Source organism: Amycolatopsis orientalis, assembly GCF_000943515.2.
In the GTDB taxonomy this organism is placed as follows: Bacteria; Actinomycetota; Actinomycetes; order Mycobacteriales; family Pseudonocardiaceae; genus Amycolatopsis; species Amycolatopsis orientalis.
Genome location: NZ_CP016174.1, coordinates 3877617 through 3935287, shown reverse-complemented (window position 1 = coordinate 3935287; position 57671 = coordinate 3877617). Strand labels below are relative to the sequence as shown.

Sequence of the window (57671 nt, the reverse complement as noted above, 5' to 3'; positions counted from 1 at the left end):
GCCCGGGCCAGTTGTGGATGGGGAGTCCTTCGACCGGGTGACCGCTCACCCGCGAGTTCACCGAAACACTCGCTCGGTGGTGTGTACACCCCGGACGCCGGTTACGTCTCAGATCCGGGCCTCGCCGCCGTGAACCTCGCCTCCGCGGCCTCGGCGGGTGGGGCGGAGTTCCGCTTCCGAAGCGCGGTGACAGGAGTGGAGAAGGCAGGCGGGCGTGTGACGTCGGTGCGGCTGTCGGACGGCACCCGGATTCCCTGTGCCGTCGTGGTCAACGCGGCCGGTCCGTGGTCGGGCGCGGTGAACCGGCTGGCCGGCGTGGGTTCCGATTTCACGGTCGGGGTGCGGCCGATGAGGCAGGAAGTAGCGCACGTGCCGGTCCCGGAGGGCTACGGAGGGCCCGTGGTGGCGGACATGGATCTGGGCACCTATTTCCGCGGTGAAGCGGGAGGGGGCCTGCTCGTCGGCGGAACGGAACCGGAGTGTGATCCGCTGCAGTGGACCGACGACCCGGACGCCGTCGACATCCACCCGACGGCCGCGGTCTTCGAGGCTCAGGTGACGCGGGCCGCGCGGCGACTGCCCGATCTGGCGGTGCCCAACCGGGCGCGCGGCGTGGTGGGCGTCTACGACGTCGCCGACGATTGGACTCCGATCTACGACCGCACCGATCTCCAGGGCTTCTACCTCGCGATCGGAACGAGCGGCAACCAGTTCAAGAACGCGCCGGTCGTGGGGCAGCTGATGACGGAACTGATCGACCAGGTGGAGAACGGAGCCGACCACGACGCGACCCCCGTCCGGTTCCGTGCCCCGCGCACCGGCCTGGAAATCGACCTGGGTGCGTTCTCCCGTAAGCGCGACCGGAACACCGCGAACTCGGGCACGGTGCTCGGCTGAGCCGGAACTCGGACGAGGCATTGCATCCGGGCGACCTTGATGCCCAGATGCAATGCCAGCCGGCGTTCTCCGCGCTGTAGAACCGGTCGGGCGAAAGGGCCGGCCAATGCTTGCCCTGCATCAGCACCCGGCCGCTCCCCTTTTCGCGGAACACCTGCCCGACGGCTTCGACGACCTCTGCCATCGGCAGATCGACGGACCCCAGGTCGGCCCGCGACAGGTAGCGGACGGTCATCGCAGCAGTGCGGCGGTCACGGCGTCGTACGCCTGGGCAGCCGCCTGCACGGCCCGCTCCGAGTCCACGCCGTGCACCAGCACGTAGCCGAGCCGCCCCTTGGACGAGAGCACGGGCCGCACCCGCGCGCCACCGGCCACCGAGAACTCGACGCGGACCAGCCCCGGCACCCCGGCGGCGGCGTTGTGCGGCAACGTGGTGACGCTCCGCGCGTCGACCGTCGAATACAGGTAGCGGATCACCGCCGCGTTCGGCGGCACCTTCGCCGGTTCGAAGGCGACGCCGGCGGCGTGCAGCAGTGCCTCGCGTGCCATGTCGCGGCCGGTGGCCAGCTGGACGAGCTCCCAGATCCGGTCGCCGCCGAGGCGCCGGTTGATCTCGATCACCGCGGGGCCGTCCTCGGTGCGGATGACCTCGACGTGTGACGGCCCCAGCCGGTGCCCGATCGCGGTCAGCGCGCGCAGCGCCTCCTGCCCCACCGCGGTGAGCGCGGGCGTGTCGAGCCTGGCGGGCACGATATGCCCGGTCTCGACGAAGTACGGCGCGCCCGTGGTGAGCTTCTCGGTCACCGCGACCACCTCGTGCCTGCCGTCCACGGACAGCGTCTCGACGCTGTACTCCTGGCCGGTCAGCAGCTTCTCGGCCAGCACCGCGCCGAAACCGACGTCGCCGGCATGCGCCCACGCAGGATCGACGTCGTCGGGGCCGGTGACGGTGTGCACGCCGAAACTGGCGAAACCGTTGGCGGGCTTGACGATCGCGGGAAACCCGTGCTCGCTCACGAAAGCTGTGAGATCGTCCGGCCGCAAGCACACCCGGTACGGGACCTGGTGGCAGCCGCCCCCGTTGAGCAGCCGCCGGACCTCGGCCTTGTCCGCGCCGAGCGACTCGACCGGGCCGGGCATGGAGGGCACGCCGAGTTTGCGCGCGATCTCGCCGACCACAGCGAGCGAGGCCTCACGCGGGCCGATGACAAGATCCACCGGGTCCTCGGCGTGGATCTCCGCCGCCGCCCGCATGCCCTGGTCCAAGCCGGTGTAGTCGACTTCGACGTAGTGGTGCGCCCAGGCGGCCTCACGCGCGTTGGCCGCTCCCGGCGCTTGCAGCAGGGAAACCCTGGCAGGCAGTCCGACCAGCTGGTTGGCAAGCTCCGGCCACGCACCGAGTACGAGCAGGTGCATCTTCCACCGTTCCTAGTGTGCAACAACTGTTGTAGGACAAGCTCTTTCGCGCGCTTCGCCGGTCTCCGAGACCGTCATCACGTAGCCCAGCCTGCTGTGCGAGGCGTCGGGCGTGCGCGCGATCGACGACGGCTGCGCCGTGACCTTGACCCGGATGAGCCTGTCGACCGAGTTCGCGGCGTCGACCGGCAGCTCGTTGGGCGACCCGCGGCTCGGAGTCGGCGACGAGGTACGCGATCGCCGTGCTTTCACCGTGTGCGAACCGCACGATGCGCATGCGGGTCTCCCTCCACTCGTCAGTCGGCCACGGGGACCGGTTGGTTCACCGGCACCCTGCTGAACAGCGCCAGCGCGACCGCGCCGACGACCAGCAGCCCGGCGCTGAACACCCAGAACAAGGTCCGGGAGGCGGGTTCACCGCCCAGCAGTGCGCCGGCGAGCAGGCTCACCGCGACACCGGCGACCGACCACGCGGTGGTGATGAAGCCGAGGTAGACCCCGGTGGCACCCTTCGGCGCGAACCGCACGGCCACCGCCTCCGACGCGCAGATGTTGATCAGCTCGCCGACGGTGATCACCAGGATGCCCGCGTACAGCGACCAGCGGCCAGGCGCGAGGCAGACCAGGCAGCCCGCGGCCATGATCGCCGATCCCGCGCCCAGCAGCCGAAGCCGCTGCTTGTGGTCGAGCTTGTCCACCCACCGGCCGCCCATGGTGCCGAACGCGACCACCATCGCCGCGTTGAGCGAGTTGATCAGGCCGACGCCGAAGTAGCCGAGGTGCTTGGCGTTGGCTTCCAGCGGCAGCGCCGAAACGAGCAGCGAAATCCCGTACCACAGCGGAATCGTCAGGCCGCAGTACACGAGGAACTTCGGATCCCTGATCGCCTGGCGCGTGCTGTGCCAGATGGACTTCCCGGTCGCGGCCCTGGTTTCGGCGTGCCTGCCGAAGCGCCGGTACGCGCCGATCGCGCTGACGACGTAGGCGAGCGCCGACATCGCCAGCACGATCCGCGCCGAGTGGTCGGCCACCAGCGCCGCGATCAGCGGGCCGAGCAGCGCGCCCACGTTGGTCGCGACGTAGAACCCCGCGAGTGAGGACGCGGCCGCGTCGTCCGAGGCCTCGGCGAGCACGACCCGGCTCGCCGTGTTGTAGACCGCGCCGCCGACCCCGTCCACCACGACCGCGATCAGCCAGATCGAGAACGTGATGGACGAGCTCAGCAGCACATAACCCACCGCCTCCGCTGCCAGCCCTGCCACCAGCAGCTTCGCGCCGCCGTAGCGGTCGCACAGGATGCCGCTGGGTATCGCCATGCCGCGCCGGAACAGGGCTTGCGCGGCGAGCAGGATCCCGACTTCGGCCACCGTCATCGAACCCGCGCGCAACGCGACCACGGCGAGCAGCGGGATGGTGAGGTAGAAACCGAAACTGGTGATCACCCGGGTGGTGGCGATGAACCGTTTCGCGGAGAGTTCGGCCACTGGGTCTCCTTCGGAGGTGGAAAGCGAGACGAGCCGTCGAGCGGATTTACTCGACCAGGAAACGGATCGACCGCAGCAGGCCGTCGAACCGCTTGTCCGGTACCGCCTCGGAGTCCGCGGTGAACATGACGTGGCCGTGGCCTGGAAGGTGTGCGGCGGAGCGCAGTTCGTCGCCGACGGCGTGCGGAGCATGAATTCGTGGACCTCGCTTGCCCGCGGGCAGCGGGTCCTCCACGCGCTCGACGCCATGCGCCTGTCATTTCGGCGATGCCGCATGACCGCCGACCAGCGCGCGGATATCACACACCGGCTCCCGAACATGCCCGCCGTCCGATTCGGCGACTCCTGGGCAATTTCGCCCACAGTAGGTCCTCTCGCGATAAATCAATTCCGCCTGGCGCTCACCTACATTTCACTTCGCTGAAATGCATCTTGCGTAAATCGGACAATCGGGCCGGTTTCAGTGATCTGTCAGCGGCCTGACAGCGATACGACAGCCCAATTCCAGCAAACCCGGTCGCAGGCATGCCGAATACCGGTGATGCGACCCGCGCGCGCGTCGCACTGCCCCCGTTTTCGCCTCTCCCCCTCGTCAGCGCCACCTTCCGGTCGCGCACCCCTGGCTGAAATTCAACTTACCCGGCCGACTCGACCGGTCAAGAAGGACGCGTCGATTCACTCGATCTGCCTAATCTCCAAGGTGTATCAACCCTCGATTCGCCACCATATACATCCATGGATTCAGCAGCGCTGAACAGTTCTGTAAAGGCGCGCTAAATGGTGCGGCACGCTCCGCGACACGGGTCGCCTTGGACGCTCGCCGAGATCGGCCACAACCACGAGGGTGACCTCGGCAAGGCCATCGAGCCGGTGCGCCAGGCGGCCACCGCCGGCGCGAACGCGGCCAAGCTGCAGAAGCGGGACAACCGCTCCCTCTGCACCCGTGAATGTTCCTCCGCACCGCGTGGGAGGTACTGCCGATCACGACGATCGACGGGCTGCGGGTCGGTGACAGGAAGACGGGGCCGGTCGCCGGGCTGCTGGAACAGCGGTACTCGGCCATCGTGCGCGGCACCCAGGGGCACGACGAGTGGCTGATCGAAGTCCGGTTCGACAGTTAAGCCGCGCTGAAGGGTTCGCCGCGGAACGTTTCACACATCGCGGCGCCGCCGCGCGGCAGACTGGAGGGGTACGGGAAGCGGCCGGTTCAGGGGGAAAGTCATCGCCACCACCAAACGCGGCAGTCTGCTGCGGCTCGCTGCCGTCGCACTGCTTTGGGGCTCCAGCTTCCTGTGGATCAAGCTCGCCTTGGGTGGCTTCTCACCGGGGCAGATCGTGCTGGTCAGGCTCGCGCTGGGCGGGCTGTGCCTGCTCGTGCTGTGCGCCGCGCGCGGGCTCGCCCTGCCCAGGTCCCCACGGCTGCTGGCGAAGATCGCGGTCGCCGCGGTCTTCGCCAACTTCGCCCCCTATCTGCTTTACGGCATCGCCGAGCAGCAGGTGGATTCGAGCCTGGCGGGCGTGCTCAACGCCAGCACTCCCTTGTGGACGATGGCGATCGCGCTCTGCGTCAGGCAGGAGAAGTCGGTCGGCGCCTGGCGCGGCGCCGGACTGGTGCTCGGCTTCGCGGGCACCCTGCTCTGCCTCTCGCCATGGGAGGCAGGCGGCGCGCTCGGCGGCGCGCTGCTGTGTCTCGCGGCCGCCGCCTGCTACGGGATCGGTTACGTCTACACCAAGCGGTTCTTGACCGGCTCCGGTCTCGACCCGGTCGCGATGGTGGCCGCGCAGCTGCTGGTGGCGACCGGGTTGTCCGCGCTGACGATCCCGGTCACGGGCATGCCGCCGGTGACCGTGCGCGCCGACGCGATCATCGCGCTGGTCATCCTCGGCGTGCTCTGCACCGGGGTGGCGTACCTGTTCAACTTCAGGCTGACCGTCGAGGACGGCTCGACCGTGGCGTCGACCGTCACCTACCTGCTGCCGATCGTCTCGGTGCTGCTCGGCATGGCGCTGCTCGCCGAACCGTTCCGCTGGAACGCCATCGCGGGCATGGCCGTCGCGCTGGCCGGTGTCGCGTTCGTGCGGCGCACCAGCGCTGCGGCACCACCACTTCAGCCGCCACCGGAACCGGTTTCGGCGTGGCCTGGATCAGGAAGAGAGGAAGACACACATGGATGACACCTTCGCCATCGGCGGTGACCTCGTGGTGCACCGGAGCGGTTTCGGCGCCATGCGGCTGACCGGCCCGAACGTCTGGGGCGACCCGGCGGACCGCGACGGTGCGATCGAGGTGGCGCACCGCGCCGTCGAGCTGGGCATCACCTTCATCGACACCGCCGACGCCTACGGCCCCGGCAGCAACGAGGAACTGCTCGCCGACGCGCTGCACCCGTACGCCGACGGCGTCGTCATCGCGACGAAGGCAGGCCAGAGCCGTCCGGGCCCCGGCAAGTGGAAACCGCTGGGCCGCCCCGAATACCTGCGCCAGCAGGCGGAATTGAGCCTGCGCAGGCTCAAGCTGGAGCGGATCGAGCTGTACCAGCTGCACCGGATCGACCCTCAGGTGCCGGCGGCCGAGCAGTTCGGTGCGCTCAAGGAACTGCAGGACGAAGGTAAGGTCGGTCACCTCGGCCTGTCCGAGGTGACGGTCGAGCAGATCGAACAGGCGCGAGAGCTGATCCAGGTCGCCAGCGTGCAGAACCTCTACAACGTGACCGAGCGCCAGCATGAGGCCGTGCTCGACTACTGCGAGCGCGAGAACATCGCGTTCATCCCGTGGCGCCCGATCTCCAAGGGCGCGCTCGCCACGGCGGACGGCCCGCTCGACCAGGTGGCGAAGGAACTCGAGGCCACGCCGTCGCAGGTGGCGCTCGCCTGGCTGTACCGGCGCTCCCCCGCCATCATCCCGATTCCGGGCACCTCGACGATCAAGCACCTCGAGGAGAACCACGCCGCCCTCGACCTGAAGCTCACCGACGAGCAGTTCGGCAGGCTGTCGGAGATCGCCCCCGCCTAGCTCACGACCGCGCGGCCGTCACCAGCGCCTCGACGGCCGCGCGGATCGCGGGCCTGCGGACGGCCTCGTTGCGCCACAAGGCGAAAACCTGACGGCTCAGCACCGGTTCGACGCCGACGATCCGCACCCCCGGCGGGATGGCGTCCCGGCCCAGGCGGGGAATCATCGCGACCCCGTTGCCGCCTGCCACCAGCGCCAGCTGCGTCGCGTACTCGGCGGCGGTGTGCGCGATGCGCGGCTGGACGCCGTGCTCGCGGATCGTGTCGAGCAACCAGTTGTGGCACATCTGCCCGATCGACCAGGTCACCCACGGATCGTTGGCCAGCTCACCGAGTTCGACCGTCTCGCGCGTGGCCAGCGGATGCCCGTCGGGCAGCGCCACATCGGTGATGTCGTCGAGCAGGTGTTCCTTCATCAGCACATCGGGAATCTGCAGCGGCAACGTGAACCAGTCCTGCACCACCGCGATGTCCACGTCGCCGCGGACCACCCTCGGCAACGACTCTTCCGGCTCCAGTTCGGTGAACTCGACGCGCAAGTGCGGGTAACTCTCCCGCAGGCTGCGCAAAGTGCCCGACACCAGTCCTCGCGCGGCCGTCGGGAACGCGGCGATGGTCAGCGAGCCCGTCACGGCGCCCTTCTGCCCCTCCAGCGACGCCTCGGCCTCTCCCATCAGCAGCAGGATCCGGTCGATGTAGCCGACGAGCAGGTGCGCCGAGTCCGTCAGGCGCACGCTCCGCCCGTGCCGTTCGAGCAGCTGCTGCCCGACATCGCGTTCGAGTTTGGCCAGCCGTTGCGAGATCGCCGAGGTGGTGACGTGCAAAGCGTCCGCCGCCCCGCTGATGGAACCGTTACGGGCGACCGCGTGCAGTGCGCGCAGTTGCGCCAGATCGTGCATGCGCTCCAGTATATGGAAATCGACGCGGCCACACGTGTAGTGCAATTACTGTCAGATGGCCGAAATTCGGCGTCGTGAGTGGACTCGATACACAGTCTACAAAGGACTCAACTGGCCATCGATCATCCCAATAGTCCCTTTTACCCGCCCTCCGGCGGAGCCGACATCGCTCTGCTGCGGCTCGACCGCTCCGTCAGCACGACCTACGCCTCGCTCGGCACCTCCGTCACCACCGATGACACCGAGTACGTCTACGGCTGGGATTACAACAATAGCGGCGTTCTGGAGCGCTACCTGAAGGTCGCCGTGCACATCGCCGGGGACGTGGTGGCCAATTCCACGCACACCAGCATCTCCGCACACCGCAACTGGATTCGCAACATCTCGGGCGTCTAGGCCGAACCGGTCCGGGAGCGGAGACGCCAACCACTCCCGGACCAACGAAAGGCTGATAAGAAGTGGTGTCGGCGAGTCGCCTGAAATCACCAGTGGCAAGGCGACGCGAAGACCACGTGGCTCGCGCTGTTCAGTCAGTTGGACCGGATCCGGGACACTCGGGCACCGGCGGGATGGCTGATCACCACCGCCCGCCGGAACGCGAGCTGGATCGCCCGTGGTGAAGCGCGTGTGGTGCCGTTGACGGACGCGCTGGCCGAGATCATGCGAAAGCATTCAGCCCACGCCGGAAGAAGAACTGAACAAGCTGCGGGAACTGGTCAAGGAGGAGGTCGTGTACCCGGTCGACGCCGCGTTGGTGGACCGGGTACACGCGCGGCCGGCCTCACGACGGTGTGAGTGCGGCGCGAACATCCTTACGGTCGTAGCTCGCGGGCGTGGGCGAGGGCCCAGTCGGCCAATGCCGAGACCGGTGCCAGCAGCGACCGTCCCAGGGGCGTGAGGTCGTACTCGACGCTCGGCGGGACGGTTGGGTGCACAGTGCGTGACACGAGGTTGTCGTTCTCCAGCGTGCGCAGGGTTCTGGTGAGCATGCGTTGGCTGATGCCCTCGATCGCGCGGTGCAGTTCGTTGTAGCGGTGCGCCCGGCCGCCGAGCAGGACGATCACCAGCATGCTCCAGCGGTCACCGAGTCGGTCGAAGATGGTGCCGACCGGGCATGCGTCCTGTTCGGCGACCGGCACCGGGCGCGGCAGGTCGTGCGCGAGCACCGTGGGCACATCCGTGTGCGTACCGGACATCGAACTGCCTTCTTTCGTCGTCATGACTGGCCCTCCACGATGGTGCCATGACAACGAAGATCGTGATCGTCGCCGGCGGAACCACCGGCATGGGCCGTGCCACCGCGCTCGCCCGCGCGGCCCGGGGTGATCAGGTGACCGTGATCGGCCGGGCGCGCCGGGGTCTACCGGACTCGGTGACGTTCCTGTCCGCGGATCTCTCGTCGGTCGCCGAGGTCGATCGGGTCGCCGCCGAGATCGCGAACCGGCACGTTCGGGTGGACGCCCTGACCCTGTTCGCGAACCGTCCGATGCCGCAGCGCACGGAGACCGCCGACGGCTTCGAGTACACGTTCGCGCTGTACTACCTGAGCCGTTACCTGCTCGGCACACGCCTCGCCCCGCTCATGGACACGACCTCGGTGATCGTCAACGTCGCCGGTGTCGGGACCACGGCGGGTGAGATCCACTGGCCGGACCCGCAGCTGCGTGACCGCTACAGCATGGTCCGCGCACAGCTGCAGGCCGGCCGCGCCAACGACCTCCTCGGCGTCTCCCACAACGGCAAGGCGAGATATGTGCTGTACCACCCGGGATTCACCCGCAGCGGCCTCGACCTGTACCCGAACCCGGTCATCCGCGGCATGGTGAAGACCCTCGGTCGCCTGTTCGCCCGTCCGGTCGAGAAGTCGGTCGCCCCGATCCTGGGCTGGATCGACCACCCGCCCTCCGAGGCGCTGACCGCGGTCGACCGGGGCAAGCCGGTCAAGCAGTCACTGAAGACGCTCGACCCCGGTGCCGCCAGCCGCCTCGCGACCTACACCGAAAGGCTGCTCACTGGTTGTTGACGTCACCCGTGTTCCGCACTACGTCAGTGTCATCGGCCTGCTCGCCGGCCTCGCCGTGCCGTCGAGCAGAGCTGCGTGGCTGTGGCCACCCGCCTCAGGTGACGCCGGGGCCTGCCGGTCGTTGTGCCGGTGCATCATCCTCCGCAGGTCTTTCCGGTGGCGCCGGTGCCGCGCTGTACCGCGCCGGCACTGCCGATCCCTTCCTCGCGATGACCGCCTACCCGCCAGGCGTGGCTGGGCGCGATCGCACCCGGTTCGACCACATCCTCCTCGTCATCCATGACCAGCCCGGCCCGCCGACCGCCTGACCCGTCCACGGACCCGCGTGGTCACGGGCGGCCAGGGGCTCGGCTCCGTTCCTGTGACCTGTACGACGAGACCTGCGTCATGTCCGATTCGCCGGTTCTCGAGCGGTTATTCTCTGTCCCATGATCGACGCGCAACTGACCCCCTCCGAGGCTTTCGACCTGTTGCTCGCCGGAAACCGGCGGTTCGTCGCCGGAACCCCCGAGCACCCGAACCAGGACGCCGCCCGCCGCGCCGAAACCGCACCAGGACAACGCCCCTTCGCCGCCCTCTTCGGCTGCTCGGACTCACGACTGGCCGCCGAGATCATCTTCGACCGCGGCCTGGGAGACCTCTTCGTCATCCGCACCGCCGGCCACGTCGCCGGTGCGGAAGTGCTGGGCAGCATCGAGTACGCCGTCAGCGTGCTGGACTGCCCGCTGGTCGTGGTCCTCGGCCACGACTCCTGCGGCGCGGTCGCCGCCACCCGCGCCGCCCTCACCGACGGTCTCGGCACCAACGGCTTCGTCCGCGACGTCATCGAACGCGTCACGCCCAGCGTGCTCGCCGCCCGCGCCGCCGGCCTCAGCGAAGACGACGACATCATCGCCGAACACATCCGCCAGACCGTCGACCTCCTCACCGACCGCTCCCGGCTCCTCGCCGACAAGATCGCGTCCGGCCAAACCGCCATCGCGGGCCTCTCCTACCGGCTCGCCGACGGCAGCGCCCGCGTGGTCACCACCCGTGGGGTGTCCGCGGAAGTGACCACCGGCTGAGAAAAGGGAACGCTAAAGGGCGCGGGCGCCCGTCTTGGCGGAGAAGCGGAACTCGACGGTCACCGGCAGTGTGTCGAGGTCGAGGGCCTGCCGCAGCCGCGGCAGGCCCTCGGTGTCGATCCGGCGGCGGATTTCGGTGACGTCGCCGTCCTGTTCGGCACTGATCACCAGCGCGACGGCCGGTGTGTGGCGGGTCCCCGCGAGCGTCGCGTGCGCGGCGTGGACGCCGGGATAGTTCGAGACCTCGGTGACGAACGGCTCGATCGCGGCGCCCGCGGCCAGCTCGGTGCGGCCGGTGGCGGGGTCGGTCTCGAAGTGCCAGGTGTGGGTCTTGGGCTTCCGGGTCAGCTGCGCGACGAGCCACCGCAGCACGAACAGGCCCAGCACGACCGCGACCGCGGCGGCGACGTAGAGCGCCCAGGTCGGTGGCTGTCCCGTACCCGCCACCACCGCGGATTCCGGGCGCAGAACGGTGAGCCTGCCGAAATGGGTCAGCAGCGTGAAGGCACCGGCCGCGATCAGGACGAGACCGAACACGGCGAGCAAGGTGCGATTGAGCCGGGCGGGCCGGTTGAGGCTGGTCATGACGTGCTCCTGGCGCTGCGGACCTTGACCTTGACGGCCGGGCGTAGCGCGGGGTCGATCTGGTCGAGCCGGTGCGTGATCGCGCCGCGAACGGCTTCGGCGAGACCATCGGTGGTCGCCCGCCCGGTAGTCACTTTCGCGGACACCTTGCGGGACTTGAGTTTCACCGTCGCGCTGGACACACCGTCCACTGTGGCGGCCGCGGCGCGAAGAGTGGAGCGGTAGCTTCGACGCGAGGCTCCGGAGTCCAGCTCGCCTTGGAGCGGCAGGACGGTGAGCCTGCCGGGCAGCACCGCCGCCAAGAGCAGGATCAGCCCCAAGAGAACCGCGACGCCGCCGACGACGGCCGTCGCGAGGTCATTCCAGCGCAGCTCGTGCAGGGTGCCGGCGACGCTGTCGTAGCGAATCCAGGGAGGTTCGCCGAGAAGCATCTGGACCGCGACGACCGCCACGAGGACACAAGCGGCGAGCAGGACGAGCGCGGTGAGAGTCGCGGGAATGCTGCGGCGTGGGCGCCGTTTCACTGGACCCTCCTGGTTTCGGCGGTGGCGGTATGCAGCGCGGTGACGGTGATGTCCACTCGCGACACCGTGAGACCGGTGAACTCTTCGACGCGGCGCATCAGATGGCGGCGGGCGTTCTCCGTGGTGCGAGAGACCGACATCGGATAGCTGATGGAGATCCTGACATCGAGGCTCGCGGTACCACCGCTGACTTTCGCGGTGACCTTGGCGCTGTTGTCGATGTCTTCGCCGCCGACAGCGACACCGAGCACGCGGCTCGCGGCACCGCCGACGCCGTCGACCTCGGTCACCGCGTGCGCCGCGATCCGTTGCACCGTGCTGTCGGAAATGGTGAGGATGCCCCGGTCTCCGGCGTCGGCGGGAGCCGTCTCGGGGGTCGCGCTCGACAGGGTGGCGGTCATGGGGTCAGCCCCTGTCGCGGCCGGTGAGTTGCGAAAGGTCGAGCTTGCCGTCGAGGACACGGCCCGCCAGGAGGCCGAGGGCGCCGAGGACCAGGACGATGATGAACGCGCTGAACCCGCCGAAGGCGGCCGCGAGGCCGAGAGCGAGGCCGGTGAGCAGGCCGAGATGCGTGGAATTCATGGTTTCTCCTTGGCTGGTGCGGAGGCGATGTCGCCGATCCGCACGTGGACCGGGAGGCCGATCGGCCCCACCGCCGCGCGGACGTCGTCACTGATCTCGACGGCTGTCGCCGGGTAACGGCCGGTGACACCGATGGTGATCTCGTCGTCGCGGATGCGGATCCCCGCGATCCGGCGCCCGCGCAGGAGGGTGGCGATCTCGCCGAACCGGCCGCTGTGCAGGCCCGCGACATGGGGTTGGGCCTGCACAGCGGCGGCGATGCGGTCGGCGTCGATCTCGACGCCGGGGGTCACTGGACGCGGCCGGTGTCGCTCTTGGCGTCCTCGTCCTCGTCGTCGCCGGGGATGTGCACGTCGGACACGTTGATGTTGACCTCGACGACCTCGAGCCCGGTGATCTGCTCGACCGCGCCGATGACGTTCCGGCGCACCGCGCGGGACAGGTCGGCGATGGACACCCCGTATTCGACGAGGATCTGCAGGTCGACCGCGGCCTGCTTCTCGCCGACCTCGACCGACACACCCTGGCTCGCCGAGGCCGTGGCGCCGGGGATGCGCTCGCGGATCGCGCTGAACGCCCGGGCCGCACCGCCACCCAGGTCGTACACGCCGGAGATCTCCCGAGTGGCCAGTCCGGCGACCTTCGCCACGACGGTGTCGGCGATGGTGGTGGCACCCTTGCTCGACTCCAACGCGCCCGTGCCGGCCTTCTCGACCTGGGACGACTGGCTGGGGGCCTTGGTGGCAGTCGAATTGGTCATGACTTCTCCTCGGGTCGGTTCTTGCGGTCTCGATGGAAGTTCACGCTCGCTCCATCCTTACTTCCACACCACTAGGACCCCGCGCTGAGAAGATCGTCACGACCCCATCGTGTGACACCCGTCGCTCGCGTACCGCCGGCGCTCAGGCACCCGGCGGGTTCCGGCGTGGTTCGGCGGGCGGATACGTGTTCGCCGGCGGCGCCCCCGGATCCGCGGCCGGATATCCCGCCATCGCGCCCGGTTTCGGCCCACGGCGGACCAGCCCGGCGAGGCCCAGGAGGCCGAGCAGACCCAACAGGCCCCATAAACCGTTGTCCCCGTCTGAGTCGTTCCGGTCGTTCGGGTCGTTGTCGGCCTGCTGTCCTGCCTGTGTCGCGACCGCGGGCGCGGATACCGCGTCGGCCGAAACCGTTCCGGTCAAGGCGATGGCTGCCGACGCCGCACATACGGAAATCAATTTCGCTGTTTTGTGGCGCATTCGATGATCCTTCCCTCCGGTGGCCGATGACCGATCGGTCCGTGCGTACCCGCGCGGAACCCGCTCACACCACGGATCACGGATTTGTCACCCACACGGGGCTTTTCGGATTAGACGGCGGCCCACCGGTCATCCGGTTTCCAGCGGCACGAGGAAAGGGAGGAAGGCAATGACGGCGGCATTGTGGGGTCTGCTCGGACTATTCGGCCTTCTGGGCGTCTATGGGCTCGTCCGAGTCCGGCAACGAACGGACAGCCAGGCCCGGCCTCCGGCGGCGGACGTCCTCTCACGGTATCCCGCGGCTCGTGAGCCGGCGGTGCCGAACGCCGATACCGCGCACACGCCGCTCATGATCCCGGCGGTCACCCCGGAGATGATCCTCGGCCCCGGCCGCAGGCGGGTTTCCCGGCCGGGCGGGGTCCACGCTCCCGGCCGGCCTCGCTCGCCGATGCCCCGGCCGAACCTCTCCGGAACGCGGTCCGTCGCCACGCCGGTCTCCGACCCCGGCACTGTTCCGGCCCAGGCGGGTCCGCGGTTCGAATCCGCGGTCCCCGGGCGGCCGGACCCTGAAAGGACCGCCGCGGCGGAGGGTTCCTCGCGGAAACAGCACAGGTTCGGACTGCGCGAACTGCTCGACCCTGTCGTCCGTAAGGCCAAGAAGGTCAAAAAGGTCAAGGAAAATCTCCGCCGGAAACGGCCGAGGCGGTGAGGTCAGACCCGGTCGCGCCCGACGTAGACATTGCGGGCCCGGTAGTACGTGGGCGCCGTCGGGCCCGGCGACCCTGACGAGCCTTCCATCTGCAGGTTGATGATCAACCACATCGGCTTGCCGACGAAGTTCGCGCCGCGGTGCTGGGCGACCCACTTCCCGTCGAGGTAGTAGTGGATGTCCACATCGGTCGCGTTCACCTTGGTGATCCAGGCCCGGTAGCCATGCCATCCGCCGGGGTCACTCACGTTCACCAGGGTGTTGGACCAGGCACCGGAGCCGTTCTTGTAGGTGTTGAACCAGTTCCGGCCGTCCCCTTTGAATTCGAGGATGTCACTCTCCGGCGGCCAGCTCGTGGCACCGGTGAGCCAGAACGCCGGCCAGGTCCCCCGCGCCGACGGGGCCTGGAACTCACCCCTGACCTCCCAGCTCGGGAACTGGTCCGTCACGGTGACCTGCTGCTTCGCGTGGATCGCGCCCGAGTGATAGTGAATCGGCAGATAGGGATCGGCGGAACTGTTTCCTTCGTTCGCCGTGGTACGCGTGGCCTTGAGGACCAGCACTCCCCCGGATTCGAGATAGACCTGACTGTGGTCGGAGGAACTCGCGTACATCCTGGCGGTGCCGTTGTGATCGGAGCCCCAGGGATAACGGTAGTTCCACGCCGCCTGAAGCGTGGAGTAACTGGCGAACGTCCCGTTCAGCACCGTTTCCCAGGTCGCCCCGGCCGGGGGCGGCGCGGCGACGGCCTGCCCGCCCAAGGTGACGCCCGCGAGCCCGGCGGCGCCGGCGGCCAGGAACTTTCTGCGGCTGTGCGGCATTGCTCAACCTCCAGTGGGAATTCACCCGGCCGTTTCCCGGGCACCAGGGACCGCCATTCCGCCTCGAACCGAAACGGAATGTTAGCGTTAACACTATCCGGAGAGGCGTTCGCGCCTCAGGCTGGATGGGAGGACAGGGAAATCGTCGGGGATGCCGGGCCTCAAGTCAAGAGACAGCCCGGAAACCCGGTACGGTGCCACTCATCCGCGAGCCGCGGAATAGCGTTCCTCAACCTACAGGAATTCCTTGGCCCGCGGATCCGAGTGAACAAAATGGGGGGTGTTGTCAACGCGTCGGTCAGTCGTACATCCGGATCGACGACGGCTGGAGGAAGGTGTTCGAGATCTCGAACCTCGCCTTGTTCCCGAAGGTCGGGAGCACCGAGTTCGCGAACTGGGCGACGTCCTGGCGTTCGAACAGCGCCGTCTCCGCGGCCAGCCAGTCCGGGCAGCCCGCGTCCCCGGCCTGGGTGGCCGCCTTGGCGACCAGTGCGTCGTACCGCGGATTGTCGATGTGCGCGAAGTTCGTGCCCTCCGGGGGACGGCTGCCGGATACGAACGGGATCAGCTGGCTCGGCAGATTCAGGCTGACCGGTGCCATCGAGAGGTCCCAGTCGCCGGTGGCGAACATCGTCTGGCTGATCGAAGGGCTGTCCAAGCCCCTGAGCGTGACGTCGACGCCTGCCTCCTTCCAGCCCCGCTGCATCAGCTCGGCGGCCGGTGTCATGGTCGCGCCGATCTGCGTGCCGTAGATGGCGGTCAGCGCGAGACGCTTGCCCTCCCGCACCCGGATGCCGTCCTGGCCCGGTTTCCAGCCTGCCGCGTCGAGCGCGGCCTTGGCCGCGGCGAGATCGAAGCCGGGGATGTGCCCGGTGGCGGAGTCGCCGGTGCACGCCGGGGGTTCCATGGTGATCAGGCTCCGGACCGGGGCGCCGGTGTCCCGGGTCAGCACCTTGGCGACCGGGGCGAGGTCGAGTGCCTGCACCAGTGCGCGGCGCATCGCCTGATCCGCGCCGAACCGGCCGGGCGCCTGGTTGAACCACAATTCGCCGAACGCCACGGTCGTGTCGGCGTGGAACAACCCGCGCGCCCGCAGCCGCTGCTGGTCCGGCCCGATCACCTGGGCGGCGTTGAGTTCGCCGGACAGCAGCAGGTTCGCGACGGTCGTCATGTTCGGGATGACCCGGATGACCACCTTGTCCGGCAAGCCTTTCTGCCGGGAATCGAAGGTACCCGGGCCCCAGTCGTAGTCCTTGCGCCGGGTCAGCGTGTAGTGGTCGTTCGGGACGATCTCGGACACGGTGAACATGCCGGTTCCGTGCTCGCCCTTGGCCAGCGTCTTGCGGTCGGCGAGGCCCTTCGCGCAGACGATCGGGACGTTGCCGACGTTGCGCAGCAGGAACGCGTCCGGTGCCCCGCTGGTGACCCGCACGGTGCCCGCGGAATCGTCGGCGACCGCTTTCGTGCCCACCCGCACCGTGTTGCCCGCGATCGGCGACTTGTTCGCCGGGTCGCCGACGAAGTCGATGTTCGCCGCGACGTCCTTCGCGGTGAGCGGGCTCCCGTCGGGACAGGTGATGCCCTCGCGCAGGGTGAAGGACGCGGTGGTCGTGGTGGCCTCCCAGCGCGCCGCGAGCCCGGCCTCGGGCTGCCCCTTGGCGTCCATGCCGAGCAACCCGTCATAGAGGTAGCGATCGATCTCGCCGGCGACCGAGAGCACGGTGAGCGCCGGGTCGAGCGTTCCCGGATCCGAAGCGACCGAATAGGTGAAGGTCTTGCCGTCGGCCAGTTTCCGGTTCGCGGCCGGATCCGTCCCGGAGGGCGCCGGGGCCGTGCACGCGCTCATGGTCAAAGCCACCACGACTGCCGTCACGGCGGTGTGCCGAGCAGTTTTCATGGGAGTTCTCCTACGGTGTCGCGTTTTCGGCGAGAAGGTGGTCGACGGCCAGCCGGGCGGCGGCGCCGATCGACGCGTCGACCTCGGGAAGGCGGTCGTCGAGGGAATGGGCGCGCGTGAACACCGCGACCGCGAACCGGCGGCCCTCGGGCAAGGTCAGCACTCCCGCTTCGTTGCGGATGCCCGGCAGCGTCCCGGTTTTCGCGGCTATCCGCACCCCGGACGGGAATCCGGAGGACAGCCGGTGCGGCCAGATCTGCTGGGCCATGATCGTCCGGACGCGTTCGCAGGCTTCGGGTTCGCCTGCCCGGTCGGTCCAGATCGCGTCGAGCAGTGCGGTCGTCTCGCGCGGCGTCGACGAGGTTTCCCTTTCCGGGTCGCACATCGACAGGTTCCGCACCTGTTCTTCGGTGGCTTCGGCCAGCAGTGCGTCGATCTCGGCAAGATCCGTCCCGCCGAGTTCGGCGACCCCGATCCGGAACGAGTCCTCGCAGGAGCCGATCAGCCGGGTGCGGGTCAGCCCGAGATCGGCGACCGCCCGGCAGATCGTCTCCTGGCCGAGCCGGTTCCAGATCAGGTCGGTCGCCGCGTTGTCGCTCATCGTGAGCATGAACCAGGCGAGGTCGCGCCAGGTCATCTCGACGTCGTCCGCGCAGCCAGCGGTGCCGATGCCGCCGATCCGGTACCGCGCGGTCACCTTCGTGTATTCGGTCTCGTCGAGTCGTCCCGCCACCACTTCCTTGGCATAGGCGAGCGCGATCGGGATCTTGAACACCGAGGCGAGGACCACCTGATCATCGGCGCCGGCCGACACTTCGGCACCGTCCGGCACGCCGACTTCCCTCGCGTGCAGCGACCCTTCGGCACCCGCCGCGGCGAACACGGCTTCGATCCGTTCGCGGATGTCGTTCATCGCGACACCCGCCGGTCCGCGCGTCCGGTGTGGAGGAACCGGGCCCGGCCGGTGCCGTCGTCGCCGACGAACTGGTGGGCCACGTAGGCGCCGGGGACTTCCGGGATGACGGCGACGAAGGTTTCGCCGTGCCACGGCAGCAGCTCCACCGTGCCCGAGGGCTCGTCGAGTTCGGCGAACTCGCCCTTCGGGGTGCGCCGCAGCCAGAGCCTGCCGCCCTCGGCGGTGACGACGGTGGAGACGACCCGCGACGAGTACTCCCCCACGTACCGGGAAAGATCGGCCGGGGCAGGCGCGGGATCCGGTTCGGGCAGTGGCGGGACCGTGACCCCGGCGAGTTCACTCATCAGCTTGGTGGCGATCTCGTGGTAGACCTTCAGCGTGGCCCCGCCGTTGGTCATCAACGCGAACGCGACGCCGCGCTCCACCGCGATCCGCAGGAAGGCCGACTGGCCGATCGTGCCGCCGTCGTGGCCGATCACGGTGCCGCCCTGCCAGCCGAAGTCCACCCAGCCGAGTCCCCAGTGCGTGCCCATGATGCCGAGATCCGGCACGGCGACCTGCCGCTCGCGCATCGCGCGCACCGACTCCGGCGACAGCACCTGGACGCCGTTGTCGGCCTTGCCCTCGTTCAAGTGCAGGCGGGCGAAGGTCAGCAGATCGCGCGGGCGCATGACCAGCATCGCACCGGCGGGCGCGTTGGAGCGGGCGAGCGACCAGACCTTCGTGGGCACCGGTTCGCCGCCCGATTCCGGGCGGTTGTGGCCGACCGCGGCGCGATGACGGATGGCGTCCTCGGCGCCGCAACCGGCGTGGGTCAGGCCGAGCGGGCCGATCAGCCGCTCGCGTACGCAGTCGTCCCAGCACCGGCCTCGCAGCACCTCGACGATGCGGCCGAGCACGCAGTAGCCGGCGTTGCTGTAGGAGAACCGCTCTCCCGGCGGGAACAGCTGCGGCACGTCCGACAGCAACGGGATGAGCTTCGCCACCGCGTCCTCGCCGGTCCCGGTGTCGGCGAAGACGTCGCCTTCGAACCCGCCGGTGTGACACGCCAGCTGCCGGACGGTGATCGTGGCCGCGGCGCGGGCGTCGGCGACCTGGAACTCGGGCAGGTAGTCGCGCACCGGACGGTCGAGGTCGACCAGGCCCTCGTCGACCAGCTGCATGATCAGCGTGATCGTCCAGATCTTGGAGATCGACCCGATCTGGAACACCGAGTCCGTTGTGGACTCAACCCCGGTGCTCGTGTTCACGACACCCGCCGCGTGCTCGACGATCTCGCCGTCGGCGAACACCGCGATCGCGGCACCGGGAACCTGGTGCCGGTCCAGCAGGGAGGCGAAATTCTCCCGGAGCCAGGTATCGATTTCCGAAATTTTCGACATGCGCACCTCTTGTCCGGTGTGGATGGTCCGGCGTTGCGGGAATGCTAGGTCCCGGCGGGAGGTCCTTTGTTCGTCCGGACCGAGGAGAGCGGAGGGGAAAGTTCATCCGCGCGGACGGGACTCAGGCTTCTCCGGGCCGCATGCCGTGAAGCAGCAAATGCAGCTGCACCATCGCCGCGAACCGGGCCCGGGGGTCGTCGAGGTCGATTCCGCCCACCTCGGCCAGCCGGCGCAACCGGTAGCGGAAGGTGCTCGGATGCACGTATGCCGCCGCCGACGCGGCGTTGGTGTCCCCGAACGAATCGAGCCAGCACCGCAACGTGTGCACGAACTGGGACTGGTGTTCGCGGTCGTAGGCCAGCAGCCTCGCGATCGGCCCGGTCGCGACATCGCCGCGGGCCGCGGAAAGGTCCGCCAGCTCGAGCATCAGCGCGTCGACGTGCGCGTCCTCGGCCGTGAGCACCCGGTTGGAGCCGCCGTCGGCGAGCAGCACCCGCAACGCCCGGTCCGCCCCGCTGCGGGAGTCGTACAGGCCCGCACCCTCGAAGGCCGGCGGTCCGACGCCGATCACCGCGGAGACCCGGTGCCCGATTCGTTCCAGGAACGCGGTCGCGACGCGTACCGAGCGTTCCTGATGATCGCCGTGGTTTCGGGGCACCGGCACGATTCCGTACACGACGTCGCCGATGAGCGCGACCGCCGAGCGCGGCTGGACCGCGCTCAGATGCATGGCGAGCGCGTCGGCGACCCGTTGGCGTTCGGTGGCGAGCCAGGGATCGTCGCCTGCCGGGTCGAGCAAACCCATCGCGAGTACGACGGCGGGTTGCCCCAGCAGGCCCAGGCGTGCGACGGCTTCCGGGGCCTGACGTCCGCCTTCGAGGGCGGTGCTCACCAGATCGGCGCGCAGCCGGCGTTCGACATCGGATCCGGCGCGCAGGCGGAGCAGATGCAACGCCACGATCTTCGAAGCGTCCGTCAGCGCCACCGCGCGTTCCTCGCTCAGCGCGTGATCGACCACGGCCCAGATCGAGCCGAGCACCTCATCGCCCGCCCGGACGGCGACCACCACCCGGGGACGGTTCTCGCCCTCGTCGTCGTCCGGATCGAAATAGACCGGTCCCGTCTCGCTGTAGAGGCGGTCGAAGAAGCCGCTCTTCTCCAGGCCACGGGTGTAGCGCTCCGGCACCTGGCGGCCGAGGATCGTTTCGACCCGCGGCGGATCGGTTTCGTCCTGGCGGCCGGAGAACGCGAGCACCCGCGAGTCACGGTCCTCGATGGTGATCGGCGCGTCGAGCAGCGCGGCGATCGCGTTGGCGAGCGCGAACAGGTCGCCGGCCGGGATTCCGCCGAGTGCCTGCGGGGAGACGTCGCCGACGTCGCCCTCGGCCAGCAACGTGCGGAGCATCGCGGCCAGCTGCGTCCACGACGCCCTGTTCGCCAGCCCGAGCAACGCGACGCCGGAGGACGCCGCCGCCCGCGCCGGTCCGGCCGGAGCGGACACCGGCGAACGCACGACCAGCGCGGACGCGCCGCGTTCGCCGAGTTCGTGCAGCAGCTTGACGATCTCCTCGGGATCGCGCACCCCGACCCCGAGCACCACAGCCCGCTCGGGGAACTCGGCGTCGTCGTACGGGTCGTGGATCACCACGCCGCCGAGGTGGCGACGGGCGGCCCGGCCGACCGCGATCGGCTCGAGGAGCACGTCCCCGAGTGCTTCGATGACGCGGCTCAGACTCGTATGCGGTTTGCTCGGCACCGGTGTCCGCACTCCCGAAGGTCGATCCGGCCTCGCCCGGACCGGCTGGTGAGGACCCTAGGAGGATTCGGGGGCTCCCCGTTCGTCCCGCCGGACGAATCCCGGGGTGAAGTTCCTCCGGGAGAACCAACCGGGAAGAGCTGCCGGGGAACCCGCCGCACGGTCGACGAGCGGAACGGCGTCATTTCTTCCCCTTGACGGTGAGGGGTACCTCCACCCGGACCGCGCCGGTGGTGGCCGTGAGGGTGCCGTCGGCGGCTTTCGGCCCGGCGAGCAGGCGGAAGACGAACGTCACCGAAGTGTCTGGCGGGAGCTGCTGCTTCGCGGTACAGGTCACGGTGCCGCTGCCCGCGGGGCAGCCGATCGATCCGGCCGGAGGGTCGCCCGGTCCGACCACCTTCACGCCGTCCGGCAGGGTCAGGGTCACCGTCATGGGCGCGGCGGGCGCCGAACCGGTGTTGCGGACGGTGATCGGGAAGTCCGAGGGTGGCCCGCCGGTGGACATCGTGAACCCGCTGGGCCCCTCCGCGACCAGCGAGGGCGCGGTGGCCGCCGTGGTGGTCGTGGTGGTCACCGGCGTGGTGGCGCTCGGCCGGCCGGTCGTGGACGGCGTCGTAGCGCCAACGGTCGAAGTCGGCGCGGACGCCCCGCCCGGTGGTGGCGTGGTCGGAGTGCCCGCACTGCTGCTGGACGCGGGTGGTGCGGCGGCGGTCGCGGGGGCTCCCGCCCGGGGCGGCGGGCCGAGCGTCCCGATCCCCACGGCGACGGCGAACACGACAGCCGAGGCCGCCGCGCCGAGCACTGCGGGCGCGGTGACGGCGGACGCACTCGCCTTGGCCGTCGCGGCCAGATAACCGGCGGCGCCCGCGCCGAGCACGATCGGGGCGACGATGCCCCGCAACGCGCCGTTGACGTCGGCCAGTTCGGTGGCGACGGCCTGGCAGGCGGCGCACTCGTCCAAATGGGCGTTGAGCTGGATGGATTCACGCCGGGACAGGCCGCCACGAGTCCACGCGCCCAGTTTGCCGACCGCCGCCTGGCACCGTTCGGCGGGCTCGCCCGTGACATGAGCCTGGAGATACGCCTTCCGCAGGCCCTCGCGGGCCCGGTAAGCAAGCGCGGCGACGCCGTTGGGGGTGAGCCCGAACGTCGACGCGAGTTCGTCCGGCGATCGGTTCTCGATCGCGGTATGCCACAACACGTTCTGCCAGCGCTCGGGAAGGTCGGCGAACGCCCTGGTGATCAGTGCGCGTTCCAGGCCCGCGACCGCCGTGTCGCGGAAGGGCAGGCTGGTGACCCGCTCCGCGCCGGGAACCGCTTCCAGGTCGTCGGCCAGTTCGAGCCGACGCTGCTGCCGGAAACGGTCGTAGGCGGCGTAGCGCACTGTCGTGAGCAGATAGGGGCGGAACGCCGAGCCGGGTCCGCCGCCCGCGCGCAGGGTGATGAGTACCTTCGCGAAGGCGTCCGACACCAGGTCTTCGGCGTCGGCCGACGACTTCGCCAGCTGAAGAGCCAGATTCCGGGCGGCCTGGACGTGGCGGGCATAGAGGCTGCCGTACGCCTGAACGGTCCCGCCGCGCACGGCCTCGATCAGTTCGGCATCGGAGAGCGGGCTCGGCTGCTCTCCGATGCCGAGAGCGTCGTCGAGGTCGGCGCGCATCGCGTTCGCGTCACCGGCACGCCACCGCTCCACGTCGCGTTCGTCGAGGTGCCCGAGCACAGGCGTCGCCACTTTCCGGATGCCAAGGATGATGAGCGTTCCACTCGGCCCTGTCCAGGGCTCCGCTCACCTTGCCACGCCCTTCGCCACCGGTCATCAGGCCGATACCGCACTGGGCGATGTGCAGGCAACCGGTTACGCCGGATGGAGCAGGACGATGTCCGCACTCGCTCAAGGGCCGAAGTGCCGTGTTCGCCAAATGCGTGGCTCCGGTGACCAAGTGCCGGAGCCACGCACCTGCCCATGTCCGTGCGCCGGCGCACGGGGGTCGAGTTCGGCGCGTCTACCGCTTGAGAGGTAAGGCAAACGTGGCGTGATCGGCTCGATGCCGTGAAGGTCCCCTTGCCTACCCTCAAGGTAGGGAAGGAGGCCTTCACTACTTGGCGGCCTACGTGGGACTCCCTCGCGAGACGGGGCCTGTCCGCGAAGGACAGTTTCGGCGACTCGGCGTCCGGTTGATGCCTGAATGCACGTTCCTGAACAGGGTCGTGAGTGGCAAAGAGCGTTCTAACGCTCCTTGCCACTCACGACCACCTCGCGAAACCGCACAAACGACCCAAGCCGGACACTTATCCTCAGAAGAGTGTCGCTCGGAGCCGCGGCCCGGCTTCCGCCAGCCAGTCCGGACGCTCGTCGGGGCACGACATCTTTGTCTTACCCCTCAAGCGAAGCCATCCGTTCGCGGAGGCTGCGGGGGCGCATGTCGGTCCAGACCTCGTCGACGTGGTCCATGCACTCTTGACGGCTGCCCCGGTGGCCGGTGGCGCGCCAGCCCGCCGGGATCTCCTTGTCCGACGGCCAGAGGGAGTACTGCTCTTCGTCGTTGATCAAGACCTGGTAGGTGTTTTCGTCAGCCATTCGACTTTCCTTTCGTGTCCAGCATTTCTGGTTCTTCGGGCAGGTCCGCGGTGGTCTCGTCGACACGACGGGGGAACCGGCGCAGTGTGGGGTTGAAGGTGGCGAGAAGCGTGACCACGGCGATCGCGCCCGCGCAGACGAGCACGGCGGTGCCGCCCGGCACCGCGTCGACCAGCCAGCCGCCGAGCGCCGGACCCGCCGCGGCGGCCAGGCCGCCGGTCACGCCCATCACGCCGCCGAGCCGTCCGCGCATCGCGTCAGGGGTGAGCAGCAACTGGTAGGTGCTGATGGTGGTGTTGGCGGCAGGCGGGAGGAACGCCATCGCCGCGAACAGCAGGCCCATCAGGTATCCATTGTGGACGAACACCGCCAGCGGGGTGAGCACGGTCAAGGCCCAGAAGACGCTGATGATCAGCACGTACGGGCTGAGCTTGCGGTGCAGGTACGGCGCCGCGAGCGCGCCGAGGATGCCGCCGCCGCCGAGCATCGCGGCCATCACGCCGATCTCCCCCGCCGGGACACCGCGCGAGTCCGCCAGCACGATGATCACCAGGTAGTACGCGCTGAAGAACAGGTTCAGGCAGATCGCGCACACCGCGGTGATCCGCACGTGCGGCTGGCGCCACACCCAGCGCAAGCCCGCGACGATCTCCCGGCCCAGATGAGGGGTCGCCGTCCGGTGTTCCACCGGCTTCGGCGGCAGCCGCACGAACAGCAGGGCGGCGAACGCGAGCACATGGGCGATCACGTCGAAGACGAACGGCACCATCCGGCCGAGGGCGAACAGGAATCCCCCGAGCGCCGTGCCCGACAGCTGCCCGGCGCTCGACCGCGCCGCGTTCATCGCCACCGCCGACGGCACCTGGTCCACGGTGACCAGCCGGGGCAGGCTCGCCTCCTCGGCGGGTTCGAACAGCGCGCGGCACAATCCCATCACCGCGGCGACGGCGATCATCATCGCCACGTTCGCCACCCCCCACCACAGCGCCGCGACCAGCGCGGCGGCCGCGAGACCCTGCACGGCCTCGCAGGCGAGCATGATCTTCTTGCGGTTCCAGCGATCCACCAGTGCCCCGGCGGGCAGCCCGGCGGCGAGCTGGGCGATCGCGACCGCGCCGAGCACCAGACCGGATTGCGCCGCCGAGCCGGTCACGGCCAGCACCAGCAGCGGGAAGGCGATCATCGACGTGCTGAAACCGGTCTCGGAGATGACCTGGCCGCCCCACAACAGGCGGTAGTCGCGGTTGCGCGACAGCAGCGTCGTCATGCTCGCCCTCCCCGGCAGTCCTGGGCCATCCGGCGCAGGGCCGTGGCGAAGTCCGCGGCGACCGCCTCCACCGTCGCCCGGTCGTGCCGGTCCGGGCGGTGGAACCAGGAGAATTCGAGCCGTCCGTCCTGGACGCCGCCGACCACCTCCAGCAGATGGCCACCCGGGTCCGCCGGATCCTGCTCGCGGCCGATCGGCGCGTGCGAGGCCCGGTAAAGCCCGGTTCCGGCGGCGGTGTCGTCGCCCTGCCCGAGGTAGTTGAACGAGATCTGCGGGGAACGCCCGCCCAGCTCGGGGAACCGCAGGTAGCGCAGCGCACCGAAACCGAAGCCGTTGCCGGGCACCGCCCGCAGTTGCCTGCGCACGGACTTCACCAGGTCACGCCAGCGCGGCTCGTCCGCGGTGGTGACTTCGAGCGCCAGCGGGAACAGCGTGGTGAACCAGCCGACCGTGCGGGTGAGGTCGACGTCGTCGAAGATCTCCTCCCGGCCGTGGCCCTCCAGATCCACGGCGACCTGCTCCTCACCCGTCCACCGCGCCAGCGCCCAGGCCAGCGCCGCGAGGAGGACGTCGTTGATGCGGGTGCGGTAGGCGCCAGGGGCGAGGTGCAACAGCGCGTCGGTGTCGCCGGCGTCGAGCCGGACGGTCACGGACTCCGCCGGGGTGCCGGGGACCGGCGTCGCCCGGTCGACGGGCAGTTCACCGGCGGGCAGCGCCCGCGACCAGTGGTCACGCTCGTGGTCGAGACCGCCGCCGTCGACGAACTCCCGCAGCCGTCGCGACCAGTCCCGGAACGACGTCGTCTTCGCGCCGAGGTCGACGGGTTCGCCGCCGGCCGTCTGCCGGTAGGCCCGATCGAGATCTTCCAGCAGGATCCGCCAGGACACCGCGTCGATCACCAGGTGGTGCGCGGCCAGGAACAACAGCGGCCCCGGCTCGCGGGTGAACAGCACGGCCTTGAGCAGCGGTGGCGCGGACAGGTCGAACCCGGAGTGCGCCTCGTCGGCGATTTCCTCCATCAGCGCCCGCCGGTCCCGCTCGTCCACTGTGGACATGGTCTCGATCCGCAACGCCGTCGGCGGCCCGACGGGATCGTTGTGCTGCCGCCATTCCCCCTCGACGCGCTCGAACCGCATCCGCAGCGCGTCGTGGTGTGCGACGACGGCGTCGAGTGCCTGCCGCAGCACCGCCGGGTCCACCGCCGGATCCAGTTCCACGAGAACGGACTGGTTGAAATGGTGCGGGCTGGCGGTGTGCACGTCGAAGAACCACCGCTGGATCGGGGTCAGCGGTACTTCCCCGGCGACGGCCTCCCGCTCCTCCGGTTCGGCTTCGACGGGGGTGACGACCTTCGCCAGTTCCGCGACGGTCCGGTGCCGGAACAACGCCTTCGACGTCATCCGCCAGCCCGCCTGCCGGGCGCGGTGCACCACCTGGATGCTGAGGATGGAATCCCCGCCCAGCTCGAAGAATCCGTCGTGGGCACCGACCCGGTCGAGGCCGAGGACTTCGGCCCAGATGCCGGCGAGTGCCCGTTCCACCGGCCCCTCCGGTTCGGTGAACGTCGTCGCGGCCACCGGCGCCTCCGGCTCGGGCAGCGCGTTGCGGTCCAGTTTGCCGTTGCGGTTCAACGGAAGCGCGTCGAGCGGCACGAACGCCGACGGGATCATGTACTCGGGCAGCGAACGGCCGAGGAACTCCCGCAGGGTGGCCGCGTCCGGGAGGTCCGCCGCGGGCACCGGGTAGGCGACCAGCCGCGCCTGCCCGTCGTCCCGGCGGGCCACGACGACGGCTTCGGTCACGTCGGGATGGCTCCGCAAGGCGGCTTCGACCTCTCCCGGCTCGATCCGGAAGCCCCGGATCTTGACCTGCTCGTCGACACGGCCGAGGCAGACCAGTTCGCCGTCGTGCCGCCGGATCACGACGTCGCCGGTGCGGTACATCCGCTCCCCCGGCTCGCCGAACGGGCACGCGAGGAACCCGGCCGCGGTCAGCCCCGGCAGCTCGAAGTACCCGCGGGCCAGGCCGTCACCCGCGACATACAGCTCGCCCGCGATCCCGGCGGGAACCGGGTTCAGCCGGGCGTCGAGCACGTACAGCCGCGTGTTCCAGATCGGATGCCCGATCGGGACCGCGCCCGCGGCCAGTTCCTGTCCCGGCCCGACCCGGTACTCCATGCAGCCGACGGTGGTCTCGGTCGGGCCGTACTCGTTGATCACCACCACGCCGGGGTGGTCCGCGCGCCAGGCGTCGGCCACCGAGCCGAGCAGCTGGTCCCCACCGACCACCAGCTCGCCGGTCGGCGACAGATCGTCGTCGTCCATGAGATCGAGGAGCGGCAGATGACCCGGCGTGGCCTTGAGGAAGGTGGGCGGCCGCTGTGCCGGGGTGCCCGCCACCCGGATCCGGCCGCCGGTGAGCAGCGGGCCGTAGAGCGTGGTCACCGTGAGGTCGAAGGAGACCGACGAGTGCAGCACGGCCGTTCCGCTCAGGCTGGGATACGCCTCGGCCGCCCAGCGGAGGAAGTTCAGCAGCCCGCCGTGGGTGGTGATCACGCCCTTGGGCTTGCCGGTCGACCCGGACGTGTAGATCACGTAGGCGGGGTGGTCGGGCAAGGGCCGAACTCCGGGGTCGGTCTCCGGCCACCCCGCGGTGTCCAGTACCGCTTCCCGGTCGTCGAGCACCGTCAAGGGCCGGGAGTCGCCGAGCACGGCGGAAACGCGTTCCGGCGGGTACATCGGGTCGATCGGGACGTAGGCGGCACCGGATTTGAGCACGGCGAGCAACGCCACCAGCAGTTCGGCCGAGTTCGGCAGCACGAGCCCGATCCGGTGTTCCGGCCCGGCCCCGGCCGCGATCAGCCGGTGGGCCAGCCGGTTGGCGTGCCGCTCCAGCTCGGCATAGGTGAGGGTGACGCCGACGTCGGTGACCGCGGGCGCGTCCGGGGTCCGCTCGGCCTGTGCCCGCACCAGTTCCGGCAGGGTGGCCGCGCCCAGCGGCCGCCGGGTGTCGTTCAGCGTGTGCACCAGATGGTGCCGTTCACCGGCGGTCAGCAGCGGCAGTTCGCCGAGCGGACGGTCCGGGGCGGCGGTGACGCCTTCGAGGATGAGCCGCAGCCGGCCGGTCAGCCGTTCGATGGTGGCCTGGTCGAACAGGTCGGTGTTGTAGTTGACGGCGCCGCGCAGGCCGCCGTCGTGTTCCTCGAACTGCACGAGCAGGTCGAACGCCGCCGTCGCCGAGGGCAGTGCGATCTCCTCGGCGGCGAGAGCGCCGCCTTCGGGCACCGGGTCGCCGGTGTTCTGCAAGGCCACCATCGCCTGGAACAGCGGCGTACGACTGACGTCACGCTCGGGTTGCACGGCGTCCACGACCCGCTCGAACGGCACGTCCTGGTGGGCGAAGGCGCCGAGAACGGTCTCCCGGACAGAGGTCAGCAGCTCCCGGAACGTTCTCTTGGCGTCCACTGTGGACCGCAGCACCAGGGTGTTGACGAAGAAACCGATCAGCCGTTCCAGTTCCGGCCGGTCCCGGCCGGACGTCACCGTGCCCACCGCGACGTCGTCCTGCCCCGACCACCGGCCCAGCAGCACCTGGCAGGCGGCGACCAGCGTCATGAACAACGTGCCGTCCTGACCTCTGGCGAGCTTCTTGAGCGCGGTGACCAGTCCGGACGGGACCTCGAACGCGTACCAGTCGCCGTTCGTGGTGCGCACCGCGGGCCGGGGCCGGTCGGTCGGCGGTTCCAGCGGCGGCACGCCGTCGAGCCGGTCGCGCCAGTAGCCGAGCTGCTCCGCCAGCAGTTCGCCTTCGACGACCTGCCGCTGCCACACGGCGAAGTCGGCGTACTGGATCGGCAACTCCGGCAGCTCCGCCTCCGTGCCGCGGACGAACGCCGTGTAGAGCGCGTCGAGGTCGCCGACGAGCACGCCGGACGACCAGCCGTCGGTGACGATGTGGTGCAGCGTCAGCGTGAGCACGTGCTCGTCCGGCGCCAGCCGGATCAGCCTCGCCCGCAGCAGCGGGCCGGTCCGCAGGTCGAACGGCTGCCGCACCTCGCGCTCCAGCGTCCGGTGCAGCGCGGCTGATCTGTCCTCTTCGGACAGTCCACTGAGGTCGTCCAGCGGCAGTCCCACCGCGTACGGCGCGCCGACGCGCTGGACACCGTGCCCGCTGTCCGCGTCGAACGTCGTCCGCAGTGCCTCGTGCCGGGCGACCAAGGCGGTCAGCGCGTCGGCCAGCGCCGCGACATCGAGCTCGCCACGCAGCCGCAAGGCCGTCGGCGACACGTATTCCACGCTGCCCGGTTCGTACTCGTCGAGGAACCACAGCCGCTGCTGCGCGAACGACAGCGGCAGCGGGCCGTCGCGATCGGTCACCGGAATGGCCCGGCCCGCCGGCCCTTGCTCGGCCAGCGCGGCTGCGAACCGGCCGAGCACCGGGTCGGAGAACAACGCGCGCGGGGAGACGTCCGTGCCGAACGCGGCCCGGACCCGCGACACGATCCGCATGCTGAGGAGGGAGTCGCCGCCCAGTTCGAAAAAGTTGTCCTCGACGCCGACCCGCTCCACTCCGAGCACCTCGGACCAGATCTCGGCCAGCGTGCGCTCGACGGAGGTACGCGGGGCCACGTACGTCCTGCCGGTGCCGCTGCTTTCCGGCGCGGGAAGCGCACGCCGGTCGACCTTGCCGTTGCGGGTCAGCGGCAGCCGGTCGAGCACCACGAAGGCGGACGGCACGAGGTGGGCGGGCACGGTGCGGCGCAGCCAGGCCCGCAGATCGGTGCTGTCGGGTCCCTCGTCGTCGAGCACGACGTAGGCGGCCAGCCGCCGGTTCCCCGGCTCGTCTTCGCGGGCGATGACGACGGCCTCGGCGACGGCGGGGTGCCCGAGGAGAGCGGCTTCGATCTCGCCCGGCTCCACGCGGAAACCTCGGATCTTGACCTGCTCGTCGAGCCTGCCCAGGTAGTCCAGTTCGCCGCCGGTCGTCCAGCGGACGCGGTCGCCCGTCCGGTACAGCCGCTCGCCCGGCCCGCCGAACGGGTTCGCGAGGAAGCGATCCGCGGTGAGGCCAGGGCGCCCGAGGTAGCCGCGGGCGAGCTGGAGCCCGGCGAGATACAGCTCGCCCGGGACACCGGCCGGGACCGGCGAGAGCGAGCGATCCAGCACGTAGGCCCGCACGTTCCCGCCCGGCCGCCCGATCAGCGGCCTGTCCCCGTGCACGCGGCGGAACACCGAGTCCACCGTGACCTCGGTGGGGCCGTAATAGTTGTAGACGGCCGTGCCGGGGATGCCCGCCAGGTCACGCCACAACGTCTCGCCGATCGCCTCGCCGCCGACCATCAGGGTGCCGGGCCGGTGCGCACCGGCCAGCAGCCCGTCGGCCAGCAACTGCTGGAGGTAGGACGGCGTGAGGTCGAGGAAATCGATCCGCCGCTCGTCGACGTAGCGGGCGACGGCGCGCGGATCGACGCGGGTGTCGTCGTCGAGGACGTGCAACTCGTGTCCGTCCAGAAGGAACAGCAGGCCGTCCCAGGAGGTGTCGAAGGAGAACGCGGCGGTCAGGGCCGCGCGCATCCGGGTCTCGGTGGCATCGGCCAGGTAGACGCGGCGATGGTCGGCCAGCAGGTTGAGCAGGGCGCGGTGCTCGACGACCACGCCTTTGGGCAGCCCGGTCGACCCGGACGTGTAGATGACGTACGCGGCGTGATCGGCTTCGGCGCCGGGTAACCCGGCCGGTGAGGGCCGGTCGCACCAGTCGCGGATCGGGGCCGGGTCGTCGAGGACCACAGCCGGGCTCGCGTCCCGCAGCAGCCATTCGAGCCGGGTGGCGGGCAGGTCCGGGTCCACCGGCAGGTACACCGCGCCCGCCTTGAAGATCGCGAGGACCGCGATGACCGATTCGACCGAACGGGGCAGCACCACGGCGACCACCCGCTCCGGACCGGCGCCCCGCGCGATCAGGTGGCCTGCCAGCCGATCCGACCGCTCGTCCAGCTCCGTGAAGTCCAGGACGGTGTCCCGGAAGACCAAAGCGGTCGCGTGCGGGGCGCGGGCCACGTGGGCGCGGAACACGTCCAGCACCGTGCCCCCGGGAACGTCGATCGCGGTGTCGTTCCAGTCCACCAGCAGCCGTCGGCGCTCCGCGTTCCCGAGCGGGGACAACTCGGTGACGCGGCTGTCCGGTTCCTCGGTGATCCGCCGGACCAGCCTGGCCAGCTGCCCGGCCAGCCGTTCGGCCGTCGCCGCGTCGAACAGCCGCGGGTCGTAGGACAGCTCCAGTCCGAGCCGTTCGTGCAGATACGCGGTCAGGTTCAGGGGGAAGCTCGTGGTGTCCAGTGAATCGACGTCCCGCACCACGACGCCGTCATCACCCGCCGCGTCGTCGATCGGGTAGTTCTCGAAGACGACCACGCTGTCGAACATGCGGGTTCCCGCCGTCACGTCGGTCAGCGCCTGCAGCTGTGCCAGGGACAGGAAGTCGAACCGCCGCGAGTCCGCCTGCTCCGCCTGTGCCCCACGCAGCCAGTCCGCCACGGTCTGTCCACTTCGGACTCGCATCCGGGTGGGCACGGTGTTGATGAACATGCCGATCATCGATTCGACGCCGGGCAGTTCGGCCGGACGCCCGGACACGGTGGTGCCGAACAGCACGTCCTGCTCGCCGCTGTACTGCGCCAGCAGCAGCGCCCAGGCGCCCTGCACCACGGTGTTGACGGTCAGCGCCGTGCGCTTCGCCATCGCGTGCAGCCGCCGTGACTCCTCGGGGGAGAGTTCGAGCAGCACCGTTTCGCCCGATTCGGCGCGGTGGGCCTCGACCGGCGGGCGGTCGTACGGCAACGGCGTGGGTGCCTCGACACCGGCGAGGACGTGCTGCCAGTAGCGTTCGGCCTCCTGGCCGTCCTGCTCCGCCAGCCAGCCGAGGTAGTCGCGGAACGGGCGGCGGGACGGCACTTCCGGCCGCCGCCCGCCGACGAGGGCCGCGTACCGCTCGCACACCTCGCCGAAGATCTGCGCGGTGCTCCAGCCGTCGAGCAGGACATGGTGCGAGGTCCATACGCACTGGACCTCGTCGTCGGTCAGCCGGGCGATCGCCAGGCGCATCAGCGGCGCGGCCGTCAGGTCCATGCCCGCGGCGAGGTCGTCCGCCAGCAACTCCGTCAACGCGTTCTGTCGGTCCTCTTCGGACAGTCCACGCCAGTCGAGCTGCCGGACCGGCACCGCGACGTGGCGCCGGACCACCTGCAACGGCTTGTCGACGCCCTCCCACACCACGTGACTGCGCAGGATCGGCGTCCGGTCGACGAGCTGCTGCCAGGCTTGGCCGAACAAGACGGGCTCGGCGACACCGGAGAGCCGGAGCCGGAACTGGTCGAAGTACGCCGTCGAATCCGCGTCGACGAGGCTGTGGAAGACCATGCCCGCCTGCAGCGGGGTCAACGGGTAGATGTCCTCGACGTCTCCGCCGTCGCCGGCGATCCGGTCCACTTGGGACTGATCGAGCCTGGCCAGCGGGAAGTCCGACGGCGTGCGGCCCCCGGCGTCCGGCAGGGCGCAGTGCGCGACGACCTCCCGCAGGGCTTCGACCATGCCTTCGGCCAGCCGCCGGACCGTGGCCTCGTCGTGCAGGGCGGCGGAGTACTCCCAGGACAGCCGCAACCGTCCGTCCTCGACGACACCGATGACGTCCAGCAGGTACGTCCGTTCGCTCGCGTCGGCGATGTCCCGGCCGAGCGACTCGTGCCGGTCCTGGTAGAGGCTCTCGCCGGACGGCGCGACATCCCACTGCCCGTGATAGTTGAACGAGATCCGGGGCACCGGGTCGTCCCGCAGCAGGTTCGCCGAGGTTGCTTCCCGGCCGAGATAGCGGAGCGCGTCGTAGCCGACGCCCTTGTTCGGCACCGCGCGCACCTGTTCCTTGACCGACTTCAGCTCCTCGCCCCAGTCCGCGGCCGGGCGCAGGCTCAGCGCGACCGGGAACTGGGCGGTGAACCAGCCGACCGCGCGGGACAGGTCGAGCCCGTCGACGATCTCCTCACGGCCATGGCCTTCCACCGCGATCACCACGCGGTCGCGGCCGGTCCACCCGGCCAGCACCCGGCCGAGCGCCGCCAGCAGGACGTCGTTGACCCGCGTCCGGTAGACCGAGGGAACGTCCTGCAGCAGCGCGGTCGTTTCGGCCCGGCCGAGGCTCGCCGAGACCGTGCGCGCCGAGCCCGCTTCGTTGCGGCCGGGCCGGTCGACCGGCAGCTCCGGACTGGTGTCGCTGAACACGGTCTTCCAGTATTCGAGGTCCTCGTCGAACCCGCCCGCCCGGACGTGGCCTGCCAGCGAACGCGCCCAGGCGGTGTAGGACGTGCCGACCGGTTCGAGGTCTTCACCCCGGTAGGCGGCCTCGATGTCGGCGAGCAGGACACGCCAGGACACGCCGTCCATGACGAGGTGGTGCACGGTGAAGAACAGCCGGGGCGCCTCCTCACCGGGCACGAACACGATCGCCCGCCACAACGGCCCTTCGGTCAGGTTCAGCGAGCTTTGCGCGGCGAGCGCGGCCGCGTGCATCCCGTCCTCGTCCGCGGTGGGCAGCCGAACGATCCGCGGCGCGTTGTCCTCGTCCGGCGCCGGTTCCTGCACCCACTCACCCGCCACCCGCGAGAACCGCATGCGCAGGGCGTCGTGGTGCGTCACCACCCGGCTGACGGCGTCGGTCAGGCGCGTGAGGTCCACGTCCGCCCGGAGTCCGATGTGGACGGACATGGTGAAGTGCCCGTCGTCGAGGCCGGTTTCGAAGAACCACGACTGGATCGGCCCGAGCGGGGCGGGCCCGGACGGCTCCACGGCCCGGACCATCTCCGGTACCACCCGCGCCTCGACGATCGAACCCAGCTCGGCCACGGTCTGATGCAGGAAGATGTCCTTCGACGACAGGGAAAACCCCGCCTTACGCGCTTTCGACACGACCTGGATGCTGAGGATCGAGTCGCCGCCGAGGCCGAAGAAGTTGTCCTCCGCGCCGACCTGTTCGACGCCCAGCACCGCCGAGAACACCTGGGCCAGCTCACGTTCGGCCGGCGTCCGCGGGGCCACGTAACGGCGGCCCGCCGCCACGTGCCCGTCCGGTGCGGGCAGTGCCCGGCGGTCGAGCTTCCTGTTGGCGTTCAACGGAAGTGCGTCGAGACCGACGAACACCGCGGGCACCATATGCGCGGGCAGGGTGCGGCCGAGGAACTCCCGCAGCGCGGTGGTCCCCGGCACCGCGGCGCCCGGCGCCGGGACCAGGTACGCGACCAGCCGCCGGGTGCCGTCCGCCTCGTGGGCCACCACGGCGACCTCGCCGACGTCCGGATGCGTGGCCAGCACGGCTTCGATCTCGCCGAGCTCGATCCGGAAGCCCCGGATCTTGACCTGCTGGTCGGCGCGGCCCTGGTACTCCAGTTCGCCGTCGTGCCGCCGGATCACCACATCCCCGGTCCGGTACATCCGTTCCCCCGGTGCGCCGAAGGGACACGCGACGAACCCGGCCGCGGTCAGTCCCGGCCGTCCGAAGTACCCACGGGCCAGCCCGGCACCGGCGACGTAGAGCTCGCCCGCGACCCCGGTGGGCACCGGGTTCAGCAGCCCGTCGAGCACATACAGCCGCGTGTTCCAGATCGGATGACCGATCGGAACCGCGCCGTCGAACGGCTCCTGCCCCGGCTCGACCCGGTACTCCATGCAGCCGACGGTGGTCTCGGTCGGCCCGTACTCGTTCACCACCACCGCGGTCGGATGGTCCGCGCGCCAGCCTTCGGCCACCGGCCCGAGAAGCTGATCGCCGCCGACCACCAGCTCACCCGTCGGCGACAGGTCGTCCTCGTCCAGCGCCCCGAAGAGCGGCAGATGCCCCGGGGTGGCCTTGAGGAACGTGGGCGGCCGCGGTGAGGGGCTGCCCTCCACCCGAATGTGGCCGCCGGTGAGCAGGGGGCCGTACAACGTGGTCACCGTGAGGTCGAAGGAGACCGACGAGTGCAGCACAGCGGTGCCGCCCAGGCCCGGATACGCGCCGGCCGCCCAGCGGAGGTAGTTCAGCAGTCCGCCGTGGGTGGTGACCACGCCTTTGGGTCTGCCGGTCGACCCGGACGTGTAGATCACGTACGCGGGCAGGCCGGGCAGCGGCCGCACTCCCGGGTCGGTTTCCGGCAGCCCCGCGGTGTCCAGGACCGCCTCGCGGCTGTCGAGCACCACCAACGGCCCGGAATCGTCGAGCATGAACCGGATGCGTTCCGGTGGGTACAGCGGATCGATCGGCACATAAGCAGCACCGGATTTGAGCACGGCCAGCAACGCCACCACCAGTTCGACCGAATTCGGCAGGACGACGGCGACCCGCTGTTCCGGCCCGGCCCCGGCCGCGACAAGCCGGTGAGCCAGCCGATTGGCGTGCCGCTCCAGCTCGCCGTAAGAGAGAGTGACGCCGCCGTCGGTGACCGCGGGCGCGTCCGGGGTCCGCCCGGCCTGTGCCCGCACCAGTTCCGGCAGGGTCGCCTCGTCCAGCGGCCGGGTGGTGTCGTTCAGCGTGTGCAGGAGACGGTGCCGCTCACCGGTGGTCAGCAGCGGCAGTTCGCCGAGCGGGCGGTCCGGGGCGGCGGCGACGCCTTCGAGGACGAGCCGCAGCCCATCCGTCAACCGCTCGATCGTGGCGGTGTCGAACAGATCAGTGTTGTAGTTGACCAGTCCGTCGAGGCGCCCGGCGACCTCCTGGAACTGGATCATCAGTTCGAAGGTCGCGGTCACCACCGGCGGCGCCAGTTCCTCGACGGCCAGCCCAGGCAGCGCCGGCTTTCCCTCGGGCGTGTTGTGCAGCACCACCATGACCTGGCACAGCGGGGTGCGGCTGGTGTCGCGGGCCGGCTGCAGGTCGTCGACCACGCGGTCGAAGGGGACGTCCTGGTGCGCGAAGGCGTCCAGGGTCAGCTCGCGGACGTCGCGGAGGAACGCGTCGAACGGCCGGGAAAGGTCCACTTCGGACCGCAGCACCACTGTGTTGACGAAGAAGCCGATCAGCCCTTCCAGGTCGGTGCGTTCCCGGCCGGAGACGACCGTACCGACGGCGACGTCGTCCTGCCCGGACCAGCGGGCGAGTAACACCTGCGCGGCGGCGAGCAGGGTCATGAACAGCGTGCCGTCCTGCCGCCGGGAGAGTTCCTTCAGCCGCGCGGTGGTTGTTTCCGGGACGCTGAACTCCAGCAGTGCGCCGTTCTTGGTGCGGACGGCAGGGCGGGGACGGTCAGTGGGCAGCTCCAGCGGCGGGACGCCTTCGAGACGATGACGCCAGTACGCCAGCTGCTCGTCCAGCATCGCCCCGGCGAGCCGTTCGCGTTGCCACACCGCGAAGTCGGCGTACTGCACCGGCAGGTCCGGCAGGCTGACCCGTTCACCGTGGACGAAAGCGGTGTACAGCGCGCTCAGCTCTCCCGTGAGCACTCCCGCCGACCAGCCGTCGGTGACGATATGGTGCAGCACCAGCGTGAGCACATGCTCGTCCGGGGCCAGCCGCAGCAGCCGGGTGCGCAGCAGCGGACCGTCGCGCAGATCGAACGGCGCCGTCGACGCTTCGGCCAGTGCGGCCGCCAGTCCGGTAGCTCTGTCCTCTTCGGACAGTCCACTGAGGTCGGTGAGCGGCACGCGGACTTCGGACGGCGGACGCACCACCTGGGTTCCGTGCCCGTCGACGGTGTCGAAAGTGGTGCGCAGGGCCTCGTGCCGGGCCACGAGCGCGGTCAGCGCCCGGTCCAGTGCGCCGGTGTCGAGTTCTCCGCGAAGCCGCAGCGCCGTCGGCGAGACGTACTCGGTACTGCCCGGTTCGAACTCGTCGAGGAACCACAGTCGCTGCTGGGCGAACGAAAGCGGGGCCGTCAACGCACCGTTCGTCCGGTCCAGTAACGGGATCGCGACCTCGCGCCCGCCGGAACCGGGCAGGGCGGCGGCGAGCCGCTCGGGAGTCGGCGCGGTGAACAGCAGCCGCGCCGGGACCTCCGCCCCGAGCACGGCCCGAAGCCGGGACAGGACCCGGATGCCGAGGATCGAATCCCCGCCGAGGTCGAAGAAGTTGTCCTCGATCCCGATCCGCTCGACGCCGAGCACGTCCGCCCAGACGCCGGTCACCAGCCGCTCCACGTCGTCACGCGGGGCGACATACCGCGCGCGGGCGGCCGAGAAGTCCGGTGTCGGCAGGGCGGACTGGTCGAGTTTGCCGTGCCGGGTCAGCGGCAGCCGGTCGAGCGCGACGAAGGCCGAGGGCACCAGATAGTCGGGCAGCGACCCGGCCAGGAAACGCCGCAGCTCGCCGAGGTCCGGGCTTTCCCCGCCCGCTACGAAATAGGCCACGAGCCGCTTGCCGTTCCGGTCCTCCCTCGCCACCACCGCGGCTTCGGCGACCACGGGGTGACGCAGCAGGGCGGCCTCCACCTCACGGGGTTCGACGCGGAACCCGCGGATCTTGACCTGCTCGTCGCACCGGCCGCGGTAGTCCAGCGCTCCGTCGCCGGTCCAGCGGACGAGGTCGCCGGTGGCGTACATCCGGGTGCCGGGTGCACCGAACGGGTCGGCGATGAACCGGTCCGCGGTCAGCCCCGGCCGGCCGAGGTAACCGCGAGCCAGCTGAGCACCGCCGAGGTAGAGCTGTCCCGGTACGCCGAGCGGGACGGGTGACAGCGTCTCGTCGAGGACGTAGACGCGGAAGTTGCCCAGCGGGCGGCCGATCAGCGGCCGGTCACCGGCCACCGGCGTCGACACGGCGTCGACGGTGGTCTCGGTCGGACCGTAGTAGTTGTGGGCGGTCGTTCCCGGCAGCTCCGTCAGCTCGCGCCACAGCGTCGCCCCGATCGCCTCGCCGCCGAGCATCAGGTGCTTCGGGCGGTGCGGTCCCTCCAGCAGCCCGGCGGGGAGCAGCTGCCGCAGATAGGACGGGGTCAGGTCGAGGAAGTCGATCCGGTGGTCGGTGACGTACCGGCTGAGCGCGTCCGGGTCCAGGCGGGTGTCGTCGTCGACCAGATGCAGTTCGTGACCGTCGGCCAGCAGCAGCGGTCCCTCCCATGAGGTGTCGAACGACAACGCCGCCGTGCCCGCCACGCGCAGGCGGCCGGTGCCGAAGACCCGCCGGTGGTTGGCCAGCAGGTTCACCAGCGCGCGGTGTTCGACCACGACGCCTTTCGGTTCGCCCGTCGACCCGGAGGTGTAGATGACATACGCGGCCTGCTCGGGGCGAGGACCGGTGAGCACCGCCGGGGGCCCCGTGCGCTCGAAGTCCTCGTCCACCACCACGACCGGGTCCGCGTCACGCAGCAGCGTCTCGACGCGCTCCGCCGGGAGACCGGGGTCGACCGGCAGGTACACCGCCCCCGCCTTCAGCACGGCGAACAGCGCCACCACGGCCTCGGCGGACCGCGGCAGCATGACGGCGACGATCCGCTCCGGTCCCGCTCCCCGCCGGGCCAGCTCGCCCGCGAGTTCGTCGACGCGCCGGGTCAGCTCCGCGTAGTCCAGCGACTCGTCCCGGAACACCAGAGCGGTCTCGTCCGGCGTCGCCGCGGCCTGGGCGGCGAGAAGGTCCACGACGGTCGTGTCCGGTACGTCGAGACCGGTGTGGTTCCACTCGACGAGCATCCGGCGCAGCTCGTCGGCCGTCGCCAGCGGAAGCTCCGCCAGCGGCCGGTCCGGCCGGGCGGTGACGGCGTCCAGCAGCACCGCCAGATGGGACACCAGCCTGTCGATGGTGTCCGCGTCGAACAGCGCCGTGCTGTATTCGACCAGCCCGGCGAGCACGCCGTCGCGTTCCTCGAACTCGACGGTCAGATCGAAGTTCGACGATTCCCGCGCGACGCCGACGTCTTCGGCCACGAGGCCGTCGAAGGCAGGCTTCGCCCCGGAGGCGCTGTGCAGCAGCACCATCACGTCGAACAGCGGGTTCCGGCTGGGATCGCGGTCCGCGTGCACGGCGTCGACCAGCCGCTCGAAGGGGACGTCGTCGTGGGAGAAGGCGTCAAGCACCGTCTCCCGCACTTCACCCAGCAGTTCGCGGAAGCTCCGCGAGAGGTCCACAGTGGACCGCAGAACCACGGTGTTGACGAAGAACCCGACCACGCGCTGCAGTTCTGGCCGGTCGCGGCCCTGGACGACCGTGCCGACGGCCACGTCCTCCTGACCGGCGTAGCGCGCGAACAGCACCTTGCAGGCCGCGAGCACGACGGTGAACAGCGTGGTCTCGCAGGACCGCGCCAGTTCGGCCAGCCGGGCGGCGGTCTCCCGCGGCAGGCTGAATTCGCGCACTGCGCCCTCGGTGGTCCGGGTCGCCGGCCGCGGCCGGTCGGTGGGCAGTTCCAGCGGGGCGAGCCCGGCCAACCTGTGCTGCCAGTAGGCGAGCCGTTCCGTGAGCATGTCGCCGGTCAGGCGTTTCCGTTGCCACGCGGCGAAGTCGGCGTACTGGACCGGCTGCGGCGGGAGCACGGCCCGCTCTCCGCGGACACCGGCGTTGTACAGCTCGGCGAGTTCGCCGGTGAGCACGCCCATCGACCAGCCGTCGGTGACGATGTGGTGCACGCACATCAGCAGCACATGCTCCTCGGGGCCGGTCCTGCCCAGCCACGCCCGCGCCAACGGCCCACGTTTCAGGTCGAACGGCCGCGAGTACTCCTCCAGCAGCACCCGGTCCAGCGCTTCGGCGGCGACGTCCGCCACCGGCAGCGGCAGGCCCGCCGGCGGATGGATGATCTGGACGCCTTCGCCGTCCACCTCGTCGAAGGTGGTCCGCAACGATTCGTGTCGTTCCACGAGCGCCCGCACCGCTTCCGCCAGTGCCGGGAGGTCGAGCTGTCCGGTGAGCCTCAAGGCCAGCGCGCTGTTGTACTCGGCGTCGTCCGGGTGGAGCCGGTCGAGGAACCACAGCCGCCGCTGGGCGAACGACAGCGGCAGCGGGCGGTCACGATCGGCGGTGGGGAGCACGTCCGCCCGCCCGGCCGCGCCGGCCATCCTGGTGCGCAGCTTCTCCCGCAATTCGGGAGACAGGGCCGCGATACGGTCGGATCTGGATGACGTCATGGGCGAGTCCTCACAGTTCGGTGGTGGGGTCACCGGAGGCGAGGAGTTCGAGATCCCGCAGGATCATCTCCTCGACCGTCTCGGCCAGTACGGCCACGGTGCGGGCGGTCAGAACGTCACGCGGGGTGAGCCGGATGTCGAACACCGCGCTCGCCCGGGAGGCGATGTGCAGGCTCCGGATCGAATCGCCGCCGAGGTCGAAGAAGTTCTCCCCCACGCCGACCCGCTCCAGCCCGAGCACCTCGGCCCAGATTCCCGCCACGACCCGTTCGGTGTCGGTCTCCGGGGCGGTGTAGGCCGGTCGCGACTCGGCCGGAGCCGGCACGGGCAGCGCACGCCGGTCGAGCTTTCCATTACGGCTCAAGGGAAGCGTGTCGAGCTGGACGAACACGGAGGGGATCAGATAGTCCGGCAGCGTCCGCCCGAGGAAGGCCTTCAGTTCTTCCGCGGGCAGGTCGTCGCCCACCAGGTAGGCGACCAGCAGTTTGACCCCCGGCCGATCCTCACGGACGAGCACCGCGGCCTGGGTGATCGCGGGGTGGGCGGCCAGCGCCGCTTCGACCTCGCCCGGTTCGATCCGGAAGCCGCGGAGTTTGGCCTGCTCGTCGAGCCTGCCCAGGAAGCGGACCCGGCCGTCGGCGGTCCAGGCGGCGAGGTCCCCGGTGCGGTACATCCGCGTACCCGGCGGCCCGTACGGATCGGCGAGGAAACGATCCGCCGTCAGGCCGGGACGGGCGAAGTAACCCCGCGCGAGCCCGGCTCCGCTGATGGACAACTCTCCCGGCACCCCTGGCGGAACGGGCGCCAGGTCGGGTCCGAGTATCCGGACGCGCGTCCCGTCCATTGGACGGCCGATCGGCACCACGTCCGGTACCTCGTCCACAGTGGACATGGGGAACGACGTGGCGAAGGTGGTCGTCTCGGTCGGACCGTAGCCGTCCACCACCCGCAGACCGGGACAGGCGCCCAGCACCTGCCGGACGGCGGCGGCGGGGACGACGTCGCCACCGGTCCAGACCTCACGCAGGCCGGTGAAGCAGTCCGGTGCCTCCTGGGCGAGTACCCGGAACAAGCCCGCGGTGAGCCAGAGGCCGGTCACGCCGTCCTCGGTGATCGCGTGCCGCACGGCGTGGGCGTCGACGTCGACGGGCGGCGCCACGACGACCGTGCCGCCGTTGAGCAGCGGCACCCACAGCTCGTAGGTGGTGGCGTCGAAGGCGGGCGGCGAGTGCAGGAGTACCCGCTCGTGCGCGCCGCCCGAGAACCGCCGGTCCGCCGCCAGCGCGGCGACGTCGCGGTGCCGCACGGCGACCCCCTTCGGTGTCCCGGTGGAACCGGAGGTGTACATCAGGTACGCCACCTGCCCGGGATCGACCGGCACACCCGGGTCGTGGTCCGGCCCCGTCTCCGGCTCGACCACGACGTGTCCCTCGTGCACGCGCGAAAGGGTGTTCAGCCAGGTCTCGTCGGTGACGGCGTACTCGACGCCGGTCAGCAGCAGCCGCAGGCGCTCGTCCGGGGCACGGGTGTCGAGGGGCACGTAGACGCCACCCGCCTTGGCGATGGCGAGTTCGGCGACCACGAACGCGCTCGACCGTTCGGCCGCGAGGCCGACCCGGTCCTCCGGCCGGAGCCCGAGCGCGAGCAGCCGGTGCGCCAGCCGGTTCGCTCGCTGGTCCAGCTCCGCGTAGCTCAGGACCTCGCCGCCGGACACGACCGCGGGCGCGTCCGGGCGTTCGCGGACCCGTCCGGCGAACAGCTCCGGCAGCGAGCGCGCCGCCGGCTCGTCGCCGGTGTCGTTCCAGTCGCCCAGCACGAGCCGTTCCTCGTCCGCGTCGAGCACCGGCACCCGGCCCAGCGGGCGGTCGCCGTCGGTGGCGAGTTCGCGCAGCAGCAGGAGCAGCCGCCCGGCGATGCCTTCGATGGTCGCCCGGTCGAACAGTTCGGGGTCGTAGCCGAGTTCCACCGCCAGCCGCGGTCCCGGCGACGAGACCACGGTGATCGGGAAGTTCGTCGTCTCCAGGGCCGCGAGGTCGCGGACGTGCAAGCCGTGCTCGGCGGCCGCGTCGCCGGTGATCGGGTAGTTCTCGAACACCACGAGGCTGTCGAACAGGTTCACGCCGCCGGGCAGACCGGTCCAGGTCTGGAGCCTGCTCAGCGGTACGAAGTCGAATCCGCGCGCCTCCGCCTGGGCGTTCTGCAGCTCCTTCAGCCAGCGGGCCACGCCCGCCGAACGGTCGACGTCGGCGCGCACCGGCAGGGTGTTGATGAAGATGCCGAGGATGCCGTCCACTTCGGACAGTTCGGCCGGCCTGCCGGACACGGTGGCGCCGAACACGACGTCACGGCGTCCGCTGTAGACCGACAGCAGCAGCGCCCAGGCGCCCTGGAGCAGGACGTTGAGCGTGAGCCCGTGCCGTTTGACGAAGCCGTCGAGCCGGGCGGTGTCCGCTTCGTCCAGCGAATACGGCAACCAGGTCGCCGAACAGGTCGTGTGGGTCTCCGACGGCGCCCGGTCGCACGGCAGTGGGGTCGGCTCCGCCACACCGTCGAGGGTGCGCCGCCAGAATCGTTCGGCCTCCTCGTCGTCGCGGCCGCTCAGCCATTCCAGGTAGTCCCGGAAGGGACGTCGGGATGGCAGCGCTCCACCGGCGTGTGCCGCGCACAGGTCGGCGAGCACGCCGAACACGCTCCAGCCGTCCAGCAGGACGTGATGGAAGGTCCACAGCACCTGCGCTTCGGTGTCCGAGAGCCGGACGAGCGCCACGCGCATCAGAGGGGCGCGGGCGAGGTCGAGGCCTTCCTCACGGTCCTCGTCCAGCAGACGCCGCAGCCGGTTCGCGCGTTCGGCTTCGGAGAGGTCCGTCCAGTCGAGCCGCCGGATCGGCAGCGTGACGTCGCGGTGCACGATCTGGACCGGTTCGGTCAGGCCGTCCCAGGCGAACGCGGTCCGCAGCACCGGGGTGCGGTCGAGCACCTGCTGCCACGCACCGGCCAGCACGTCGAGGTCGGTGACGCCGTCGAGGACGAACGTCGCCTGCTCGAAGTACAGGCCCTGCTCGCTTTGCGACAGCCCGTGGAAGACCATCCCGCCTTGCATGGGGGTCAGCGGGTAGACGTCCTCGACGTCGCGGCCGTCACCCACCAGCCGGTCCACCTGGGCCTGGCCGAGTGCGGTGAGCGGAAAGTCTGCTGGTGTCCGGCCGCCCGCGCCGGGTTCGGCGCAGTGCTCGATGATCCCCCGCAAAGCGGAGAGCAGGCCGGTCGCCAGGGCGTCCACAGTGGACTCGTCGTGCAGGTTCGCCGAGTATGACCAGGACACTTCGAGCGCGTCCTGCTCCACCCTGGCCACGACGTCGAACGCGTGTGTCCGCGTCGCCGCCGCGTCCAGGTCGGCGTCCAGTCCCCCGCGCATGGCGCGGTAGAGCCCGCCGAGGTCCCAGTCGAACCGGCCGAGATAGTTGAAGCTGACCGGTGCCTCGATCTCCGGCGCGGTCCCGGCGAGGTATCGCAGGGCGCCGTAGCCGATTCCGCGCCGGGGTACCGCCCGCAGCCGTTCCTTGACCGTCTTGAGCGCGGTACCCCAGTCCGCGGGCGCTTCGAGCGCGACCGGGAACATGCTGGTGAACCAGCCCGTCGTACGCGAGAGGTCGACGTCGTCGAACAGGTCCTCGCGGCCGTGCCCTTCCAGGTCGACCACGACCTCGCGCTGCCCGGTCCAGTCGGCCAGCACCCGGCCGAGCGCGGTGAGCAGCACGTCGTTGACCTGGGTGCGGTAGACCTCGGGCACGTCCCGCAGCAGCGCCTTGGTCTCGTCCGGATCGAGCCGGACGGTGACCGAGCGGGCCGAACCGATCGTGTTCTCGCCGTCGTGGTCGGCGGGCAGCGCGGCAGGCCGCGGGACGGACCGCCAATGCGCCAGTTCGTCGTCGAAGCCGCCCGCCGCGGTGTGCTCGGCGAGCCGGCCCGCCCACGATCGGAACGACGTCGTCTTCGGGCCGAGGGTGCCGCCGCGGTACGCGGTTTCGAGGTCCTCCAGCAGGATCCGCCACGACACGCCGTCGACCACGAGGTGGTGGGCGGCCAGGGACAACAGCGACCCTGACAGGACGGCCGAGAACAGCGGGCCGTCCCGCAGGTCGAAGTCCTTTGTGGACACCTCGCCGGTGCGCAGCACGTCCACCGGCTCCGGTGGTGCGTTGTGCTGGAGCCAGCCGTCCTCGGTACGCACGAACCGCATCCGCAAGGCGTCATGGTGGTCCAGGACGGTGGTCAGTGCGGCGCGGAGCGTGGCTTCGTCGACATCCTCGGCGAGTTCGATCTGGACGGACTGGTCGAACTGTTCGGGCTGGGTCGCGAAGAACCAGTGCTGGATCGGGGTGAGCGGGACGTCGCCGGTGACCGGTCCCTGCTCGGCGAGGGTAGGCGCCGGGCCTTGCGCGCTCGCGGCGAGCGCCCGGATCGTCGGGTACCGGAACAGGTCCTTCGGCAGCAACCGCAGTCCGGCCCGCCGGGCTCGCGAAACCACCTGGATGCTGAGGATCGAATCGCCGCCCAGCTCGAAGAAGTCGGCTTCCGCGCCCACTTCCCCGACCCCGAGCACCTCGGCCCAGATCTCGGCGAGCGCACGTTCGGCGTCGGTGCCGGGGGCCGTCCACGCGGTCACCGGCCGGCTGAAGTCCGGCGCCGGCAGGGCTGCCCGGTCGAGTTTCCCGTTGACGTTCAACGGAAGCCCCTCCAGTGGGACGAACGCGGCCGGGATCATGTAGTCCGGAAGGTCACGCGCCAGGAACTCCTTCAGCCCGGCCGTGTCCGGCACCTCGGTCTCGGCGACGACGTAGGCCACCAGCCGCTTGACGCCCTGGTCTTCACGGGCGAGCACGGCGGCCTGGACGAGGGCGGGATGGGCCGCGAGCGCCGCTTCGATCTCACTCGGTTCGACGCGGAAGCCGCGGATCTTGACCTGCTCGTCGACCCGGCCGGTGAACTCCAGCTGCCCTTCCGCCGTCCACCGCACGACGTCCCCGGTGCGGTACATCCGCTCACCTGCCCGGAAGGGGTCGGCGACGAACCGGTCGGCGGTCAGCCCCGCACTGCCGAGGTAGCCGCGGGCCAGGCCCTCCCCCGCCAGATGCAGCTCGCCGGGGATGCCCGGCGGCACGGGCCGCAGCGCGCTGTCGAGGACGTAGGCCCGGGTGTTGTCCAAGGGCCCGCCGATCGGCACCACGTCGGGCACCTCGCCGATCGACGACATCAGGCGCACGGTCGCGAAAGTGGTGGTCTCGGTGGGGCCGTAGACGTCGGCGACCACCGTGCCCGGGCAGGCTTCCAGCACCCGGCGCAGTGCCGCGGCCGGTACGGCGTCACCGCCGGTCCACACCTCCCGCATCCCGGCGAACGCGCCCGGGGCCTCTTGCGACACCAGCCGGAACAACCCCGTCGTCAGGAACGCCCCGGTGACCCGGTGTTCGGCGTTGACGCGGGCGAACGTGTCGACGTCGAGGTCTCCGGGTGGCGCCACCACGACACAACCGCCGTTGAGCAGCGGTACCCACATTTCGTAGGTGGAGGCGTCGAACGAATGCGGTGAATGCAGCAGCACCCGCTCGTGCGCCCCGGTCCGGAACCGGTGGTCCCAGGCCAGCGCCACGACGTCGCGGTGGCGCGCCGAGACTCCCTTGGGCGTTCCCGTGGAGCCCGAGGTGTAGATGACGTACGCCAGGTTGTCCCGATGAGGCGTCGGCAGGCGGCGTGGTGTGGACGGCTCGGCATCCACGGCGTCGTCGGCGACCAGGACCGGCCCGGTGTGGAGGGACCGGGCCACCGGCTCCCACTCCCGGTCGGTGACCAGCGCGGAAACCCCGGAGAGCAGGCCCTTCAGCCGCGCTTCGGGCGCACGGGTGTCCAAGGGCAGGTACGCCCCGCCCGCCTTCACGATGGCCAGTTCGGCGATCACCAGCTCGGGCGCGCGTTCCATCAGCACGCCGACCAGCTCCTCGACCCCGAGGTCCAGCCGCTGGGCCAGCCGGTCCGCGCGGGCGTCCAGCTCGGCATAGCTCAGCTCGACACCGTCGGCGGTCAGCGCGGGCGCGTCCGGCGTCCGCCGCACCTGCTCGGCGAACAGTTCGCCGAGCGTGCGCTCGGGGATCGGGTTCGCCGTGTCGTTCCACTCGACGAGTACCTGCCGCCGTTCGGCGTCGGTGAGCAGGTCGATCTCGTCCAGCGACCGGCCGAGATCCTCACCGAGGCCCCGCAGGACTCCGGTCAGCCGCCGGGCGATCCGGTGTGCCGTGGCCGGGTCGAACAGGTCCGGGTCGTAACCGAGGTCGATGGACAACCGGTCGCCCGGCGAAGCGACCACGCTGAGCGGATAGCTGGTCGTCTCGACCGCGTCCAGCGCCCGCAGCCGCAGGCCGTGCGCGGTGGCCGCCTCCTCGTTGATCGGGTAGTTCTCGAACACCACCAGGCTTTCGAACAGATTCGCCCCGGCGGGCACCCCGCTCCAGCCCTGCAGCCGGGTCAGCGGCAGATGCCCGTACCGGCGGGATTCGACCTGGCCCGCCTGCAGGTCCCGCAGCCACGAGGCCGCGCTGACTCCGCCCGACACGGTCACCCGGACCGGCAGGGTGTTGATGAAGATGCCGGCGATGTCGTCCGCTCCCGGCAGATCCACCGGCCGCCCGGAAACCGTGGTGCCGAAGCAGATGTCGCGGTCGCCGGTGTACCGCGCGAGCAGCAGCGCCCACGCGCCCTGCAGGAGCGTGTTCAGGGTCAGCCCGGCGCCCTGGGCGGTCTCACGCAGTCGCGTGGTCTCGTCCGTGTCCAGTTCGACGGTCAGCCATTCCGACGAGCGGGTGGTGTGCGCCTGCGCGGGCGGCCGGTCGAACGGCAGCCGCGCGGGCGAGGTGAGATCGCCGAGCACGGTCCGCCAATGCGTTTCGGCGAGCCGGTCATCCTGATGCGCGAGCCACTCGACGTAGTCACGGAACGGCCGCCGCCGGGGCAGCTGCTCGGCTTCCCCTCGGGTGAACGCGCCGTGGCAGGCGAAGACGTCGGACAGGATGCCGAACACGCTCCAGCCGTCGAGCAGGACATGGTGGAAGGTCCACAGCACGCGCACTTCGGTGCCGGACAGCCGCGCCAGCGTGAGCCGCAGCAACGGCACGGCCGCCAGGTCCATCCCTTCGGCCCGGTCGCGGTCGAGGACGGCACGCCAGGCCGTCTCACGCTCCACTTCGGACAGTGCGCTCCAGTCGTGGTGGGTGATCGGCACGGTGACCTCGCGCCCGACCACCTGCACGGGCTCGTCCACCCCCTCCCAGACGATCCGCGTGCGCAGCACCGGCGTCCGGTCGACGACCCGCTGCCAGGCCCGCGCGAGGATCGCCGGATCGGTGACGCCGTCGAGGACGAACGCCACCTGCTGGAAGTAGACCCGCTCCTCCCCCTGTGACAGGGCGTGGAACACCATGCCGGACTGCATCGGCGTCAGCGGATGGATGTCCTCGACCTCGGGGGTGGCGAGCCGGTCCACCGTCGCCTGGTCGAGCCGGGCGAGCGGGAAGTCCGACGGCGTGCGGCCCCAGACCCCGGGCCCGGCACAGTGCGCGACGATCGAACGCAACGCGGTGACCAGTGACCCGGCCAGCCGGGCGACCGTCTCCTCACGGTGCACGCCCTCGGCGTAGTACCAGGAAAATTCGAGTTCGTCACCGTCGACGCGGCCGACGACGTCCAGCAGATGCGCGCGGACCGAGCGCGGACCGTCGTCCGATTCGAGACGGCCGGAATCCGCGGCGAACCGGCCGAGGTAGTTGAAGCTCACCTGCGGGGCGATCTCCGGGGCCGTCCCGGCGAGGTAGCGCAAAGCGCCATAACCGATACCCCGCCGGGGTACGGCGCGCAGCTGCTCCTTGACCGACTTCAGCGCCGTGCCCCAGTCGTCGGGGACGTCGAGCGCGACCGGGAACAGCGTGGTGAACCAGCCGACGGTCCGGGCCAGGTCGACGCCGTCGAACAGTTCCTCGCGGCCGTGTCCCTCCAGAGCCACCGGCACCCGGTTCCGGCCGGTCCAGTCGGCCAGTACGCGGCCCAGCGCGGTGAGCAGCACGTCGTTGACCTGCGTCCGGTACACGTCGGGCACCGCGCGCAGCAGCGCGGCGGTCTCCTCGGCGCCGAGACGCGTGGTGACCTCGCGCATCGCCGCGACGGTGTTCGGGCCGTCGCCGTCCACCGGCACGGCGGCCGCCGCGGCGGTGGCGCGCCAATGACCGAGTTCGTCGTCGAAACCGCCCGCGGCGGTGTGCTCCGTCAGCCGTTCCGCCCACTCCTGGAAGGAGGTTCCGCGCGGGCCGAGGTCGACGGCTTCTCCGCGTACCGCTTGCCGGTAGGCCTTGTCGAAGTCCTCCAGCAGCACCCGCCAGGACACGCCGTCGACCACGAGGTGGTGCGCGGACAGGGTGAGCCTGCCGGGCGCGGACAACGTGGCGCGCAGCATCGGCCGGGTGGCCAGGTCGTGATCCACCGGCGTGTCCAGGAGGTCGGCCGCGGGATCGACCGGGGCGTTCACCTGCCGCCAGCCTTGGCCGGTCCGCTCGAACCGCATCCGCAGCGCGTCGTGGTGTTCGACCAGCGCGGACAGTGCGGCGCGCACCGCGCCGGGGTCGGCCGGAGCCGGTAGCTCGATCTCGACGCGTTGATCGAAGTGCCCGGGGTCTTCGGTCTGGGTGGCGAAGAACCACCGCTGGATCGGGGTGAGCGGGACGTCGCCGCTGACCGGACCCCGGTCGGTGGTCTCGTGGACTTCGCCGGCCGAAGCCGCCAGTTCGGCGATGGTGCGGTGGGTGAACAGGTCACCGGGCAGCAGGTCGAGTCCGGCCTGCCGGGCGCGGGAAACCACTTGGATGCTGAGGATGGAGTCTCCGCCGAGCGCGAAGAAGTCGTCTTCGGCGCCGACTCGGCCGACCCCGAGCACCTCGGCCCAGATGTCCGCGAGCACGGCTTCCGGGCCCGGCCGCGGCGCCACGTGCGCGGTGGCGCGCTGACCGCCGAAGTCGGGCACGGGCAACGCCCGCCGGTCCAGTTTCCCGTTGACGTTGACCGGAAGCCGTTCCAGCGCGACGAACACCGCGGGGACCATGTAGTCCGGCAGGCCGCGGGCGAGGAACTCCCGCAGTTCGGCGGTATCCGGCACGCCGCTCTCGCCGACGACGTAGGCCACCAGTCGTTTGAAGCCGTTGTCCTCCCGCACGAGCACCGCGGCCTGCGCGAGCGCCGGATGGGCGCCCAGTGCCGCCTCGATCTCCCCCAGCTCGACGCGGAAGCCGCGGACCTTGACCTGTTCGTCGACGCGGCCGACGAACTCCAGCTGCCCCTCCGCCGTCCACCGCACGATGTCCCCGGTGCGGTACATCCGCTCGCCGGTGCCGAACGGGTCGGCGACGAACCGGTCCGCCGTGAGACCGGGGTCGGCGAGATATCCGCGAGCGACACCCTCACCGGCGATGTGCAGTTCACCGGGGACGCCCGGCGGCACGACGGACAGCCCGGCGTCGAGGACATAGGTCCGCGTGTTGTCCAGCGGTCCGCCGATCGGCACCACGTCGGGCACCTCGCCGACCGACGACATCAGGCGCACGGTCGCGAAAGTGGTCGTCTCCGTCGGCCCGTAGACGTCCGCGACCACGATGTCCGGGCAGGCCTCCAGCACCCGGCGCAGTGCCGCGGCCGGGACGGCGTCACCGCCGGTCCACACCTCCCGCATCCCCGCGAAGCACCGCGGATCCTCTTGCGACACCAGCCGGAACAACCCCGTCGTCAGGAACGCCCCGGTGACCCGGTGCCCGGCGATCACGCGGCGGAGCGTCGCGACGTCCAGTTCCCGTGGTGGCGCGACGACCACACAGCCGCCGTTGAGCAGCGGCACCCACATTTCGTAGGTGGACGCGTCGAACGAATGCGGTGAATGCAGCAGCACCCGCTCGTGCGCCCCGGTCCGGAACCGCCGGTCCCAGGCCAGCGCCACGACATCCCGCTGCCGCGCGGCGACCCCCTTGGGCGAGCCGGTCGAGCCCGAGGTGTAGATGACATAGGCGAGCCGGTCGCGATCGGCCGGGACATCCGGTGCCGTCGCCGGTTCGCCCACGGCGTCGCCGACCGTCAGCAGCTGTCCACAGTGGACTTCCTCGGCCTGCGACCGGCGTGCCGTGTCGGTGACGACGAGCTTCGCCTCGGCTCCGTTCAACAGCAGGCGCAGCCGGTCCGCCGGTGCCCGCAGGTCCAAGGGCAGGTAGGCGCCGCCCGCCTTGATGATCGCCAGCTCCGCCACGACCAGGTCGGCCGAGCGGTCCATCAGCACCGCGACCCGCTCCTCGGCGTGGACGCCGTGCCGCAGCAGCAGGTGGGCCAGCCGGTTCGCCCGGGCATCAAGCTCGGCGTAGGTCAGGGATTCGGTGTCGGTGGCCACCGCGACGGCCGCCGGAGTGCACCGGGCCTGAGCTTCGAACAACGGCGCCAGCGCGGTGTCCGGTACTGCCGTGCCGGTGGCGTTCCATTCGTGGACCACGCGGTTTTCCTCGGCGCCGGTCAGCATCGTGACCGCCGAAACTCCCACGTCCGCCATCCCCCGCAGCAGCACGCCCAGATGAGTGGCGAGCCGTTCAGCCGTTCCGGCGTCGAACAGGGCCGGGTCGTAGCCGAGGACCAGCGAAAGCCGGCGTCCCGGGTAGACGACGACGCTGAGCGGGTAGTTGGTCCGCTCGGCCGCCTGCAGTTCCCGTACTCGCGGGCCATCGGCGAGTTCGTCGATCGGGTAGTTCTCGAACACCACGATGCTGTCGAACAGATTCGTCCCCGCCGGGACACCGCTCCAGCCCTGCAGCCGGGTGAGCGCGAGATGCCCGAACCGGCGTGAGACGACCTGCCGGGCTTGGGCCTCCCTCAGCCAGTCGACCAGTCCGGCGCCGCCGTCCACACGCATCCGTACCGGCAGGGTGTTGATGAAGATGCCGGTGATGTCATCCACCCCGGGCAGTTCCGGTGGCCTGCCCGAGACGGTCGCGCCGAAACAGACGTCCTGCTCGCCACTGTATCGCGACAGCAGCAGCGCCCACGCGCCCTGGACGACCGCGTTCACCGTCAGCCGATGGCGTTTCGCGAAGGCGTACAGCCGGTCGGACGCCGTTTCGTCCAGCTCGGTGGCCACCCGCTCGGCGGACCTGGTGCTGTGCCCGCGGGCGGGCACCCGGTCGTACGGCAACGGCGTCGCCGCCGACAGATCGGCGAGTTCGGCCCGCCAGTACTCCTCGGCCGCCCGGTCGTCCTGGCCGGCCAGCCAGGCGAGGTAATCGCGGAACGGTCGTCGTTCGGGAACGGCCCCGTCATCGCCCCGGGCCAGCGCGATGACGTCGGACAGCACCTGGAAGACGCTCCAGCCGTCGAGCAGCACGTGGTGGAACGTCCACACCACCCGCACCGCGTCATCGGGCAGCCTGACCACGACGAGCCGCGTCAACGGGGCGCGGGCCAGGTCGAGACCTTCCTCGGCGTCTGCCTCCAGCAGCCGCCGCAGTGCCTCCTCACGCTCCACAGTGGACAGTCCGGTCCAGTCGAGGTACGTGATCGGCAGCGTGACCTCGCGTTCGACCAGTTGCAGCGGCGACGGCACGTTCTCCCAGACGACCCGGCTGCGCAGCACCGGCGTCCGGTCCACCATCCGCTGCCAGGCCGCACCGAGTCGCCGCGGGTCGGGAACGTCGTCCAGTACGAAGGTCAGCTGTTCGAAGTAGACCCGGGTACCTCCGGGCGCCAGGGCGTGGAAGACCATCCCGGCCTGCATCGGGGTCAGCGGGTAGAGGTCCTCGACCGTGCGGCCGTCACCGACCAGCGCGTCCACCCGCCGCTGGTCCAGCGCGGCCAGCGGGAAGTCGGACGGGGTCCGGCCGCCCGCGCCCGGCTCGGCGCAGTGCCGGATGATCTCCCGCAACGCGCCGAGCATCGCGTTCGCCAGACCATCCACTGTGGACTTGTCGTGCACGCCATCGGCGAAGAACCAGTCGAACGCCAGCGCGCCGCCGTCGATGCGGCCGACGACGTCGAGCAGATGCGGCCGGAGCTCCTCCGGGGCGACGTCCAAGGTGAGTTCGCGGCCCGGCGCGGAGTACAGGCCGCCGTCGGCGATCGGCGGGTCGAACCGGCCGAGGTAGTTGAAGCTGACCGCCGGGGTGATCTCCGGTGCCGTCCCGGTGAGGTACCGCAGGACGCCGTAGCCGATGCCGCGGCTGGGTACCTCCCGCAACCGCTCCTTGACGGTCTTGAGCGCCGCGCCCCAGTCACCACCGGCTTCCAGTGCCACCGGGAACAGGCTGGTGAACCAGCCCACCGTCCGGGACAGGTCGGTGTCCTCGAACAGATCCTCACGGCCGTGGCCTTCGAGGTCCACGACGACGCGGTCGTGGCCGGTCCAGTCGCGCAGGACCCGGCCGAGCGCGGTGAGCAGGACGTCGTTGATCCGGGTGCGGTACACGGCGGGCACCTCACGCGTCAGCGCGGTCGTCTCCGCTTCGGTCAGCCGCACGGTCACCGACCGGGCGGCGCCGGCGAGGTTCGGGCCCGTACCGTCCACCGGCACCGACGTGTGGCCGTCGAAGTCCTGCCAGTAGGCCGATTCCCCGGCGAACCCGCCCGCCTCGGCCTTCTCGGCGAGGCGGCGGGCCCATTCGAGGAACGACGTCGACCTCGGCCCGAGGTCGACGGCCTCGCCCCGGACCGTCTGCCGGTAGGCCAGGTCCAGGTCTTCCAGCAGCACGCGCCAGGACACCCCGTCGACGACCAGGTGATGGGCGGCCAGCCGAAGCGTCTTGCGGCCGTCCTCCCCGGACAGCCAGGCCCGCAGCAACGGACCCCGTCCGAGGTCCACTTCGGACGGTCCGGCGAGGACGTCCACCGGGGCGGGCGGCGGAGTGACCTGACGCCACCGCCCGTTCGGTCGCTCGAACCGCGTCCGCAGGGCGTCGTGCTGCTCGACCAGCGCCGACAGCGCGGTGCGCAGCGCGGCCTCGTCGACCTGCGCGGTGAGTTCCATCGACAGCGACTGGTCGAACCGCTCGGGTCGCCGGGTCTGGGTGGCGAAGAACCACTCCTGGATCGGTGTCAACGGCGCCTCGCCGGACACCGGACCTCGCGTGGCAGTTCCGCCCGTCCCGGTGGCCGTGGCCGCCAGCGCGGCGACGGTCTGGTGCCGGAAAAGGTCGCTGGTGCTCAGCGTGAGACCCGCCCGGCGCGCCCGGGCGCCGACCTGGATGCTCAGGATCGAGTCACCGCCCAGATCGAAGAAGTTGTCCTCGACGCCGACTTCGTCGAGCCCGAGCACCTCGGCCCAGATGCCGGCCAGTACGCGCTCCGGTTCCGTCCGTGGCGCCGTGCGGCGGGCGACCGGCGGGTCGAGCGCCGGTTCGGGCAGCGCCCGCCGGTCAAGTTTCCCGTTGGGGCTCAAGGGAAGCGCGTCGAGCAGGACGATCGCCGACGGCACCAGGTAGTCCGGCAGCACCTCCGCCAACGAGCCGCGCACCGCCGTCGCCTCCGGTGCCGTGCCCGACGCCGGGACGACGTAGGCGACGAGCCGCTTGCGACCGGCGTCCGTCCGCGCGAGCACCACTGCCTGCGCGACGTCCGCCCGTGCGGTGAGTGCGGCTTCGATCTCGGCCGGTTCCACCCGGAAGCCCCGGATCTTGACCTGGTCGTCGGCCCGGCCGACGAACTCCACCGTGTCGTCGGAACGCCAGCGCACCAGGTCACCCGTGCGGTAGCACCGGCTTCCCGGTTCGCCGAACGGGTTCGCGAGGAAGCGTTCGGCGGTGGCGCCGGGACGGTCGGCGTAGCCGCGCGCGAGGCCCGGCCCGGCGATATACAGCTCGCCGACCACTCCGCGCGGCACCGGCCGTAGCCGGCCGTCGAGCACGAACGCCCGCATCCCGTCGAGCGGGGTGCCGATCGGCACGATGTCCGGCACGGAGTCCGCCGAAGTCATCCGGAACGCGGACGCGAACGTCGTCGTCTCGGTCGGCCCGTAGCCGTCGACCACGGCCAGCCCGGGACAGGAGGCGAGCACCCGGCGGACCGTCTCCGCCGGGACCACGTCGCCGCCGGTCCAGACTTCGCGGACACCGGTGAAGCAGTCTGGTTCCTCCTGCGCCACAAGCCGGAACAGCCCCGCGGTGAGCCACAGCGCGGTCACGCCGTGCCGGGTGATCAGCTGCCGCAGCCTGTCGACGTCGAGGCCTCCCGGCGGGGCGACGACGACTTCGCCACCGTTGAGCAGCGGCACCCACAGCTCGTAGGTCGACGCGTCGAACGCCAGCGGCGAGTGCAGCAGCACCCGCTCGTGCGCGCCGCCGTCGAACCGGCTGTCCCTGGCGAGCGCGACGACGTCCGCGTGACGCACCGCGACACCCTTCGGCACGCCGGTGGAACCGGAGGTGTACTCGACGTACGCCAGGTTCTCGGGGTCCGGATCGACGCCTGGCCGGTCGCTGGACTCAGTCGGGACGACCACCCGAAGCGGCCGCGGGTGGACATCGGCGGCGACGGCTGCCCACGTGGAATCGGTCAGCAGCAACGCGGAGCCGTCGAGGATCCGCCGCAGCCGCGCCGCGGGCGCACGCAGGTCGAGCGGCAGGTACGCGGCGCCCGCCTTGAGGACCGCCAGCACGGCGACGACGAGGTCGGCCGAACGGTCCATCAGGATTCCGACGCGGTCTTCCGCCCGCACCCCCAGTTCGCTCAGGTGCCGGGCGAGCCGGTCGGCGCGCTCCCCCAGTTCGCGGTAGGTGAGCGAGGTGGCTCCACAGGTCACCGCCGTGGCGTGGGGTGTCCGGGCGGCCTGCTGGTCGAAGGCCGCCGGGACGGAGTCCACGGCGGCCACGGCCGCGCCGTCGGGAAGGAGGGAACGCCGGTCCGCCTCCGTCGTGAGCGGCAGGTCACCGAGCGGCCGGGCGGGATCGGCGGCGATCCCGGTCAGCAGGATCTCCAGCCGGGCGGCCAGGCGTTCGACGGTGACGGCGTCGAACAAGCCGGTGCTGTACTCGATCGCGAGCTCGAAGGTGCCGTTACGCGGCCAGAACTCGATCACGAGGTCGAAGCGGGCGGACGGCCGGGGCAGGTCGTGCTCGGTGACCCGGAGCCCGGCGACGTCGCGTGGCCGCACGAGCGGCCTTTGCAGGACGACGACGGCCTGCACGAGCGGCGTCCGGGACTGGTCCCGTTCGGGTCGCACCGCGTCGACGACCCGGTCGAACGGCGCGTCGGCGTGCGCGAAGGCGTCCAGCACGGTTTCCCGGAACTCACCGAGGAATCCGGTGAACGGCCGGTCGTCGTCCACCCGCGAGCGCAGCACCAGGGTGTTGACGAAGAAACCGGTCAGCTTCTCCAGTTCGGCGCGGTCCCGCCCGGCGACGGCCGTGCCGACCGCGACGTCGTGCTGCCCGCTGTGGCGGGCCAGCAGGATCTGCACAGCGGCGGCCAGCGTCATGAACAGCGTCGCGCCGTGCTCGTGGCCCAGTTCGGTGAGCCGGTCGAACAAGGCGGCGGGCAGTGGCCGCCGATGGACCGCGCCCTCGGTGGACCGCTGCGCGGCGCGGGGCCGGTCGGTCGGCAGGGCGAGCGGTTCGAGGCCGTCCAGCCGCTGCCGCCAGTACGCCAGGTGCGGGCGCAGCGCCGGGCCGGTCAGCCGGGAACGCTGCCAGGCGGCGAAGTCGGCGTAGCGCACCGGAAGTTCCGGCAGCGTCTTCCCGGCGTAGAGGTCCATCAGCTCCTCGGTGAGGATGCCGATGGACGCGCCGTCGGTGACGATGTGGTGCTGGCAGAGCACCAGCAGGTGTTCCCGGTCCGCCAGTTCGAACAGGGTGGCCCGGGTCAGCGGGCCGCTCCGGAGGTCGAACGGCCGCGACAACTCCGCGGCCAGTTCGCCGTCCAGATCGTCCACCGTGTCCACATCGGACAGTCGGCGGACCCGGAGCGGGATGACGGCGGACTCGGTGATCCGCTGGACACCCTCGTCGTCCACCACGTCGAAGGTGGTGCGCAGGGAGTCGTGGCGTGCGCAAAGGACGTCGAGCGCGTTGGCGAGGGCGTCGATGTCCAGCGGGCCCGAGAGCCGCAGCCCGACCCCGGTGTTGTTCTCGGTCGCGGCGTTTCCGGAAAGCTCGTCGAGGAACCACAACCGGCGCTGTGCCGGGGAGATCGGCACCGGACGGTCATCAGGGGCGACCGGGATCGGCCCGGTCCGGGCCGGGTCCGGAGTCTCCGGCAGCAGCCGGGCCAGCCGTTCGACGGTCGGGGCGTCGAACAGCGCCTTCGCCGTCAGTTCCGACCCGAACTCCGTGCGCAGCCGGGAAAGCACCTGCACGACGAGGATCGAGTCGCCGCCCCGGGCGAAGAAATCGTCGGTGGCGCCCACCGGGCCGCCGCCCAGCACATCGGCCCAGATCGCGGCGACCCTCCGCTCGGCGGCGGTCCGCGGCTCGACGTACGCCGCCACTTCCGCCGGAGGTGCGGGCAACGCGCGCCGATCGACCTTGCCGTTGGCGTTCAGCTCCAAGCCGTCCAAGACGACGAACGCCGAGGGGACCATGTAATCCGGCAGTGTCTCGGCGAGCAAGGCGCGCAGGCCGTCCGGCTCCTCTCCGCCGTCGCCGCGGGTGACGAGGTACGCGACGAGCCGCTTGACGCCCGGCCGATCTTCCCGGGCCACGACCACGGCCTCATTGACGTCGTCGTGCCGGCGCAGCACGTCCTCGATCTCGCCGAGTTCGATGCGGAAGCCGCGGATCTTGACCTGTTCGTCGGCGCGGCCGAGGAATTCCAGCTCGCCGCGATCGTTCCGGCGCACGACGTCACCGGTGCGGTACATGCGGTCGCCGTCCGGCCCGATCGGGTCGGCGACGAACCTCTCCGCGGTCAGCCCCGGCCGCGCCCGGTAGCCGCGCGCCAGCCCAGCCCCGGCGAGATGCAGCTCCCCCGCCTCGCCGTCGGCGACCGGGTTCAGCCCGGCGTCCAGCACGTAGGCCCGCATCCCGTCCAGCGGCCGCCCGATGGGCAGCCGTTCCGGCACCGAACCGGGTGACGGCAGCCGGTGCGAGGTGGCGAACGTCGTCGTTTCGGTGGGCCCGTACCCGTCGACCACGACCAGGCCCGGGCAGAGCTCGAGGACCCGGCGGACCGGGCCCGCCGGGACCGCCTCCCCGCCGGTCCAGATTTCCCGCACGCCGCGGAAGCAGTCCGGCGCCTCCTGCGCCACCACCCGGAACAACCCGGCGGTCAGCCACAACGCCGTCACCCCGTATCCGGAGATCATCCGGCGCACCACCTCGACCCCGAGGTCGCCCGGCGGCGCGACCACGACGGTGCCACCGTTCAGCAGCGGCACCCACAGCTCGTAGGTCGACGCGTCGAACGCCGGCGGTGAGTGCAGCAGGATCCGCTCGTGCCCGTCACCGAACCGGCTGTCGGCCGCCAGCGCCACGACATCCCGGTGCGTCACGGCGACGCCCTTCG

Annotated in this window: 33 protein-coding genes (2 of these 33 cut by a window edge); 8 read left to right on the top strand and 25 right to left on the bottom strand. The window is 70.7% G+C overall.

The window, feature by feature from the left end; genetic code table 11:
- Positions 1-49, bottom strand: partial view of a hypothetical protein gene (locus tag SD37_RS43770; RefSeq protein WP_044852865.1) — the 5' portion only. The gene continues 170 nt to the left of window position 1, outside the view; the window shows 49 of its 219 coding nt (coding positions 1-49); it begins with the start codon at positions 47-49; its stop codon lies off the left edge, out of view.
- Positions 50-81: 32 nt separating this feature from the next.
- On the opposite strand from SD37_RS43770, the gene SD37_RS17235 reads away from it, so the two are divergent.
- The gene (locus SD37_RS17235; RefSeq protein ID WP_236725396.1) at positions 82-897 is read left to right on the top strand and encodes an NAD(P)/FAD-dependent oxidoreductase; all 816 of its coding nucleotides are present in this window, start codon (positions 82-84) and stop codon (positions 895-897) included.
- A gap of 231 nt (positions 898-1128) precedes the next feature.
- Here SD37_RS17235 and SD37_RS17230 read toward each other — a convergent pair whose 3' ends face one another.
- The 4 genes from SD37_RS17230 to SD37_RS43175 are packed head-to-tail and all read right to left on the bottom strand — an operon-like array spanning position 1129 to position 4032.
- Entirely contained in the window at positions 1129-2313 is a 1185-nt protein-coding gene (locus tag SD37_RS17230) for an ATP-grasp domain-containing protein (protein ID WP_052674828.1), read from the bottom strand.
- Between the two features lie 12 nt (positions 2314-2325).
- Positions 2326-2565, bottom strand: a complete 240-nt coding sequence (locus SD37_RS42670; RefSeq protein ID WP_145926651.1) for a hypothetical protein — start codon at positions 2563-2565, stop codon at positions 2326-2328.
- Positions 2566-2609: 44 nt separating this feature from the next.
- Entirely contained in the window at positions 2610-3797 is a 1188-nt protein-coding gene (locus tag SD37_RS17225; RefSeq protein WP_044850552.1) for an MFS transporter, read from the bottom strand.
- A gap of 46 nt (positions 3798-3843) precedes the next feature.
- Complete coding sequence (locus SD37_RS43175; protein ID WP_167369648.1) at positions 3844-4032, bottom strand: hypothetical protein; 189 nt, start codon at positions 4030-4032, stop codon at positions 3844-3846.
- A 712-nt stretch (positions 4033-4744) separates the two neighbouring features.
- Between SD37_RS43175 and SD37_RS43170 the strand changes: the two genes are divergently transcribed.
- From SD37_RS43170 to SD37_RS17210, 3 genes are all read left to right on the top strand, one after another.
- Positions 4745-4918, top strand: a complete 174-nt coding sequence (locus SD37_RS43170; protein WP_167369647.1) for a hypothetical protein — start codon at positions 4745-4747, stop codon at positions 4916-4918.
- A 100-nt stretch (positions 4919-5018) separates the two neighbouring features.
- Positions 5019-5972: a DMT family transporter gene (locus tag SD37_RS17215; protein ID WP_044850554.1), complete on the top strand. Its 954-nt coding sequence runs from the start codon at positions 5019-5021 to the stop codon at positions 5970-5972.
- Complete coding sequence (locus SD37_RS17210) at positions 5965-6810, top strand: aldo/keto reductase (RefSeq protein ID WP_044850555.1); 846 nt, start codon at positions 5965-5967, stop codon at positions 6808-6810. Before SD37_RS17215 ends, SD37_RS17210 begins: the two co-directional genes overlap by 8 nt.
- A gap of 1 nt (position 6811) precedes the next feature.
- Here the strand turns inward: SD37_RS17210 and SD37_RS17205 are convergent, their stop codons facing one another.
- The gene (locus SD37_RS17205; protein WP_044850556.1) at positions 6812-7708 is read right to left on the bottom strand and encodes a LysR family transcriptional regulator; all 897 of its coding nucleotides are present in this window, start codon (positions 7706-7708) and stop codon (positions 6812-6814) included.
- A gap of 78 nt (positions 7709-7786) precedes the next feature.
- On the opposite strand from SD37_RS17205, the gene SD37_RS17200 reads away from it, so the two are divergent.
- Entirely contained in the window at positions 7787-8104 is a 318-nt protein-coding gene (locus SD37_RS17200; protein ID WP_052674829.1) for a hypothetical protein, read from the top strand.
- A 134-nt stretch (positions 8105-8238) separates the two neighbouring features.
- Here the strand turns inward: SD37_RS17200 and SD37_RS44115 are convergent, their stop codons facing one another.
- Together SD37_RS44115 and SD37_RS17195 are read right to left on the bottom strand one after the other, a co-directional pair.
- Complete coding sequence (locus tag SD37_RS44115) at positions 8239-8370, bottom strand: hypothetical protein (RefSeq protein WP_256376584.1); 132 nt, start codon at positions 8368-8370, stop codon at positions 8239-8241.
- Positions 8371-8520: 150 nt separating this feature from the next.
- Positions 8521-8928, bottom strand: a complete 408-nt coding sequence (locus tag SD37_RS17195; RefSeq protein ID WP_236725394.1) for a winged helix-turn-helix transcriptional regulator — start codon at positions 8926-8928, stop codon at positions 8521-8523.
- Between the two features lie 23 nt (positions 8929-8951).
- Between SD37_RS17195 and SD37_RS17190 the strand changes: the two genes are divergently transcribed.
- Positions 8952-9731: an SDR family NAD(P)-dependent oxidoreductase gene (locus SD37_RS17190; RefSeq protein WP_044850557.1), complete on the top strand. Its 780-nt coding sequence runs from the start codon at positions 8952-8954 to the stop codon at positions 9729-9731.
- A 428-nt stretch (positions 9732-10159) separates the two neighbouring features.
- The gene (locus SD37_RS17185) at positions 10160-10795 is read left to right on the top strand and encodes a carbonic anhydrase (protein WP_044850558.1); all 636 of its coding nucleotides are present in this window, start codon (positions 10160-10162) and stop codon (positions 10793-10795) included.
- A 12-nt stretch (positions 10796-10807) separates the two neighbouring features.
- Here SD37_RS17185 and amaP read toward each other — a convergent pair whose 3' ends face one another.
- From amaP to SD37_RS17155, 7 genes are all read right to left on the bottom strand, one after another.
- Positions 10808-11380: an alkaline shock response membrane anchor protein AmaP gene (gene amaP / locus SD37_RS17180; RefSeq protein ID WP_044850559.1), complete on the bottom strand. Its 573-nt coding sequence runs from the start codon at positions 11378-11380 to the stop codon at positions 10808-10810.
- Positions 11377-11904, bottom strand: coding sequence for a DUF6286 domain-containing protein (locus SD37_RS17175; protein ID WP_044850560.1), 528 nt, complete (start codon positions 11902-11904; stop codon positions 11377-11379). Before SD37_RS17175 ends, amaP begins: the two co-directional genes overlap by 4 nt.
- Positions 11901-12305, bottom strand: coding sequence for an Asp23/Gls24 family envelope stress response protein (locus SD37_RS17170; RefSeq protein WP_044850561.1), 405 nt, complete (start codon positions 12303-12305; stop codon positions 11901-11903). The genes SD37_RS17175 and SD37_RS17170 overlap by 4 nt, the downstream gene beginning before the upstream one ends.
- 4 nt (positions 12306-12309) lie before the next feature.
- Complete coding sequence (locus SD37_RS43165; protein WP_044850562.1) at positions 12310-12486, bottom strand: hypothetical protein; 177 nt, start codon at positions 12484-12486, stop codon at positions 12310-12312.
- Entirely contained in the window at positions 12483-12779 is a 297-nt protein-coding gene (locus SD37_RS17165; protein ID WP_044850563.1) for a hypothetical protein, read from the bottom strand. Before SD37_RS17165 ends, SD37_RS43165 begins: the two co-directional genes overlap by 4 nt.
- Complete coding sequence (locus tag SD37_RS17160) at positions 12776-13246, bottom strand: Asp23/Gls24 family envelope stress response protein (protein ID WP_044850564.1); 471 nt, start codon at positions 13244-13246, stop codon at positions 12776-12778. The genes SD37_RS17165 and SD37_RS17160 overlap by 4 nt, the downstream gene beginning before the upstream one ends.
- A 142-nt stretch (positions 13247-13388) precedes the next feature.
- Positions 13389-13724: a WGxxGxxG family protein gene (locus SD37_RS17155; RefSeq protein ID WP_044850565.1), complete on the bottom strand. Its 336-nt coding sequence runs from the start codon at positions 13722-13724 to the stop codon at positions 13389-13391.
- Positions 13725-13893: 169 nt separating this feature from the next.
- On the opposite strand from SD37_RS17155, the gene SD37_RS17150 reads away from it, so the two are divergent.
- Positions 13894-14433 carry a hypothetical protein gene (locus SD37_RS17150; RefSeq protein ID WP_145926649.1) on the top strand — a complete coding sequence of 180 codons (540 nt, stop codon included), beginning with the start codon at positions 13894-13896 and terminating at the stop codon, positions 14431-14433.
- 2 nt (positions 14434-14435) lie between these two features.
- Here SD37_RS17150 and SD37_RS17145 read toward each other — a convergent pair whose 3' ends face one another.
- The 10 genes from SD37_RS17145 to SD37_RS17100 all read right to left on the bottom strand — a co-directional run.
- On the bottom strand, positions 14436-15254 hold the full coding sequence (locus SD37_RS17145; RefSeq protein ID WP_044850567.1) for a glycoside hydrolase family 16 protein: 819 nt from the start codon (positions 15252-15254) through the stop codon (positions 14436-14438).
- A 298-nt stretch (positions 15255-15552) separates the two neighbouring features.
- Positions 15553-17151 carry an ABC transporter substrate-binding protein gene (locus SD37_RS17140; protein ID WP_044850568.1) on the bottom strand — a complete coding sequence of 533 codons (1599 nt, stop codon included), beginning with the start codon at positions 17149-17151 and terminating at the stop codon, positions 15553-15555.
- Between the two features lie 10 nt (positions 17152-17161).
- Positions 17162-18064 carry a serine hydrolase gene (locus SD37_RS17135; RefSeq protein ID WP_044850569.1) on the bottom strand — a complete coding sequence of 301 codons (903 nt, stop codon included), beginning with the start codon at positions 18062-18064 and terminating at the stop codon, positions 17162-17164.
- Positions 18061-19449, bottom strand: coding sequence for a serine hydrolase (locus SD37_RS17130; protein WP_044850570.1), 1389 nt, complete (start codon positions 19447-19449; stop codon positions 18061-18063). Before SD37_RS17130 ends, SD37_RS17135 begins: the two co-directional genes overlap by 4 nt.
- 121 nt (positions 19450-19570) lie before the next feature.
- Positions 19571-21205, bottom strand: a complete 1635-nt coding sequence (locus SD37_RS17125) for a PucR family transcriptional regulator (protein ID WP_145926648.1) — start codon at positions 21203-21205, stop codon at positions 19571-19573.
- 181 nt (positions 21206-21386) lie between these two features.
- Entirely contained in the window at positions 21387-22937 is a 1551-nt protein-coding gene (locus SD37_RS44155; RefSeq protein ID WP_145926647.1) for a sigma-70 family RNA polymerase sigma factor, read from the bottom strand.
- Between the two features lie 642 nt (positions 22938-23579).
- Positions 23580-23783, bottom strand: a complete 204-nt coding sequence (locus SD37_RS17115; RefSeq protein ID WP_044850572.1) for an MbtH family protein — start codon at positions 23781-23783, stop codon at positions 23580-23582.
- Entirely contained in the window at positions 23776-25050 is a 1275-nt protein-coding gene (locus SD37_RS17110) for an MFS transporter (protein ID WP_044850573.1), read from the bottom strand. Before SD37_RS17110 ends, SD37_RS17115 begins: the two co-directional genes overlap by 8 nt.
- Positions 25047-40121, bottom strand: a complete 15075-nt coding sequence (locus SD37_RS17105; protein ID WP_044850574.1) for a non-ribosomal peptide synthetase — start codon at positions 40119-40121, stop codon at positions 25047-25049. Before SD37_RS17105 ends, SD37_RS17110 begins: the two co-directional genes overlap by 4 nt.
- 10 nt (positions 40122-40131) lie before the next feature.
- Positions 40132-57671 carry the 3' portion of a non-ribosomal peptide synthetase gene (locus SD37_RS17100; protein ID WP_044850575.1) on the bottom strand. It continues 514 nt past the right edge of the window, so the window shows 17540 of its 18054 coding nt (coding positions 515-18054); its start codon lies beyond the right edge, outside the window; it ends in the stop codon at positions 40132-40134.

Coding starts and splice junctions, on each gene's coding strand:
- SD37_RS17230 (WP_052674828.1), bottom strand. CDS start 2,313: ATGCACCTGCTCGTACTCGGTGCGTGGCCGGAGCTTGCCAACCAGCTG.
- SD37_RS43170 (WP_167369647.1), top strand. CDS start 4,745: ATGTTCCTCCGCACCGCGTGGGAGGTACTGCCGATCACGACGATCGAC.
- SD37_RS17210 (WP_044850555.1), top strand. CDS start 5,965: ATGGATGACACCTTCGCCATCGGCGGTGACCTCGTGGTGCACCGGAGC.
- SD37_RS17205 (WP_044850556.1), bottom strand. CDS start 7,708: ATGCACGATCTGGCGCAACTGCGCGCACTGCACGCGGTCGCCCGTAAC.
- SD37_RS44115 (WP_256376584.1), bottom strand. CDS start 8,370: ATGATCTCGGCCAGCGCGTCCGTCAACGGCACCACACGCGCTTCACCA.
- SD37_RS17195 (WP_236725394.1), bottom strand. CDS start 8,928: ATGACGACGAAAGAAGGCAGTTCGATGTCCGGTACGCACACGGATGTG.
- SD37_RS17190 (WP_044850557.1), top strand. CDS start 8,952: ATGACAACGAAGATCGTGATCGTCGCCGGCGGAACCACCGGCATGGGC.
- SD37_RS17185 (WP_044850558.1), top strand. CDS start 10,160: ATGATCGACGCGCAACTGACCCCCTCCGAGGCTTTCGACCTGTTGCTC.
- amaP (WP_044850559.1), bottom strand. CDS start 11,380: ATGACCAGCCTCAACCGGCCCGCCCGGCTCAATCGCACCTTGCTCGCC.
- SD37_RS17170 (WP_044850561.1), bottom strand. CDS start 12,305: ATGACCGCCACCCTGTCGAGCGCGACCCCCGAGACGGCTCCCGCCGAC.
- SD37_RS43165 (WP_044850562.1), bottom strand. CDS start 12,486: ATGAATTCCACGCATCTCGGCCTGCTCACCGGCCTCGCTCTCGGCCTC.
- SD37_RS17160 (WP_044850564.1), bottom strand. CDS start 13,246: ATGACCAATTCGACTGCCACCAAGGCCCCCAGCCAGTCGTCCCAGGTC.
- SD37_RS17155 (WP_044850565.1), bottom strand. CDS start 13,724: ATGCGCCACAAAACAGCGAAATTGATTTCCGTATGTGCGGCGTCGGCA.
- SD37_RS17150 (WP_145926649.1), top strand. CDS start 13,894: ATGACGGCGGCATTGTGGGGTCTGCTCGGACTATTCGGCCTTCTGGGC.
- SD37_RS17145 (WP_044850567.1), bottom strand. CDS start 15,254: ATGCCGCACAGCCGCAGAAAGTTCCTGGCCGCCGGCGCCGCCGGGCTC.
- SD37_RS17140 (WP_044850568.1), bottom strand. CDS start 17,151: ATGAAAACTGCTCGGCACACCGCCGTGACGGCAGTCGTGGTGGCTTTG.
- SD37_RS17135 (WP_044850569.1), bottom strand. CDS start 18,064: ATGAACGACATCCGCGAACGGATCGAAGCCGTGTTCGCCGCGGCGGGT.
- SD37_RS17130 (WP_044850570.1), bottom strand. CDS start 19,449: ATGTCGAAAATTTCGGAAATCGATACCTGGCTCCGGGAGAATTTCGCC.
- SD37_RS17115 (WP_044850572.1), bottom strand. CDS start 23,783: ATGGCTGACGAAAACACCTACCAGGTCTTGATCAACGACGAAGAGCAG.
- SD37_RS17110 (WP_044850573.1), bottom strand. CDS start 25,050: ATGACGACGCTGCTGTCGCGCAACCGCGACTACCGCCTGTTGTGGGGC.
- SD37_RS17105 (WP_044850574.1), bottom strand. CDS start 40,121: ATGACGTCATCCAGATCCGACCGTATCGCGGCCCTGTCTCCCGAATTG.